The sequence below is a fragment of the Streptomyces lycii genome (assembly GCF_009735685.1).
Taxonomy (GTDB): domain Bacteria; phylum Actinomycetota; class Actinomycetes; order Streptomycetales; family Streptomycetaceae; genus Streptomyces; species Streptomyces lycii.
On record NZ_WHPN01000373.1, the window covers coordinates 1 to 57,671 of the forward strand.

At 74.4% G+C, this 57,671-nt stretch carries 44 protein-coding genes and 1 pseudogene; 15 read left to right on the top strand and 30 right to left on the bottom strand.

What is annotated here, in order from left to right:
* From shc to GCU69_RS25095, 6 genes are all read right to left on the bottom strand, one after another.
* On the bottom strand, positions 1 to 2,405 hold a 2,405-nt coding region (shc, locus tag GCU69_RS25070; protein WP_235978694.1), incomplete at its 3' end, for a squalene--hopene cyclase.
* Positions 2,406 to 2,581: 176 nt separating this feature from the next.
* A complete protein-coding gene (locus GCU69_RS25075; RefSeq protein WP_235978695.1) occupies positions 2,582 to 3,640 on the bottom strand; it encodes a polyprenyl synthetase family protein in 1,059 nt (352 codons plus the stop codon).
* A gap of 128 nt (positions 3,641 to 3,768) precedes the next feature.
* Positions 3,769 to 5,274 carry a hydroxysqualene dehydroxylase HpnE gene (hpnE, locus tag GCU69_RS25080; RefSeq protein ID WP_156207254.1) on the bottom strand — a complete coding sequence of 502 codons (1,506 nt, stop codon included), beginning with the start codon at positions 5,272 to 5,274 and terminating at the stop codon, positions 3,769 to 3,771.
* Complete coding sequence (gene hpnD / locus GCU69_RS25085; RefSeq protein WP_098754545.1) at positions 5,274 to 6,254, bottom strand: presqualene diphosphate synthase HpnD; 981 nt, start codon at positions 6,252 to 6,254, stop codon at positions 5,274 to 5,276. Before hpnD ends, hpnE begins: the two co-directional genes overlap by 1 nt.
* An 8-nt stretch (positions 6,255 to 6,262) precedes the next feature.
* Entirely contained in the window at positions 6,263 to 7,132 is an 870-nt protein-coding gene (gene hpnC / locus GCU69_RS25090; protein WP_156207255.1) for a squalene synthase HpnC, read from the bottom strand.
* A gap of 828 nt (positions 7,133 to 7,960) precedes the next feature.
* Entirely contained in the window at positions 7,961 to 8,623 is a 663-nt protein-coding gene (locus GCU69_RS25095) for a TetR/AcrR family transcriptional regulator (protein ID WP_098754538.1), read from the bottom strand.
* An 82-nt stretch (positions 8,624 to 8,705) separates the two neighbouring features.
* Between GCU69_RS25095 and GCU69_RS25100 the strand changes: the two genes are divergently transcribed.
* Positions 8,706 to 10,922, top strand: coding sequence for an MMPL family transporter (locus tag GCU69_RS25100; protein WP_156207277.1), 2,217 nt, complete (start codon positions 8,706 to 8,708; stop codon positions 10,920 to 10,922).
* Positions 10,923 to 11,006: 84 nt separating this feature from the next.
* On the opposite strand, the gene GCU69_RS25105 is transcribed toward GCU69_RS25100, so the two are convergent.
* The 7 genes from GCU69_RS25105 to GCU69_RS25135 form a co-directional block, all read right to left on the bottom strand.
* Positions 11,007 to 11,828 carry an ABC transporter ATP-binding protein gene (locus tag GCU69_RS25105; protein WP_098754536.1) on the bottom strand — a complete coding sequence of 274 codons (822 nt, stop codon included), beginning with the start codon at positions 11,826 to 11,828 and terminating at the stop codon, positions 11,007 to 11,009.
* Complete coding sequence (locus tag GCU69_RS25110) at positions 11,815 to 12,765, bottom strand: ABC transporter permease (protein ID WP_098754535.1); 951 nt, start codon at positions 12,763 to 12,765, stop codon at positions 11,815 to 11,817. Before GCU69_RS25110 ends, GCU69_RS25105 begins: the two co-directional genes overlap by 14 nt.
* Before the next feature lie 94 nt (positions 12,766 to 12,859).
* Entirely contained in the window at positions 12,860 to 13,771 is a 912-nt protein-coding gene (locus GCU69_RS25115) for a glycosyltransferase family 2 protein (protein WP_098754534.1), read from the bottom strand.
* On the bottom strand, positions 13,768 to 14,547 hold the full coding sequence (locus GCU69_RS25120; protein ID WP_098754543.1) for a CDP-alcohol phosphatidyltransferase family protein: 780 nt from the start codon (positions 14,545 to 14,547) through the stop codon (positions 13,768 to 13,770). Before GCU69_RS25120 ends, GCU69_RS25115 begins: the two co-directional genes overlap by 4 nt.
* The gene (locus GCU69_RS25125; RefSeq protein ID WP_098754533.1) at positions 14,525 to 15,586 is read right to left on the bottom strand and encodes an iron-containing alcohol dehydrogenase family protein; all 1,062 of its coding nucleotides are present in this window, start codon (positions 15,584 to 15,586) and stop codon (positions 14,525 to 14,527) included. Before GCU69_RS25125 ends, GCU69_RS25120 begins: the two co-directional genes overlap by 23 nt.
* A complete protein-coding gene (locus GCU69_RS25130; protein ID WP_098754532.1) occupies positions 15,574 to 16,329 on the bottom strand; it encodes a phosphocholine cytidylyltransferase family protein in 756 nt (251 codons plus the stop codon). Before GCU69_RS25130 ends, GCU69_RS25125 begins: the two co-directional genes overlap by 13 nt.
* A complete protein-coding gene (locus GCU69_RS25135; protein WP_156207256.1) occupies positions 16,326 to 18,155 on the bottom strand; it encodes a DUF5941 domain-containing protein in 1,830 nt (609 codons plus the stop codon). Before GCU69_RS25135 ends, GCU69_RS25130 begins: the two co-directional genes overlap by 4 nt.
* Positions 18,156 to 18,597: 442 nt before the next feature.
* On the opposite strand from GCU69_RS25135, the gene GCU69_RS25140 reads away from it, so the two are divergent.
* Entirely contained in the window at positions 18,598 to 19,539 is a 942-nt protein-coding gene (locus GCU69_RS25140) for a cation diffusion facilitator family transporter (protein ID WP_098754542.1), read from the top strand.
* A 156-nt stretch (positions 19,540 to 19,695) separates the two neighbouring features.
* Positions 19,696 to 20,322, top strand: a complete 627-nt coding sequence (idi, locus tag GCU69_RS25145) for an isopentenyl-diphosphate Delta-isomerase (protein ID WP_098754530.1) — start codon at positions 19,696 to 19,698, stop codon at positions 20,320 to 20,322.
* A gap of 6 nt (positions 20,323 to 20,328) precedes the next feature.
* Here idi and GCU69_RS25150 read toward each other — a convergent pair whose 3' ends face one another.
* On the bottom strand, positions 20,329 to 20,916 hold the full coding sequence (locus tag GCU69_RS25150; protein ID WP_176604648.1) for an ATP-binding protein: 588 nt from the start codon (positions 20,914 to 20,916) through the stop codon (positions 20,329 to 20,331).
* A gap of 252 nt (positions 20,917 to 21,168) precedes the next feature.
* On the opposite strand from GCU69_RS25150, the gene GCU69_RS25155 reads away from it, so the two are divergent.
* Positions 21,169 to 22,056, top strand: a complete 888-nt coding sequence (locus GCU69_RS25155; RefSeq protein WP_156207257.1) for an enoyl-CoA hydratase/isomerase family protein — start codon at positions 21,169 to 21,171, stop codon at positions 22,054 to 22,056.
* A gap of 162 nt (positions 22,057 to 22,218) precedes the next feature.
* Here GCU69_RS25155 and GCU69_RS25160 read toward each other — a convergent pair whose 3' ends face one another.
* The gene (locus GCU69_RS25160; protein ID WP_098755463.1) at positions 22,219 to 22,857 is read right to left on the bottom strand and encodes a DJ-1/PfpI family protein; all 639 of its coding nucleotides are present in this window, start codon (positions 22,855 to 22,857) and stop codon (positions 22,219 to 22,221) included.
* 248 nt (positions 22,858 to 23,105) lie between these two features.
* Positions 23,106 to 24,140, bottom strand: a pseudogene (locus tag GCU69_RS25165) (GlxA family transcriptional regulator); the annotation flags it as partial.
* 218 nt (positions 24,141 to 24,358) lie between these two features.
* Here GCU69_RS25165 and GCU69_RS25170 point away from each other — a divergent pair.
* The 4 genes from GCU69_RS25170 to GCU69_RS25180 all read left to right on the top strand — a co-directional run bounded on the left by GCU69_RS25170 (position 24,359) and on the right by GCU69_RS25180 (position 30,084).
* Positions 24,359 to 25,228: an SCO6745 family protein gene (locus tag GCU69_RS25170; protein ID WP_156207259.1), complete on the top strand. Its 870-nt coding sequence runs from the start codon at positions 24,359 to 24,361 to the stop codon at positions 25,226 to 25,228.
* 330 nt (positions 25,229 to 25,558) lie between these two features.
* Positions 25,559 to 25,684, top strand: a complete 126-nt coding sequence (locus tag GCU69_RS34445; RefSeq protein WP_257155904.1) for an LPFR motif small protein — start codon at positions 25,559 to 25,561, stop codon at positions 25,682 to 25,684.
* Positions 25,685 to 25,866: 182 nt separating this feature from the next.
* A complete protein-coding gene (locus tag GCU69_RS25175; protein ID WP_156207260.1) occupies positions 25,867 to 28,320 on the top strand; it encodes a Tex family protein in 2,454 nt (817 codons plus the stop codon).
* An 846-nt stretch (positions 28,321 to 29,166) separates the two neighbouring features.
* Positions 29,167 to 30,084, top strand: coding sequence for an EamA family transporter (locus tag GCU69_RS25180; RefSeq protein ID WP_098754574.1), 918 nt, complete (start codon positions 29,167 to 29,169; stop codon positions 30,082 to 30,084).
* Between the two features lie 6 nt (positions 30,085 to 30,090).
* On the opposite strand, the gene GCU69_RS25185 is transcribed toward GCU69_RS25180, so the two are convergent.
* The 3 genes from GCU69_RS25185 to GCU69_RS25195 form a co-directional block, all read right to left on the bottom strand.
* Positions 30,091 to 31,737 carry an ABC-F family ATP-binding cassette domain-containing protein gene (locus GCU69_RS25185; protein WP_098754573.1) on the bottom strand — a complete coding sequence of 549 codons (1,647 nt, stop codon included), beginning with the start codon at positions 31,735 to 31,737 and terminating at the stop codon, positions 30,091 to 30,093.
* A 221-nt stretch (positions 31,738 to 31,958) separates the two neighbouring features.
* A complete protein-coding gene (locus GCU69_RS25190) occupies positions 31,959 to 33,683 on the bottom strand; it encodes a BCCT family transporter (RefSeq protein WP_098754572.1) in 1,725 nt (574 codons plus the stop codon).
* 181 nt (positions 33,684 to 33,864) lie between these two features.
* Positions 33,865 to 35,175: a M14 family zinc carboxypeptidase gene (locus GCU69_RS25195; RefSeq protein WP_156207261.1), complete on the bottom strand. Its 1,311-nt coding sequence runs from the start codon at positions 35,173 to 35,175 to the stop codon at positions 33,865 to 33,867.
* Positions 35,176 to 35,505: 330 nt separating this feature from the next.
* Here GCU69_RS25195 and GCU69_RS25200 point away from each other — a divergent pair, with 330 nt between their 5' ends.
* The 3 genes from GCU69_RS25200 (at position 35,506) to GCU69_RS25210 (ending at position 40,091) form a co-directional block, all read left to right on the top strand.
* Positions 35,506 to 36,234 carry a MerR family transcriptional regulator gene (locus GCU69_RS25200; RefSeq protein WP_098754570.1) on the top strand — a complete coding sequence of 243 codons (729 nt, stop codon included), beginning with the start codon at positions 35,506 to 35,508 and terminating at the stop codon, positions 36,232 to 36,234.
* A gap of 313 nt (positions 36,235 to 36,547) precedes the next feature.
* Positions 36,548 to 38,569: a hypothetical protein gene (locus GCU69_RS25205; protein ID WP_156207262.1), complete on the top strand. Its 2,022-nt coding sequence runs from the start codon at positions 36,548 to 36,550 to the stop codon at positions 38,567 to 38,569.
* Between the two features lie 37 nt (positions 38,570 to 38,606).
* Positions 38,607 to 40,091: an ABC transporter substrate-binding protein gene (locus GCU69_RS25210; RefSeq protein ID WP_098754568.1), complete on the top strand. Its 1,485-nt coding sequence runs from the start codon at positions 38,607 to 38,609 to the stop codon at positions 40,089 to 40,091.
* 153 nt (positions 40,092 to 40,244) lie between these two features.
* On the opposite strand, the gene GCU69_RS25215 is transcribed toward GCU69_RS25210, so the two are convergent.
* The 9 genes from GCU69_RS25215 to GCU69_RS25255 form a co-directional block, all read right to left on the bottom strand.
* Complete coding sequence (locus GCU69_RS25215) at positions 40,245 to 42,428, bottom strand: 3-hydroxyacyl-CoA dehydrogenase NAD-binding domain-containing protein (protein ID WP_156207263.1); 2,184 nt, start codon at positions 42,426 to 42,428, stop codon at positions 40,245 to 40,247.
* Between the two features lie 55 nt (positions 42,429 to 42,483).
* Positions 42,484 to 43,698, bottom strand: a complete 1,215-nt coding sequence (locus GCU69_RS25220; protein WP_098754566.1) for an acetyl-CoA C-acetyltransferase — start codon at positions 43,696 to 43,698, stop codon at positions 42,484 to 42,486.
* 146 nt (positions 43,699 to 43,844) lie between these two features.
* Positions 43,845 to 44,987 carry an acyl-CoA dehydrogenase family protein gene (locus GCU69_RS25225; protein ID WP_098754565.1) on the bottom strand — a complete coding sequence of 381 codons (1,143 nt, stop codon included), beginning with the start codon at positions 44,985 to 44,987 and terminating at the stop codon, positions 43,845 to 43,847.
* Between the two features lie 23 nt (positions 44,988 to 45,010).
* Entirely contained in the window at positions 45,011 to 46,036 is a 1,026-nt protein-coding gene (locus GCU69_RS25230; protein ID WP_098754564.1) for an LLM class F420-dependent oxidoreductase, read from the bottom strand.
* A gap of 14 nt (positions 46,037 to 46,050) precedes the next feature.
* Positions 46,051 to 47,199 (bottom strand): CaiB/BaiF CoA transferase family protein, encoded by a 1,149-nt coding sequence (locus tag GCU69_RS25235; protein ID WP_098754563.1) that lies wholly within the window; start codon positions 47,197 to 47,199, stop codon positions 46,051 to 46,053.
* Between the two features lie 387 nt (positions 47,200 to 47,586).
* Entirely contained in the window at positions 47,587 to 48,993 is a 1,407-nt protein-coding gene (locus tag GCU69_RS25240) for a sialate:H+ symport family MFS transporter (protein WP_235978700.1), read from the bottom strand.
* A gap of 65 nt (positions 48,994 to 49,058) precedes the next feature.
* Positions 49,059 to 49,994 carry a dihydrodipicolinate synthase family protein gene (locus GCU69_RS25245; protein WP_098754561.1) on the bottom strand — a complete coding sequence of 312 codons (936 nt, stop codon included), beginning with the start codon at positions 49,992 to 49,994 and terminating at the stop codon, positions 49,059 to 49,061.
* 373 nt (positions 49,995 to 50,367) lie between these two features.
* A complete protein-coding gene (locus tag GCU69_RS25250; protein WP_098754560.1) occupies positions 50,368 to 50,661 on the bottom strand; it encodes a YciI family protein in 294 nt (97 codons plus the stop codon).
* Positions 50,662 to 50,868: 207 nt separating this feature from the next.
* Positions 50,869 to 51,057, bottom strand: coding sequence for a hypothetical protein (locus GCU69_RS25255; protein ID WP_143671231.1), 189 nt, complete (start codon positions 51,055 to 51,057; stop codon positions 50,869 to 50,871).
* Between the two features lie 141 nt (positions 51,058 to 51,198).
* On the opposite strand from GCU69_RS25255, the gene GCU69_RS25260 reads away from it, so the two are divergent.
* The 3 genes from GCU69_RS25260 (at position 51,199) to GCU69_RS34620 (ending at position 54,247) form a co-directional block, all read left to right on the top strand.
* The gene (locus GCU69_RS25260; RefSeq protein WP_098754558.1) at positions 51,199 to 52,722 is read left to right on the top strand and encodes an FAD-dependent oxidoreductase; all 1,524 of its coding nucleotides are present in this window, start codon (positions 51,199 to 51,201) and stop codon (positions 52,720 to 52,722) included.
* A gap of 27 nt (positions 52,723 to 52,749) precedes the next feature.
* A complete protein-coding gene (locus tag GCU69_RS25265; protein ID WP_098754557.1) occupies positions 52,750 to 53,403 on the top strand; it encodes a HemK2/MTQ2 family protein methyltransferase in 654 nt (217 codons plus the stop codon).
* Positions 53,404 to 53,713: 310 nt separating this feature from the next.
* Positions 53,714 to 54,247: a CDGSH iron-sulfur domain-containing protein gene (locus GCU69_RS34620; RefSeq protein WP_328630019.1), complete on the top strand. Its 534-nt coding sequence runs from the start codon at positions 53,714 to 53,716 to the stop codon at positions 54,245 to 54,247.
* Between the two features lie 461 nt (positions 54,248 to 54,708).
* Here the strand turns inward: GCU69_RS34620 and GCU69_RS25275 are convergent, their stop codons facing one another.
* A complete protein-coding gene (locus GCU69_RS25275; protein ID WP_098754556.1) occupies positions 54,709 to 55,821 on the bottom strand; it encodes an iron-containing redox enzyme family protein in 1,113 nt (370 codons plus the stop codon).
* Between the two features lie 214 nt (positions 55,822 to 56,035).
* Between GCU69_RS25275 and ssgD the strand changes: the two genes are divergently transcribed.
* Positions 56,036 to 56,449: a spore wall synthesis regulator SsgD gene (gene ssgD / locus GCU69_RS25280; RefSeq protein WP_098754555.1), complete on the top strand. Its 414-nt coding sequence runs from the start codon at positions 56,036 to 56,038 to the stop codon at positions 56,447 to 56,449.
* 249 nt (positions 56,450 to 56,698) lie between these two features.
* Here the strand turns inward: ssgD and GCU69_RS34450 are convergent, their stop codons facing one another.
* Positions 56,699 to 57,529 carry a GOLPH3/VPS74 family protein gene (locus GCU69_RS34450; protein ID WP_268969338.1) on the bottom strand — a complete coding sequence of 277 codons (831 nt, stop codon included), beginning with the start codon at positions 57,527 to 57,529 and terminating at the stop codon, positions 56,699 to 56,701.
* Positions 57,530 to 57,671: the final 142 nt, after the last annotated feature.

The window sequence follows — 57,671 nt, forward strand, 5'->3', positions numbered from 1 at the left end:
TCGGGGGATGCCGGAGCTGCCCGGTCCGCCGGGGGTGCCGGGGCAGGGGACTGCGGGGGTGCCGCGTCAGGGGACTCCGGGGACGCCGCGCCGGGGGATGCCGCAGCCGGGCCGGTGGCGCCGGACATCGTACGGACGTAGCGGCCGAGCGCGGTCAGCGGGAACACCAGCCGGTAGAGGTGGTAGTTGATCGAGAAGTCCCAGGGGAAGCCCGTGCCCGTGAACTGCGGCTCGTCCCAGCCGCCGTCCGCGGTCTGGGTGGCCGCCAGCCAGCCGACACCGCGCTGCACGGCCTTCCCCTCCTCCTCACCGGCGGCGAGCAGGGCGAGCAGCGCCCAGCCGGTCTGCGAGGCGGTGGAGGCGCCGCGTCCGATCCACTCCGGGTCGGCGTAGGAGCGCAAGTCCTCGCCCCAGCCGCCGTCGTCGTTCTGGACGCTCTCCAGCCAGGCGACGGCCCGGCGGACCGACGGGTGGGACGCCGGCACTCCGGCGGCGACGAGAGCGGGCACCACCGAGCCCGTGCCGTACAGGTGGTTGACGCCCCAGCGGCCGAACCAGGCGCCGTGCGGCTCCTGTTCGGCGAGCAGCCAGTCGACGGCCCGCCGGGTGCGCGGGTCACCGGCCAGCCCCTCGCCGGCGAGCATCTCGACCACGTGCGCGGTGACATCGGCGGACGGCGGGTCGATCACCTCGCCGAAGTCGCAGAACGGCAGCCGGTTGGGGAAGCGGCTGGTGTTGTCGGCGTCGAACGCCGCCCAGGCGCCGTCCGCGCACTGCATCCCGAGGTTCCAGCGCACGGCGCGGCCCACGGCCGACTCCACGCGGGCCGGGTCCGGGTGGCGCACCCGGCGCAGGGCGAGGACGACCTCCGCGGTGTCGTCCAGGTCCGGGTAGTTGTCGTTGTGGAATTCGAACGCCCAGCCGCCGGGCTGGAGTCCTGGGCGGCGCACGGACCAGTCGCCGGGCCGCAGCACCTGCTCGCCCAGCATCCAGTCGGCGGCCTTGACGAGCGCGGGATGGTCCGCCGGTACGCCCGCGTCGGCGAGGGCGACAGCGGCGAGGCAGGTGTCCCAGACCGGGGACTGGCACGCCTCGACCATCCGGCTGGGACCGGTGTCACCGGCGCCCGGTTCCGGGGACTCCCCCGATGCCGGTACCTCCGCAGACGCCGGTGATTCCCGGGACTGCGGGGACGCGGCGGACCCGTCGCCAGCGCGCCACACGGCGAACCGGTCGAGGGAGGCGAGGCCCTCGCGGAGCACCGGGTGGTCCAGGTCGTAGCCGAGCAGGTGCAGCGCGATGACGGAGTAGACGGCGGGCGGCTGGATGCCGCCCCAGCAGCCGTCGTTCTCCTGGCGTTCCACGATCCAGCGGGCGCAGGCGCGCAGCGCGGCGCGGCGCAGCGGGCGCACCGCCACGGCGCGGTAGGCGTGCAGGGCCGCGTCCAGCCGGTGGAAGACCCGGTCCCAGCCGGTCGCGGGAGTCCGCACGCGGCCGTCGAGCGGGCGGGCGGGATCGGTGTGCAGCTCGTCGAGCGGGAAGGGGGCGGGGCGGACCGGCCGCTTCGCGGAGACGACCGTCAGCGGGACGATCGTCTGCCGGGCCCAGCAGCCGAAGTCGTGGATGTTGAGCGGGAACCACTTCGGGAGGTAGATCATCTCCGGTGGCAGTTCGGGCAGTTCCTCCCACGGCCACCAGCCGAAGAGGGCCAGCCAGACGCGGGTGAACACGCGAGAGGCGGCCACCCCGCCGCGCTCGCGGACCCGTGCGGAGGCGGCGGCCATGTGCGGCGCGTCCGGCGCGTCCCCGGCGAGGCGCAGGGCGACGTACGCCTCGATGGTGGTGGAGAGGTCGCCCGGGCCGCCGTGGAAGGTCGCCCAGCTGCCGTCGGCGGACTGCTCGGAGCGGATGAAGCGGGCCGCGGCCCGGGTGGTCGCCCGGTCCCGGATGCCGAGAAACTGCCGGAGCAGCAGGTCCTCGGCGTCCATCGTGACATTGGTCTGCAGGTCGCCCTTCCACCAGCCGTCGGCGTGCTGCCGCGCGAGCAGATTGCGTACGGCGCGGGCGGCGGCGCGCTCCGCGGCGGACAGGGTCCCGCCCGGCCCGCCCGACCCGCCCTCACCGGTCCCGCCCGCGCCGGTCCCGGCGTCAGCACCGGCGGGGTCACCACCGGCGGGGCCGGTACCGGCGCTGTCGCGACCTGCGGGGCCGGTACCGGCGCTGTCGCGACCTGCGGGGCCGGTCCGGCCGGTCGCCGCGGCCGGGCCGGCCGGCGGCGGACCGGTCAGGGGCTCGGCGGTCCCGGGCCGGTCCGTCGGGCCGGTCCCTGGCGGGTCGGTCGGTGCGGAGGCCGAGGATGCCGCGCGCGGTACGGGCCCCGCACCGCCGTCGGTCGCAGCTGTCATGGTTTCCCCTTCGTGCAGTGGACGCTCTGCTGTACCGGGGTTCCGCGGCCGACGCCCGGCGGGTCAGGGACCCGGCGGTGTCTCGCGCCGGCCGGCGACCGCGATCGCTATGCGGCGGCGTTCCGTCCCGGGAGCGGCGGCCGCCGCGGCCGCGCGCCCCTCCGGGCTGCCGCCCGTCACTTCTGCCGTACGACGACGAAGTCGGCGAGCGCGACGAGCTGCGCCCGCACCCGCGGGTCCATGTCCACCCGGTCCAGCGCGCCGACGGCCGTGGCGTGCCTGCGGCGGGCCTCCTCGGCGGTCCAGGCCCGGCCGCCCGCCTCCTCGATGAGCGCGGCCCGGGCGGCGAACTCCGCCTCGTCGAAGTCGTCGGCGCCCGCGCTCCTGGCGTCGGCGGCGAGGATGCCGGCGAGCCGCCGGGACGCGGGGCCGCCGTCGGCGAGGGCGGCGACGACCGGAAGGGACTTCTTCCGCTGCCGCAGGTCGCTCCAGGTCTGCTTGCCGGTGGACTCCGGGTCGCCCCAGATGCCGAGCAGGTCGTCGACGGCCTGGAAGGCGAGGCCGAGGTCGTGCCCGTACTCCTCCAGGGCGTCGGCGGTGCGGTCGTCGGCGCCGCCGAGCACGGCCCCGATGGACACCGCGCAGGCCAGCAGGGCGCCGGTCTTGTTGCCCTCCATCCGCAGGCACTCCTCGACGGTGACCCGCTCGCGGTGCTCGTAGGCGATGTCCTGCGCCTGGCCGTCGATGAGCTTGCGGGTGGCGGTGGTGAGGCGGCGGGTGGCGCGGCCCGCGTCGACCGTGCCCAGCTCCAGCAGGATCTCGTTGGCGAGGGCGAAGAGCGCGTCGCCGACGAGGATGGCCTGGGCCGGGCCGTGCACCTTCCAGACGGTGTCGCGGTGCCGGCGCTGCTCGTCGCCGTCCATCAGGTCGTCGTGCAGCAGCGAGAAGTTGTGCACCAGCTCCACGGCGACGGCACCGGGGATGCCGGTCTCCGGGGGCGCGCCGGCCACCTCGGCGGACAGCAGCGCCAGCGCGGGGCGGACGGCCTTGCCGCCGTCGCCGTCGGAGGGCCGGCCCTGCGCGTCGATCCAGCCGAAGTGGTAGGCGGCGACGGTGTCCATGGGGGGCGCCAGCCGGTTCACCGCGGCCCTCAGCACCGGCGTGGCGAGCGTCCTGCCGCGCGCGAGCAGCGCGGCGACGTCCGCTGTGTCGATGACCGGGTTCGCCGTGTCCACTGTCTCTCCTCGGTTCGGGATACCGCCGGTGCCCGGCGGCCGGGTCCGTGCCTGCGACGTCCCCGCGTCTGTCGATGATGCGGCATACGGCGCCGTGGCCTGCGCCGGGGTCGCCTCCGGAAGGGATGTCATGCCGCCTCCTGCTGCGGTGTCCCCCGAGGAATCGGGGGCGGTGCCGGGTGGGTGGTGCCGAGGCCGAGGTCGTGCAGGGCCGTCTCCGCCGCGGCCGTGCCGCTGCGGACCGCGCCCTCCATCGTCGCGGGCCAGCCGGTGTCGGTCCATGCGCCGGCCAGTTGGAGGCCGGGTGCGCGGGTGCGGGCGGCGGGCCGCAGCCGGCCGGCCCCGGGGACCGGGTCGAAGGTCGCGTTCCGCTCGCGGGTGACGAAGAAGTCGAGCACCCGGGCCTCGCGGGCGGCGGGCAGGAGCCGCTCCAGCTCGGGCAGCATGCGGCGGCGGAGGGCGGCGACCGGCTGGTCGATCCAGTCCTGGGCCGCGGACTGGGACAGCGTCAGGTACTGCGTGCCGCCGGCCGCACCGGAGAACTCCGTACGGTCGAAGACCCACTGGACCGGGGTGCCGAGCGCGGCGAAGAAGGGCCGGCGCAGCACCTTCCGGTCGTAGACGACATGGACGCCCAGGATCGGCGCGGTCCCGATGTCCAGGAGCCGCCCGGGATCGTCCAGCGCGCCCTCCGGGAGCAGCCGGTACGCCTCTGCCTGCGGCACCGCGAGCACGACGGTGTCGGTGTGCAGTTCCTCGGCCGGGCCCCCGGGTCCGCCGCCCAGGGCGACCCGCCAGCCGCCGCCTCCGGCGGCCCGCCGCACGGCGCGGACGCGGGCGCGCAGCACGGTGCGTACACCGGCCCGGTCGAGCGCGGAGCGGGCGAGGGTGTCGTGGAGTTCGCCGAGCGGCACCCGGGGGAGGCCGATGTCGGCGGCGCCGGGCTCGGAGAGCAGCCCGGTCTTGAAGACCATCGCGGCGAGGCCGAGGGAGGCCCGGTCGGCGCGGGCGTTGAGGGTGGCCGTGCCGATGAGGTCCCACAGCGCCTCCACGGCGCGGGGCGACTGGCCCTGCCGGTGCAGCCAGGTCGCGAAGTCCACACCGTCCAGGGCCGGGTCGGCGGGGTCGAGCCGCTTCAGGGCGAGCGCGGCCCGGCCGACGCCCGCGCGTTCGGCGAGCGACAGATGCGGATAGCGGGCCAGGGAGCCGGCGAGGTGCAGCGGCACGGGCAGCGCGCCGCGCCGCAGCCTGCCGAGCCGGCCGCGGGCGGCGTCGAGGACGGGGATGTCGAGCCGGTCCTGGACCGGGGCCAGCCGGGCACCGCCGATGCGTTCCAGGAAGCCGCGGTAGGCGGTGCAGCAGCGGAGGTACACGTGCTGGCCGTTGTCGACCGTCAGCTCACCGGCCGGTGAGGACCGGCGGAAGGAGAACGCCAGTCCGCCCAGGCGCGGCCGGCACTCGGCCAGGGTGACCCGCAGCCCGGCATCGGCGAGGCGCAGGGCGGCGGTGATTCCGGCGATGCCGCCGCCGGCCACGACGGCCGAGCGCTCGCCGGACCGTTCCGCTCCCGGTGGTCCGGTCGCGCCGGCGGCCGCCTCGGGGCCGGGAGCGGCGTCCGCCGCGGTGCCGTACATCAGAGGTTCCTCCTGACCGGGTGGCGGGCCGGATACCGGGCCGGGCGCCGGGTGATGTGCCGGGCGTCGAGGCCGGACAGGCCGCGCACGGCGACGAAGGCCTTCTCCCGGCCGGGCAGCGAGACCCGGCCGCGCAGGACCTGGCCGGGGTCGCGGGCGATGCGGTCCAGCAGCCGCCGGTAGATGCCCGCCATGGCGGCGACGCAGGCACCGCTGCGCCGGTCGAGCAGCGGCAGCAGCCGGAAGCCCTCGCCGAACAGGGCCTGGGCGCGGCGGACCTCGAAGCGTACGAGGCCGGTGAAGTCGGCGTCGGGGGGCGGTTCGGGGGCGGAGAACCCGCCGGCGCAGCCGAACGCGGCGAGGTCGTCGGCGGGCAGGTAGACGCGGCCCTCCTCGGCGTCCTCGCGGAGGTCGCGGAGGATGTTGGTGAGCTGCAGGGCCAGGCCGAGGGTGTCGGCGTAGTCGGCGGCGCGTGCGGCCTCGCGCGCGCTCCGCCCGGGGACGTCGGCCACCCCGAAGATGCCGAGCGACAGCCGGCCGATCGCGCCCGCGACGCAGCGGCAGTAGACCTCGAGGTCGTCCCAGGTGGCGTAGGTCTGGCCGCGGACGTCCATCAGCACCCCGTCGATCACCTCGTCGAGGCCGCCCAGGGGGATCGGGAAGCGCCGTGCCGCGTCGGCGAGCGCGACGGCGACGGGGTCGGTGTCGTCGTCCTCCACCGCGCCGGACCGCACCCGGGCGAGCAGGGCCCGGGCCCCGGCCAGCCGGGCCTCCTTGGCGGCCGGTTCGAGCGGGCCGTCACCGATGTCGTCGATCCGGCGGGAGAACGCGTACAGCGCGGACATGGCCTGGCGCTTCTCGGGGGGCAGCAGCCGGATGCCGTAGGCGAAGTTGCGGGCCTGCTGGCCGGTGACCGTTTCGCAGTAGCCGTAGGCGGCGAGGACCGGCGGGGGCGTGATCGCGGTCGCGGTCGCGTTCATGTGCCGGCTCACCCCTTTCTCCGCAGTGTCGCCACCGTCTCGCGCAGCAGGGCGGCCCCGTTGTGCCGCGGCGGCCCGGGGAGCGGGTCGTGTCCGGCCGCGGCGATCGCTCCGAGCGCGGCGCGCCCCCCGGCCACGAAGCCCGCGAGCAACAGCCTCAGCCTCCCGTGCACGCTACCCACCAGCGGCGCCCCTTGATCGAGGAGCAGACGGGCGCGTCGGGTCTCGAACGCGATCAGCTCGCGCACCGGTGCGCCCCCCACCGGCTGCCGCAGGTCGTCCTCCTCGACGCCGTACCGCCGCATGTCCTCGGCCGGCAGGTAGATCCGGTCGTGGCGCCGCAGGTCCTCGGCCACGTCCTGGAGGTGTTCGGCGATCTGGAGCGCGGTGCACACGGCGTCGGAGCGGCGGATGCGTTCCGGGGTGGTGGTGCCGGTGACGGCGAGCACCAGCCGGCCGACGGGGTTGGCCGACAGCTCGCAGTAGGCGAGCAGGTCATCGTACGTGGCGTAGCGGCGGACGTGCTGGTCCTGGCGGTTGGCCTCGATCAGGGCGAGGAACGGCCCGGGGCCGATGCCGTGGCGCCGGATCGCCGGGCCGAGGGCCGTGACCAGCGGGTGGCGCGGCGGGCGGCCGCCGCCGTCGACGACGCGGCGCAGGTCCTCCTCGGCGGCGTCGAGGAGGGCGAGCCGGTCGCCGGACGAACCGGCCGGGACGCCGAGCGCGGCGGCGTCGGCACCGCCGGGGGCCAGGTCGCCGTCACCGATGTCGTCGACGAGGCGGGCCCAGCCGTAGACGGCCATCAGGTCGTCGCGCCAGGCGCGCGGCAGGAAGAACGGGGCGACGGGGAAGTTCTCGTACGCCGCCTTGCCGAGCACGGCGCGCGTGTGCGGCTCGGCGCCGGGGGCCGGCAGCTCGGTACGGGCCTGCGGGCGCGGCTTGACGCCGGAAGGCTGCGGCTCGGCGCCGGGGGCCGGGACCTCCGCGCCGGAGGACGGCGGCTCCGTACCGGCCCGCGGGTGCGGCTCCGTGCCGGAAGGCTGCGGCTCGGCGCCGGGGGGTGTGCGCGGCTCGGCGCCGGTCGGGAGCGGCTCGGCGCCGGGGGACGGCGGCTCCGTACGGGCCCGCGGGTGGCACGGCTCGGCGCCGGGAGGTGGGTGCGGCTCGGCGCCAGGATGTGGGTGCGGCTCGGCGCCAGGATGTGGGTGTGGCTCGGCGCCGGGAGGCTGCGGCTCGGCGCCGGAGGGCGAGTGCGGCTCCGTGCCGGCGGCCGGTCGGGGCTCCGTGCCGGCCGGCGGGTGCGGCTCCGTACCGGCGGTCACCGGAGCCTGCCCGGTGCCGGGCTTCCCGTGCCGTGGACCGGCCGCGGGGGAGGCGCCGGGACGGCCGCGGTGCCCCGGAGTCGGAGGGTTCCTGTCGCCATAGCCGTCACGCCTCCTGTTCTACACCGCCCATCCATAACATCCCATTTCGGACACGCCGCACCGACTGCGCGCCACCGGGCGCCGACGCGCCGGCGTCCGGGCCGCCCCCTGCCGCCCCGCCTGCCGGGAATCGGACCGCCGCAGCCCGCGCCGCGCGGCCTCCGCGACAGCCCCGGGGACGGGGCACCATGACGCGCCCCCGCACCCACCGGGCCCGCCGCCCGCACACCCCGCCGGCAGCCGCCCTTTGACGAGGCCGCCGGCCACACCCGGCGCGCCGCGCTACCGGGTCAGCCCGGCCACGATGGCTTCCAGCGAGCGGTCGACCACCGCGTCGCGCTGCTCCTCCGGCAGCCGCGCGAGCGGCCCGTCCAGGATCAGCAGCGACAGCCCGTGCACGGTGGACCAGGCCGCGACCTCCGCCCCCGCCCGGTTCCCGGGGCGCATCCGCCCGGACTCCACCAGCGCGTCCAGGGTGTCGCTCAGCGCCCGGAACGCCCGGAACACCGGGTCGTCACCGGGCGGCAGCACACCGGCGAAGACGAGCCCGTGGTCACCGGCCGCCCCGTCGAGGACGACCCGGGAGAAGGCCGAGCGGTAGAGACCGGGGTTCTCGACGGCGAAGCGCACATAGCCGCGGCCGATCGCGACGGTCCGGCGCACCGCCTCCTCCCCCGCGTCCGGCAGCTCCGGCCCTTCCTCGACCGCGCGCGCCATGGAGGCCGCGAGCTGCCGCTGGCAGCGCTCCTTGACCGCGCCGAGCAGGTCGCAGTGGCTGCCGAAGTGGCGGTACGCGGCCGTCGGCGACACGCCGACGCGGCGAGCCGCCTCCCGGAGCACGACACGCTCGGGTCCGCCCTCCGCGGCGAGTTCGACGGCGGCCTCGGTCAGCGCGTTGCGCAGGTCGCCGTGGTGATAGCCCGCCTTGCCGCCCTTCACTGCCATGCCTCCATCCTGCCCGATGTTGACAGCATAAACATCCCCTGCCATCGTGGATGTTCACATCGTAAACATGAGGGGGAAGGGCATGTTCGACCGGATCGCGGAGCTGGCCCTGCGCAGGGCCCGGCTCGTACTGACACTCACCGTCGTCGCCGTCGTCGCCATGGCGGCACTCGGCTTCGGCGCCTTCGGCAAGCTGCTCAGCGGCGGCTTCGACGACCCGGCGTCGCCCTCCAGCCGCGCCCAGGCGCTCATCGAGAAGGAGTTCGGCGGCGAGAGCAACCTGCTGCTGCTCGTCCGCGCCGAGGACGGCGGCCTCGGCTCCCCCGCCGCCGAGCGGGCCGGCCGGCAGCTCACCGGGGAACTGGCCGGCGAGCCCGGCGTCTCCCGGGTCGTGTCGCACTGGGACTCCGGCGGCCCGGCCCTGCTCTCCGAGGACGGCGCGAGCGCCCTCGTCGCGGCCCATGTCGAGGGGGACGACACGGCCGTCGGCGACCGCACCGCCCAGCTCAAGGAGCGCTACACCGGCGACCGGGGCGCGGTCTCGGTGCTGGCCGGCGGCCCGGCCGCGGTCGGCGACGACGTCTCCACCCAGGTCGCCAAGGACCTGGCCGTCGCCGAGGCCATCGCGGTGCCGGTCACGCTGGTGCTGCTGGTGCTCGCCTTCGGCAGCGTGCTCGCGGCCCTGCTGCCGCTGGTCATCGGGGTGATCGCGGTCTTCGGCACCTTCGCCGAGCTGTTCGTGCTCGGCAGCCTCACCGAGGTGTCCGTCTTCGCGATCAACCTGACCACCGCGCTCGGTCTCGGGCTCGGCATCGACTACGCCCTGCTGCTGGTCAGCCGGTTCCGCGAGCAGCTCGCCGCGGGCGCCGAGGTCCCGGACGCCCTGCGGGTCACCGTGCGCACCGCGGGCCGCACCATCGCCTTCTCCGCCGCCACCGTGATCGCCGCCCTCGCCGCGCTGCTGGTCTTCCCGCCGTTCTTCCTGCGCTCCTTCGCGTACGCGGGCATCGGCGTGGTCGCCATCGCGGCGGTGAGCGCCCTGCTCGTCGTCCCCGCGCTGCTCGCCGTGCTCGGCCGCCGGGTCGCCGCCGGCCGGCTGCCGGGCGCGAAGCGCGGCGCGGACTCGCCCTTCTGGGGACGGCTCGCGGCCACCGTGATGCGCCGCCCGGCGCTCACCGCGCTCCCCGTGCTCGCCGTCCTGCTGCTCGCCGCGAGCCCGCTGCTCGGCGTCACCTTCGGCACCCCGGACGAGCGGGTGCTGCCGCCCGACGCGCAGAGCCGCCAGGTGTCGGAAACCCTGGACCGGGAGTTCCCCCAGGGCGACCGGGACGCGATCCGGGTCGTCACCACCGGACCGGTGGAACGGCAGGCCCTCGGCCGTTACGCCCGCGAGCTGGCCGCGCTGCCCGGGGTCGCCCGGGTCTCGGCGAGCAGCGGCACCTACACGGACGGCGCCGCGCGGCCCGCCGGACCCGCGGAAACGGCGCTCGGCCGGCCCGGCGCCCAGCAGCTGGCGGTCGTCCACGAGCTGGAGCCGAAGTCGGACGGCGCGCAGGACCTCGTACGCGCCGTGCGCGCGGTGCGGGCGCCCGCCGGGACCGAGGCCCTGGTCGGCGGCGAGGACGCGCGGCTCGTGGACTCCAAGCGGGCGATCGGCGACCGGCTGCCGCTGGCCGTCGGACTGGTCGCCGTCACCACGTTCGTGCTGCTCTTCCTCTTCACCGGCAGCGTCGTGCAGCCGCTGCGGGCGCTGCTGCTCAACGCCCTCAGCCTGGCCGCGGCCATGGGCGCCATGGTCTGGGTCTTCCAGGACGGCCATCTCTCCTCGGTGCTCGGCTTCACCCCGACGCCGGTGGACACCTCGATGACGGTGCTGCTGTTCTGCATCGCCTTCGGCCTGTCGATGGACTACGAGGTCTTCCTCACCAGCCGGATCAAGGAGCTGCGCGACGCCGACCCGGCCGCGGACCCGGCCGTCTCCGTCACCCTCGGGCTGGCCCGGACCGGCCGGATCGTGTCCATGGCCGCCGGGCTGCTCGCGGTGAGCTTTTTCGCCTTCGGCACCGGTGACGTCAGCTTCATCCAGATGTTCGGACTGGGCAGCGGGCTCGCGATCATCGTCGACGCGGTCGCGGTGCGCGGGGTGCTGGTACCGGCCGCCATGCGCCTGCTGGGCCGGCACGCCTGGTACGCGCCCGCCCCGCTGCGCCGGTTCCACTCCAGGTTCGGCCTGGCCGAGGCCGGGGCCGAGCGGCCCGCCGCCGGGACCCGCCCGCTCACGGGGGTGCGGACGGGCTGAGGCGGCGTGCCCGCACGAGGCGGGGCCCCCGCCGGGTGATCCGGCGGGGGCCCCGCGCGTACGCGCCGCGAGAACGGCGACGGGCTACTTCCCCGCCTCCTTCTCGTACGCCTTGATGACCTCGTCGGTGGGCCCGTCCATGACCAGCTCACCCTTCTCCAGCCACAGCACGCGCTCGCACGTGTCCCGGATGGACTTGTTGTTGTGGCTCACCAGGAAGACCGTGCCGGCCTCCTTGCGCAGCTCGCGGATGCGGGCCTCGGAGCGCTTCTGGAACTTCCGGTCGCCGGTGGCCAGTGCCTCGTCGATCATCAGGACGTCGTGGTCCTTGGCCGCCGCGATCGAGAACCGCAGCCGGGCCGCCATGCCGGAGGAGTACGTCCGCATCGGCAGCGTGATGAAGTCGCCCTTCTCGTTGATGCCGGAGAAGTCGACGATGCTCTGGTAGCGCTCGCGGATCTGCTCGCGCGACATGCCCATGGCCAGCCCGCCGAGGATCACGTTCCGCTCGCCGGTGAGGTCGTTCATCAGAGCCGCGTTGACGCCCAGCAGCGACGGCTGGCCGTTGGTGTAGACGTGCCCGCGCTCCGCCGGGAGCAGCCCGGCGACCGCCTTCAGCAGGGTGGACTTGCCGGAGCCGTTGGACCCGATCAGGCCGATGGCCTCACCCTTGTACGCGGTGAAGCTGACGCCGCGCACGGCGTGCACCTCGCGCATGCCCGCCGGGGCCTTGCGGCGCAGCATCCGGTTCAGGGCGGCGGTGGCGCTGCCCCTGCCGCGCGGGCCGCCGTTGACCTTGTAGACGATGTGCAGGTCGTCGGCGATGACGGTGGGGACGCGCGCCTCGGCGGTGTCCTGGGGCGGGGTCTCACTCCGGGTGGACTCGGTGTGCTCAGCCACGGCCATACCGCTCCTCCGCCTTCCAGAAGTACACGAAACCGCCGATGCCGATCAGCAGCGCCCAGCCGACGCCGAGGGAGACGGCCCAGACGAGGCTCTGGACGGGCAGGTTCTCCACCCCGTAGTTGTCGATCAGGGCGTAGCGCATCAGGTCCATGTAGACCGCGGCGGGATTGGCGAGCATGACGTCGGCCACCCAGCCGGGAATGCTCTCCCGCTTGTCCAGCATGTAGCCCAGCGGGAACATCACGCCCGAGGCGTACATCCAGGTCCGGGTCACGAACGGCATCAGCTGCGCAAGGTCCGGGGTCGCCGACCCCATCCTGGCCATGATCATGGCCAGGCCGGAGTTGAAGACGAACTGCAGCAGCAGGGCCGGGACGACCAGCAGCCACGACCACATCGGGAAGTGGCCGAAGCCGATCAGCACGACCGCCAGGACGATCATGGAGAACAGCAGCTGCTGGAGCTGCTGGAGCGAGAAGGAGATCGGCAGCGAGGCCCGCGGGAAGTGCAGCGCGCGGACCAGCCCCAGATTCCCGGAGATGGAGCGGACGCCGGACATCACGGAGCTCTGCGTGAACGTGAAGACGAAGACCCCGGTCACCAGGAACGGGATGTAGTCCTCCATCTCCATCCCGCCGCGCCCGCCCAGCAGCAGGCCGAAGATGAAGAAGTAGACCGTGGCGTTCAGCAGCGGCGTCGTCACCTGCCACAGCTGGCCGAGCTTCGCCTGGCTGTACTGCGCGGTCAGCTTCGCCCGGGAGAAGGCCAGGATGAAGTGCCGGCGGTCCCACAGCTGCCGTACGTAGGCCGGCAGGCTCGGCCGGGCCCCGCTCACCGAGAGGCCGTACTTGGCGGCCAGGTCGGCCGGGGACAGGCCGTCGTCCGGGGACGGCCGGGGGTTCACTGCGACCGCACCGTCGTGCGATGACTCACTCACAAGTGGAATCTTTCGTCTTCAAAGATGCGCAGCCGGAAGGGACCGGTGGCGGCCGGCCCCCGGGACACGCCCGATGCTCTCAGACACGAGCTTGTCAGATAACGGGAGGTCGGCCCAGCCGGGTCAGGCGCCATACCGTACGCCACTTCATCGGACGGCGGGGGCCGCACGGGGTGCGCCAGCCCTCCCGGAAGCCGCCGAACCAGGCCTTCAGGGCGGGCCGGGACGGCCGGCGGGCCAGCGTGAGCAGCAGCCAGACCCCGAGGTAGACCGGGACCAGCGGGGCCGGGAGATTGCGGCGGGCCAGCCAGACCCGGTTGCGCGCGACCATCCGGTGGTAGACCGCGTGCCGGCTGGGCGCGGTCGTCGGGTGGAACAGCACCATGTCGGCGCGGTAGTCGATCATCCAGCCGGCGTCGAGGGCGCGCCAGGCGAGATCGGTCTCCTCGTGGGCGTAGAAGAAGTCGTCGGGAAGCCCGCCGACCTGCTCCAGCACCCGGGTGCGGACCGCGTTCGCGCCGCCGAGGAAGGTGGTGACCCGGGAGGACCGCAGCGGGTCGGAGGCCCGCAGCCGGGGGACGTGGCGCCGCTGGGTGACCCCGGTGTCGGGGTCGGCGATCCGGAAGCTGATGATGCCGAGCCGCGGATCGGCCGCGAAGGCCTCCCGGCAGAGCCGGGCGGTGTCGGAGTTCGGCAGCAGGCCGTCGTCGTCCAGGAACAGCAGGACGTCGACGTCCCGGCCGCCCGGGCCGAAGGCCTCGATGCCGACGTTCCGCCCGGCCGGGATGCCGACGTTCTCCGGCAGCTCCACGGTCCGTACGGCCAGCCCCGGGATGTCCAGCTCCGGCAGCGGGGAGCCGTTGCCGACGACGACGACCTCGATCGGGTCGCCGTCCTGCTTGGCGACCGAGCCGAGCAGCGCGCGCAGCTCCTCGGGCCGGTTGCCCATGGTGAGGACGACCGCGCCCAGCTTCAGTGCGGACCCCTCCGCCGCCGGGCCGGTCATTTCAGCCTGCTGGAGGCCAGGATGCTGACGAGGTGCAGCACCGTCTGGAGCAGCGCGATCGCCGCGAGGACGGCGACGCCGAGCCGGGAGAGGAACAGGTCGCCCCTGACCGCGTCCGCGACCGCCAGGACCAGGATGAGCAGCGACGCCTCCACTCCGAGGACCAGCCGGTGGAACTTCAGCGCCGCGGCCGCCCTGCGCGCCAGCGCCACACCGGAGGAGCGCGGCTCGGAGGCCGCCTCCTTGACCGGCGGCAGCCCTCCCTGGTGGCGGGCGACGCCGACGAGGTCGGTCTCCGCCTTGATCAGGATCGCGCCGAGGGCGGCGAGGGTGCCGAGGAAGGCCCACAGCCAGTCCGGCCGGCCGTCGCCCCACAGGTCGGCGGCGCGCAGCCCGAAGCCGACCAGCACCGCGGCGTCGCACAGATACGCGCCGACCCGGTCCAGGTAGACACCGCCGAGCGAGAACTGCTTCTTCCAGCGGGCCACCTCGCCGTCCACGCAGTCCAGCAGCAGGTAGAGCTGGACCGCGAGCACGCCGAGCACGGCACCCGGGACACCCGGCACCAGCAGGGCGGGGGCGGCGAGCACACCGAAGACGGTCATCACGTAGGTCAGCTGGTTGGGCGTGACCCTCGTGCCGACCAGGTGCCGGTCCACACGCAGCGACACCTCGCGCATGTAGAGCCGGCCGGCCCAGTGCTCACCGCTGCGCCGGTCCTTCACACCCGGGGGGTGGACGACCGGACGGAGTTCAGCTACTGACGGTTTTGGCATAGTCGGCGAATGCGTCCCTGATCGCGTCGGTGGAGAGGTCCAGGTGCTCCAGGATGGTGTAGCGCCCGGGGCGGGTCTGCGGCGCGTACTCCACCGCCTTGACGAACTCTTCGTCGGTGAAGCCGATCTCGCCGGGCAGCACCGGCAGGCCGTGCCGCCGCAGCACCTCGACGATGTACGCGGCCTGCTCGCGGGCGCCGCGCAGGTACATCGCGAAGGCCGCACCGAGTCCGCACTGCTCGCCGTGCGCGGCCGCGCGCTTGGGGTAGAGCAGGTCGAAGGCGTGGTTGATCTCGTGGCAGGCGCCCGAGGCGGGGCGGCTGTCACCGGCGACCGACATGGAGATGCCGGTCATCACCAGGCCCTCGGCGAGCACGGTGAGGAAGTCGTCGTCCCCGCAGCCGCCCGGGTGCCGCAGCACGGCCTCGCCGGACTGCCGGGCCATGGCGGCGGCCAGGCCGTCGATGTCCTCGCCGGTCTCCCGGTGGGACAGCTCCCAGTCGGCGACGGCGGAGATGTTGGAGATCACGTCCCCGACACCGGACCGTACGAAGCGCATCGGCGCCTCGCGGATCACGTCGAGGTCGATGACGATCGCGATCGGGTTCGGGACGCCGTACGAGCCGCGGCCCGCGTCGTTGTCCAGCGTGGCGACCGGCGAGCAGAGGCCGTCGTGCGAGAGGTTCGTGGCGACGGCGACCAGCGGGAGGCCGATCCGCGCCGCGGCGTACTTCGCACAGTCGATGATCTTGCCGCCGCCCATGCCGACGACCGCGTCGTAGCGCCCGGACTTCATGGCGTCCGCGAGCTTGATCGCCTCGTCGAGGGTGCCGCCGCCGACCTCGTACCAGTCGGCGCCGGGCAGCGCGGGGGCGAACCGGTCGCGGAGCGCCGCGCCTGATCCGCCGCTGATCGCGATGGCCAGCTTCCCGGAGGAGGAGATCCGCTGGTCGGCCAGGAGCCCCGCCAGGTCGTCCAGTGCCCCGGCGCTGATGTCGACGACGACCGGGGACGGAATGAGACGGGTCAGTACCGGCACGCGATCTCCCTGCCCTTGGCGAGGTCGTCGTGGTTGTCGATCTCGACCCACTGCACGTCGCCGATCGGGGCCACGTCGACCTGGAACCCGCGGTTCACCAGCTCCTGGTAGCCGTCCTCGTAGTAGAGCTGCGGGTCGCGCTCGAAGGTGGCCTTGAGCGCGTCGGCCAGCTCCTCGGCGGCCTCCGGCTCGATCAGGGTGACGCCGATGTACTCACCGGTGGCCTCGGCCGGGTCCATCAGCTTGGTGATCCGCTGCACGCCCTTGGCCGGGTCGGTGACGACCTTCATCTCCTCGTCGGCGAGCTGCTTCACCGTGTCGAGGGCGAGGATGATCTTCTGGCCCCTGCCGCGGGCGTCGAGGAGGGTCTTCTCGACGGAGACGGGGTGCACGGTGTCGCCGTTGGCGAGGATCGCGCCCTGCTTGATGACGTCCCGGGCGCACCACAGGGAGTAGGCGTTGTTCCACTCCTCGGCCTTGTCGTTGTCGACCAGGGTGATCTTGACGCCGTACTTCTTCTCCAGCGCCTCGCGGCGCTCGTACACGGCCTCCTTGCGGTAGCCGACGACGACCGCGACCTCGGTCAGTCCGACCTCGGCGAAGTTGCCCAGCGCGATGTCGAGGACCGTGGTGGCCTCCGCGCCGTCCTCTTCGGGGCCGACCGGCACCAGGGCCTTCGGAAGGGTGTCGGTGTAGGGGCGCAGACGCCGTCCGGCGCCGGCGGCCAGCACGAGGCCGATCATGCGGGTTCTCCTGTTTCGTCGTGTACGGCGGGTGCTCCGGAAGAGACCCAGAAACGGATGCTCTCGATGAGCACCGCCAGTGCCAGCACCGCTGCGAGAGCGGTCAGCACCATGGTGAAACCTGTGTCGTGAGTGACGGCTGCGGCGGCCGTGACGACCAGCACCCGTCCCTCGTGCCCGCCGATCGCCCGCACCAGCGCCCTCGGGGGCGCGCCGGTGCCGCCGCGGATGCGGTACACCGTGTCGTAGTGATGGTAGGCGACGGCCGCTACCAGCCCGAAAGCCGCCGGCAGGGCGCCGTTCACCTCCGAGCGGGCCGCCAGCACCAGGACGGTGCCGTACTCGGCGGCGCGGAACAGCGGCGGCACCAGCCAGTCCAGCGGGCCGCCGAGCGGGCGGGCGAGCGCGAGACCGGAGAACAGCGCGTAGCCGAGCGCCGCCAGGACGGGCCAGCCGCTGCCGTACGGGGTGAACGCCGCGACCGGGACCAGGAGCGCCGAGCCGAGCAGCGCTGCGGCGGGGGCACCGAACGACGCCGGGAGCCGCTTCGCGGGTCCGCGCAGGAGCCGGGCGGAGGCCTCGGCGAGCGGGCCCGGGCCGGCCAGCTCGGCGAGCGCCCGCTCGGCGCGCTCGGTGCGGGTCGCCCGCCGGGTGACGGAGCGGAGCAGCCGGCCCGCGGTGGTGTAGCAGGCGGCGAACGCACAGCCGATCAGCAGTGCGAGGAAGACCACGCGCGGAGTGGTGAGCGCGGTGAGCACGGCGATCATCGCCCAGCGCTCGCCGATGGGCAGCACGATCATGCGGCGCGCCCAGACCGTCCAGCCGACGCTGTCGAGCCGGTCGGAGAGGGCGGCGGTGGGGCTGGTGTTGGCGGTGGCGTCGTGGTTCGCCTCGTTGAAGGAGAAGTCCACGACGTGGCGGACGGTCTGCAGGACCATCGCGCCGAGCGCCAGCGCCCATACGTCGTCACCGCCGCCGCTGCCCATGCCGCCGGCGTTGGCCGCGCCGAGCGCGAGGCCCGCGTAGAACGCGTACTCCTTGGCACGGTCGAAGGTGGCGTCCAGCCAGGCGCCCATCGTCGAGTACTGGAGCGAGTAGCGCGCGAGCTGCCCGTCGGTGCAGTCGAGGACGAAGGACGCCAGGAGCAGCACACCGGCGGCGACGAAGCCGGGCCGGGTGCCGGTCGCCGCGCAGGCCGCCGCGATCAGCGCGGTGACCAGGGACGCGGTGGTGACCTGGTTGGGGGTGAGGCCGCGCCGGGCGCACCAGCGGGCGAGGTAGCGGCTGTACGGGCTGACGCAGTAGGTGGTGAAGAAGCCGTCCCGGGCCTTCACGGCGCTCCGCAGCCGGACCTGCTCGTCGTCGACCGCGGCGACGGCCGCGAGGGACGCGTCACGCTCGGCCGGGCCGGCGGCCACGGCGGCGACGAGCACCCCGAGGTCGGGGCGCTGGACCGGTTCACCCGCCGCCGTCATGGCGTCGGCGACGGCGTCCGGCAGGCTCTTCGGCGGGTGCGGCGCCCCGGTCGCGGCCGGGAGCGCGGCGAGCAGGGCCGGCCGGGCCTCCGGCTGGGCGGTGACGGCTCCCGGCACCGCAGCGGCGGGGAAGCGGGGGTCGGTCAGGGCCAGCCGCAGGGCGTGCCGGTGGGCGACGAGCCGCGGATCGACCAGGGCGACCCGTTCCCCCGCGGGGAGGCCGGCGATCCGTGCGGTGAGGTCGTCTTCCGCGGCGGTGTCCGGGGTGTGCACGGTGAAGCCGAGCGACCGCAGGTCGCCTTCGAGCTGCGACCCGGCGACCGGCGGACCGGTGAGGATTGCGGTCGGCAGACGAACTCACTCCTTGGCAGCTGACGTGGCCGCGCCGGGGCGGGGACGCGTCCTGGCAGCGGTCGTGACACGCCCCGGCTCCGGCCGGGCGGCGGCACGTCGGCAGAGGCTATCGGATCCCCGGAAGCGGGCGTTCATCGCCCGTTCACCACCGGATAAGGACGGGTACGGGGAGGGACGGCCGCAGGGGGTCCGTGGTGATCATCATGCGGGATACCCGGCCGTCGGCCCAAACCCCTGCTCCGGAGCCCCGGCGCGGAGGCCCTCGGCTCCGGCTCCGCGACGTCCCCGCGAACGTCCCCGCGGAATGGCGAATGTGCAGGTCAGAGCACATGACAACGGTGTTCAGTGCCGTGTTTGCGGATACCCCGGACCCGTAGTTCACTGTCACCGCGGCCGGGTCCCGCCGGTGCGCGCCGAGGACGAGGTGGAGGCGGCAGCCATGGGGGCAGGGCACGGTCACGGCCATTCGCACGGCTCGCCGCCCGGGGGCGGTACCGCCGCCGCGGCGCACCGCGGGCGGCTGCGGATCGCGCTCGGCCTGACCCTGACGGTGCTGGTCTCCCAGGCGGTCGGCGGCATCCTCACCGGTTCGCTCGCGCTGCTGACCGACGCGGGCCACATGGCCACGGACGCCGTCGGCATCTCGATGGCGCTGCTGGCCATCCACTTCGCCAACCGCCCCTCCGGCGTACAGCGCACCTTCGGCTTCGCCCGGGCCGAGATCCTGGCCGCGCTGGCGAACTGCCTGCTGCTGTTCGGCGTCGGCGGCTTCGTGCTGTACGAGGCCGTGCGGCGGCTGATCTCGCCGCCCGAGGTGGAGGCCGGGGCGGCTGTGGCGTTCGGCGCGCTCGGACTGGTGGCCAACACCGTCTCGCTGCTGCTGCTGATGCGCGGGCAGCGGGAGAGCCTCAACGTCCGGGGCGCGTTCCTGGAGGTGATGGCCGACACGCTCGGCTCGCTGGCGGTGATCGTCTCGGCCGCGGTGATCGTGCTCACGGGCTGGCAGCGCGCCGACCCGGCGGCCTCGCTGCTGATCGGGCTCATGATCGTGCCGCGGGCGTGGAAGCTGCTGCGGGAGGCGCTGGAGGTCCTGCTGGAGGCGGCACCGCGGGACGTCGACATGGAGTCCGTGCGGTCGCACATCCTGGCGCTGAACGGCGTCGAGGGCGTGCACGACCTGCATGTGTGGACCATCACCTCGGGGCTGCCCGTGCTCTCCGCGCACGTGGTGGTCAGCCAGGAGCTCTTCGACACCCTCGGTCACGAGAAGCTGCTGCACGAGCTGCAGGGCTGCCTCGGCCGGCATTTCGACGTCGAGCACTGCACCTTCCAGCTGGAGCCCGGCGGTCACGCGGAGCACGAGCTGGGGCTCTGCCACTGACGGCGCATCCCGCCACCGGCGGACCGACAACCTCCGCATTGCCGGTCCAACAGCCCTATAAGCATTCCATTCGGGTGTACGAGTACAGAGGTGTCCAAGCCGGATGCCCGCTCCGTGCGGCAGACTGGTCGGCCGAAGCCCAACCGAAGGATGGTCATGCCGATCACACCAGCCAGCACGGCGGACACCCCCGACCTCTCCGCCGCGGGGGGCGGCCGGACGGCGCCCGAGGGCGCCGCGGAGCCGGTCATGCTCGAACTGGTCGACGAGAACGGCACCACGATCGGCACCGCGGAGAAGCAGTCCGTGCATCTGCCGCCCGGCCGGCTGCACCGCGCGTTCTCGGTCTTCCTCTTCGACGCCGCCGGCCGGCTGCTGCTCCAGCGGCGGGCACTGGGGAAGTACCACTCCCCCGGTGTCTGGTCGAACACCTGTTGCGGTCATCCGTATCCGGACGAGTCGCCGTTCGCCGCGGCGGCCCGGCGCACCTCCGAGGAGCTGGGCGCCTCCCCGTCGCTGCTGTGCGAGGCGGGCACGGTCCGCTACAACCACCCCGATCCGGCGTCCGGGCTGGTGGAGCAGGAGTACAACCATCTGTTCGTGGGGCTGGTGCAGGCGGAGCTGCGGCCGGATCCGGACGAGGTCGGCGAGACGGCGTTCGTGACGGCCGGGGAGCTGGAGCGACGGCGGGAGGAGGGCCGGTTCTCGGTGTGGTTCACCACCGTTCTGGACGCCGCCCGCCCCGCCGTACGCGAACTGACGGGGCCGGCGGCGGGCTGGTAGCGGGCCTCAGCCGGGAGCCGCGGGGCCGCGCGGTCCGAAGGGCAGCGCGGCCCAGACGACCTTGCCGCCGCTCGCGGTGTGCTGGACGTCGCAGCTGCCGCCGGCCTCCCGCGTGACCGACTTCACCAGCAGGAGGCCCCGGCCGCCGGTGTTCTCCTCGTCGGTCACCAGCGCCTTCGGCCGGTAGGGGTGGCCGTCCTCGACGGCCACCCGCACCCAGCCGGCGCCGACCGAGACCTCCACCCCGATCTCCGGCGAGAGCAGCGCGGCGTGCTTGACCGCGTTGGTGACCAGTTCCGAGACGATCAGCAGCAGCCCGTGGAGGGTGTCCTCGTCGAGCGGCACCCCGCGGCGGGCCAGCAGGTCCCGCACGCCGTGCCGGGCCTGCGGGACGGAGGACTCCAGGGCGGGCGCGGTGAAGCGCCAGACTCCCTCGCAGAGGGGCGGGGCGGGGACCGCGGGCGGGGCGGGCACCCCGGCCGGGCCGCCGTTGCCGGTGTCCGGGTACGGCGGCGGAGCCACCGGCCCGTCCGTGACCGGCCTGCCGCCGGCCGTCGTCACCGGGTCTGGCGGGACACTCCCGCGGATCTCCATGCGCCGGCACCCACTCTCGACATTCGGCGCGACGACCACCGCTCTGTGGTCGCACCGGTGCCCCGGTGCGGCGGTTCGATCCGCGCTTCAGGACGAGTGTCGGGGAATGTACGGGTCCATCCCGACCGACTGGCCACAAGTGACCAGCTATCGACAGTTCTCGACTAATTCCGTCCGGGGACTGTGACGGTGCGATCACACTGAGATACCTGGTTGTACGTTCAAGAAACCTCTCCGGATAGCATCCGCGCCATGGTGCTCCCCTCCGCCGACGGCTCCGCCGAGTCCGCAGCCCCCGCCGGCGTCCCCGTCGGCACGTCCGCCGGAACAGCCGCCTCCGCGCACGGCCCCGCCGGTCCGGACGACGGCTCCCCCGGCAGCGTGCTGTGCCGGGTGGCCGAGGGCGTCGCGACGCTCACCCTGCACCGCCCGGCCAAGCGCAACGCCATGACCGCGGCCATGTGGCGGCGGCTGCCGGAACTGCTGGAGCGGCTGGCGGCCGACCCGGCCGTACGGGTCGTGCTGCTGACCGGTTCCGGCGGCACGTTCTGCGCGGGGGCGGACATCGGCGAGCTGGGAGCCCGGCTGGGCGACGGCGACGGCGGGCCGGGCGGGCCGCAGAGCCTCGCGGTGGCCGCGGAGGAGGCGCTCGCCGCCTTCCCCAAGCCCACGCTGGCCGTGATCCGCGGCTACTGCGTGGGCGGCGGCTGCCAGCTCGCCGCCGCCTGCGACCTGCGGTTCGCCGCCGAGGGCTCCTCCTTCGGGATCACCCCCGCCAGGCTCGGCATCGTCTATCCGCAGGGCTCGACCCGCCGGCTCACCTCGCTCGTCGGCCCGGCCACCGCCAAGTACCTGCTGTTCTCCGCGGAACTGATCGGCGCCGAACGGGCCCTGCGCACCGGTCTGATCGACGAACTGCTGCCCGGCGGGGAACTCGACGGGCGGGTGGCCGAGTTCGCCCGCGTGCTGGCCTCCCGGTCACTGCTCACCCAGAGGGCCGCCAAGGAGTTCGCGGACGGCACCGCGGCCCCGGACCGGGCGGCCCACTGGGCGGAGCAGGCACGCACCGGCGGCGACACCGCCGAGGGTGTCACCGCTTTTCTGGAGCGCCGCGCGCCGCGCTTCACCTGGTCGGGCTGACCGGCGCGGGAAGGGCCCCACCCCGGTCACCGCACCGCTCACGCCGGCCGTCCCCCGGCAGCGTCCGGGGACGGCCGCGGCCGGGAACGCCTCCGCCCGGCGACCGGTCCGCGCCGCCGCCGTACGAGCCGCCCCGCCGGCCGTCCCGCGAACCGCCCCGCGTCACTGCCCGAGGACGGCCTCGCGCCGGTCGCGCAGCGCCGCCAGGACCTCCGGGGGCGCGGTCCGGGGTGAGCCCGCGTCGTAGGGCGGGCGGGGGTCGTATTCGATGCCGAGCTGGATCGACCGGGCCACGGTGTCCCCCGCGATCCGGCCGGCCAGCATCAGCGCCATGTCGATCCCGGCGGACACCCCGGCCGCCGTGACGTACTTCCCGTCGGTGACGTGCCGTTCGCTCACCGGCCGGGCGCCGTGTTCCGCGAGCCGTTCCAAGGCACCCCAGTGCGTGGTGGCGCGGCGGCCCTCGAGCAGCCCGGCCGCGGCGAGCACCAGCGAACCCGTGCAGACGCTGGTCGTCCAGTCGGTGCGGGTGTCCGCCTCGCGGAGCCACTCGTGCACGGGGCCGTCCTCCATCAGGGCGTTCTGCCCGGGACCACCCGGTACGAGCACCAGGTCCGGGTGCGGCACCTCGTGGAGCGCCGCGTCCGCGACCAGGGCGAGACTGCCGCGGTCGCCCCGCACGGGGCCGGGGCGCTCGGCGACGAAGACGACCTCGGCGCCGGGGAGCCGGGACAGCACCTCGTAGGGGCCGACGGCGTCCAGGGTGGTGAGGCGGTCGAAGAGCAGGACGGCTGTCTGCACGGGTGGTTCCTTCCGGTGGATGGAGGGATGGAGGGAGGGAGGGAGGGAGAGGGGAGGGGAGGGAGGTAGGGGAGGAGGTGAAGGGCGCCGGGCGGGAGAGGTCGTCCCGCCGGGCGGGAGGGGGGACTGCGCGTGCGGGCGGGCCGGGAAGGCGCTCAGCCCCCGCTCACGGGAGCCGGAACCGGATCCGGTGCGTGGGCCGGTGCCTGGGCCCGGACCTGTGCCGCAGCCCCGGCCGGAACGGCTGTCGGGGCGGCCGGGCGGAAGCGGCGGCGGTACTCGGCCGGCGAGCAGGCGAGCGCGCGGACGAAGGCGCGGCGCATGGCCTCCGGGGTGCCGTAGCCGCAGGCCCGCGCGACCTCCTCGACGCCCCGCACCGTGTCCTCCAGCATCCGCCGGGCGGCCTCCAGGCGGACCTGGTCCACGTACCGGCCGGGCGGCACCCCGACCTCGTCGCGGAAGGCGCGGGCGAAGTGGCGCGGGGACAGCCCCGCGTGGCGGGCCAGGGTCTCGACGGAGAGATCGGCCCGCGGGTTCTCGGCGATACGGCGCTGCACCTCGCGCAGCGGGTCGCGCTCGGCGGTCTGCGCGGCCAACTGGGCGCTGAACTGCGTCTGGTTGCCCGGCCGGCGCAGAAAGACCACCAGGTGCCGGGCGACGGTCAGCGCGACGTCCCGGCCGCAGTCCTCCTCGACCAGCGCCAGCGCCAGATCGATGCCCGCGGTGACACCGGCCGAGGTGGCGACGTCACCGTCCCGGACGAAGATCGGTGCCGGGTCGACGTCCACCTCCGGGAAGCGCCGGGCGAGCGTGTCGCACATGCTCCAGTGGGTCGTCGCGCGGCGCCCGTCGAGCAGGCCGGCCTCGGCGAGCAGGAACGCCCCGGTGCACACCGACACCACGCGCCGGGCGCGCGGCCCGGTCCGCCGCAGCCGGTCGACCAGGCGCGGGTCGGGCGTGCGGGTACCGGGACCGCCGGGCACGAGCAGGGTGTCCGGTGCCGCCCCGCCGGTGCCCGCCCCGCCCGTGCCCGCCCCGCCGGTAACCGCCCCGTCCGTGACCGTCCCGCCCGTGCCCGCCTCGTCGGCGAACGCCTCGTCCGGCACGATGCGCAGTCCGCTGCTCGTGGTCACGGGGGCTCCGTCGAGCGAGGCCGTGCGGACCCGGTACGCGCCGGGGCCGCCGCACACCCGGGCCGCGCCGGTGAAGACCTCCAGCGGGCCGGTGACATCGAGGCTCTGGACGCCGTCGAAGAGGACGACCAGCACGGTGGGGTGCGTCATGCCCTTCATCGTCGCGCCCCGCCCCGGCGGCAGCAATGACGCGTTCCCCACCTTTCCTGCCGTACGGAGACGGGCTTCACGCGTACGGGCCCGCCGCGGCCGTGCCGCCACCGGTCCGGCGCCGGTCCGGGTCCGGTCCGGGTCCGGGTCCTGGCCGGGTCCGGTCCGGGTCCGGTGCCGTCTTCCCGCGATTCATTACCGGCAGGTAGCGTGCCCGCATGACGACCGATTCCCTCCCCGAGCGGGCCGGCCGGCGCTGCCACAACGCCGTGAACCCGCTGCACTCCGCGCTCTACTTCTCCCCCGAGTTCACCCGGGACTTCGCGGAGGCCGGCCTCGACGGCTTCGCCCCGGCCTACTTCGCCGCCCGGTCCGCGCCCATGGGCGCGGTCGGCCCGGGCACGGTCACGGCCACGTTCTACGTCTTCAAGCACGAACTGATCGCCCGGCACGTGCCCGGGGTGTGGGAGAAGGCCTCGCCGCGGGACGTGCTCGGCATACGGCTGCGGGCCGTGGACCGCATGCTCCGGCGGCTGCTCGGCGACGCGGCCGTCGAGTCACCGGAGATGGCGGAGGCCGCCGCCCTCGCGCAGCGGGCGGCGGAGGCGTGCGGCCGCCACTCCCGCCCGCTCTACGCCTCGCAGGCCGACCTGCCGGTGCCCGGCGAACCGCACCTCGCCTTCTGGCACGCGGCGACCCTGCTCCGCGAACACCGCGGCGACGGCCACGTCTCCGTACTCGCGGACGCCGAACTCGACCCGCTGGAAGCGCTGGTCAGCCACAGTGCCAGCGGTAAGGGCATGACCCCGAAGTGGATGCTGCAGACCCGCGGCTGGACCGAGGACGAGTGGCACGCGGCGCAGGACCGGCTGCGGGCACGCGGGCTGCTGGACGCGGACGGCGAGCTGACCGAGGCCGGCACGGAGCTGCGCAAGCGGCTGGAGACGGAGACGGACCGGCTCGACCGGGCCCCGTACGAGCACCTCGGGGCGGCCGGGGTCCAGCGGCTGACGGAGCTGGCGGGCGGCTGGGCCATGACGGCGTTCGAGGCCGGGGCGTTCCCGTCCGACCTCTTCGGCAAGGGCTGACCGGCCCGGCTCCGCCGGGGTCGCGGCGCCGGATCCCGCCGGACGGCGAGGCCGGGCGCCGAGGGCGGGTGCCGCCGTTGTCACGGGCCGGGCCCCGGTGTGACGGGCCGGGCCCCGCTCCGGACGCAGCGGGCGCCCGGGGCGGTCCGGCGCGGGACGGTGCGGCCCGGGGCGGGACAGTGCGGTCCGGCGCGGGGCAGTGCGGCCCGGGGCGGGACGACCGCGGATGTTTGCGCGGGCGGTGGGCGGCAAACCGATGCGCACGGCCGGTCGGCCGGCGGGCCCACGGCCCGCCCCGCCGCCGGCGACGCAACTGCTCAGGAGGTACTCGTGTTCCGTGCCATCGCAGACGCTCTCCGCGCGGTCGGCGGAGCCCTCGCCACCGTCGTGTCGCTGCCCTTCCGGCTCGTCGCCAAGCTGTTCGGCGGCGCCTCCCGGAGCACCCGCCGGGTCTGACGCGCCCTCCGGCCCGCCGGGCCCGGCCCGGCGGTGGGGCGCGGCCCCGCCGGCCGGTGCCCTGCCCGCCGGTGTCCTGCCCGCCGGTGTCCGCCCGGGGGTGTCCGCCTGTCGGCGGAACGCCTGTCGGTGCGGCCTGCCACAATGCAGGCTCCAGCACGACGACAAGGCGGAACGGAATCGTGACGACGTCGATTGAGGGCAGGATCGCCGAGGAGCTCGGCGTACGGGAGCGGCAGGTGAAGGCGGCCGTCGAGCTGCTCGACGGCGGTTCGACCGTCCCGTTCATCGCGCGCTACCGCAAGGAAGCGACCGAGATGCTCGACGACGCGCAGCTGCGCGCCCTCGAGGAGCGGCTGCGCTATCTGCGGGAGCTGGAGGAGCGGCGGACCTCCGTCCTGGAGTCCGTCCGGGCCCAGGGCAAGCTCGATGCCGAGCTGGAGGCCCGGATCCGGGCGGCCGACTCCAAGGCGCGCCTGGAGGACATCTATCTGCCCTTCAAGCCCAAGCGGCGGACGAAGGCCCAGATCGCCCGGGAGGCCGGACTGGAGCCGCTGGCCGACGGCCTGCTGGCCGACCCCTCGGTCGAGCCGCAGGCCGCGGCGGCGGCCTTCGTCGATCCGGAGAAGGGCGTCGCCGACGCGGCAGCCGCCCTGGAGGGCGCCCGCGCCGTCCTGACCGAGCGCATCGGCGAGGATGCCGACCTCATCGGCGAGCTGCGCGAGCGCATGTGGAGCCGGGGCCGGCTGACCGCGAAGGTCCGCGAGGGCAAGGAGGAGGCGGGCGCCAAGTTCGCCGACTACTTCGACTTCTCCGAGGGCTTCACGGAGCTGCCGTCGCACCGGGTGCTGGCCGCGTTCCGGGGCGAGAAGGAAGAGGTTCTCGACCTGGTCCTGGACCCCGGCGAGCCGGACGCCCCCGGCTCGGGCCCCACCCCGTACGAGAGTTCGATCGCGCACCGCTTCGGCATCGCGGACCGCGGCCGCCCGGGCGACAAGTGGCTCGCGGACACCGTCCGCTGGGCCTGGCGCACCCGGGTGCTGGTCCATCTCGGCATCGATCTGCGGCTGCGGCTGCGGCAGGCCGCCGAGGACGACGCGGTGCGCGTCTTCGCCGCGAATCTGCGCGACCTGCTGCTGGCCGCACCGGCGGGCACCCGCGCGACGATGGGTCTCGACCCCGGCTTCCGCACGGGTGTCAAGGTCGCCGTCGTCGACGCCACGGGCAAGGTCGCCGCGACCGAGACCGTCTACCCGCACGTCCCGCAGCAGAAGTGGGACGCGTCGCTGGCGACGCTCGCCCGGCTGGCCCGGGAGCACGACGTCGAGCTGATCGCCATCGGCAACGGCACCGCCTCGCGCGAGACCGACAAGCTCGCGGCGGACCTCATCGCCCGCGAGCCGGGGCTGAAGCTGACGAAGGTGATGGTCTCCGAGGCCGGCGCCTCGGTGTACTCCGCCTCCGCCTTCGCCTCCCAGGAGCTGCCGGAGCTGGACGTGTCGCTGCGCGGCGCCGTCTCCATCGCCCGCCGCCTCCAGGACCCGCTGGCCGAGCTGGTGAAGATCGACCCCAAGTCCATCGGGGTCGGCCAGTACCAGCACGACCTCTCCGAGGTGAAGCTGTCGCGTTCGCTCGACGCGGTCGTCGAGGACTGCGTGAACGGCGTCGGCGTGGACGTCAACACCGCCTCCGCGCCACTGCTGAGCCGGGTCTCCGGCATCGGCTCCGGGCTCGCGGAGAACATCGTCGCGCACCGCGACGCGAACGGCCCGTTCCGCAGCCGGAAGGCCCTCAAGGAGGTCTCCCGGCTCGGCCCCAAGGCGTACGAGCAGTGCGCGGGCTTCCTGCGCATCCGTGACGGCGAGGACCCGCTGGACGCGTCGAGCGTGCACCCGGAGGCGTATCCGGTGGTGCGGCGGATGACGGCCGCGGCCGGCACCGACACGCTCATCGGCAACACTGCGGTGCTGCGCAAGCTGCGGCCGGAGGAGTTCACGGACGCATCGTTCGGCCTGCCGACCGTCACCGACATCCTCAAGGAGCTGGAGAAGCCGGGCCGCGACCCGCGGCCGGCGTTCCGGACCGCCGCCTTCAAGGAGGGCGTGGAGAAGATCGGCGACCTGACGCCCGGCATGCTGCTGGAGGGCGTCGTCACCAACGTGGCGGCGTTCGGGGCGTTCGTGGACGTCGGGGTGCACCAGGACGGTCTGGTCCATGTCTCCGCGATGTCGAAGAACTTCGTGAAGGACCCGCGGGACGTGGTGAAGCCGGGGGACATCGTCCGGGTGAAGGTGCTGGACGTCGACGTGCCGCGGAAGCGGATCTCCCTGACGCTGCGGCTGGACGACGAGATCACGCCGTCCGGCGAGGACGGGGGCGGCTCCCGGGGAGCGCGGCGCTCGGCGCAGCCGGTCCGGCAGGGCGGCGGCCGCGAGGGCGACCGGGACCGCAGGCAGGGCGACAGGGACGGGAAGCAGGGCGACAGGAACGGCAGGCAGGGCGGCGGCCGGGGCGGATCCTCCGGAGGCGGCCGGGGCGGCCGGGGCGGCGGTCGCGACGCGGCTCCGGCGAACGGCGCCATGGCCGACGCGCTGCGCCGCGCGGGGCTGGCCGGGCCGGAGGGCCGCGGCCGCTGAGGCGTCCCCCCGCTTCAGCGCGGGGGCCGATGTGCTCACGTTCACGGGACCGATGCGGCCGGCATCCGCGTACGCGCGTGTGCCGGCCGCATCCGCATCCGCGTTCGCGCGCGTGTGCCGCCCGCATCCGCGTGCACGCGCGGGTGCCAGCCGTATCCGGAATGCACGCGCCGGTGCCGGCCGCCCGGCATGCACCCCACAGCGCCCGGGCAGGTGTCCCGCGCGTACGGCGCGGACACCGGCCCCTGCCCGGACACCGGACAGGGGCGGGACGGCCGCGTCAGCACACCGCGGCTCCCGCGTCCGACAGCCGCCTCCGCACCCCCCGTCCGTGCACGCGTCGGTGCCTCCCGTCCTCCGGGCCCTCGCCCCGGCGCTGTCGGCCCCGCCCCCGTTGTTTTTTCGCGGTCCTGCAAGAGGACCGCTGGCCTCCGGGCCCGGACCACGACCCCGGCGCTCTCGGCCCCGGCCGCCACGCCAATCCAGCTCGGGCCCGGACCACGCCCCCGGCACACTCGGGCCCCGGCCGCCACCCCGGTGCAACTCGGACCCGGACCGCCACCCCGATGCAAACTCGGGCCCGGACCACGGCCCGAGCCCACTCCCCCCACCCCCGGCCCGGCGCCTCCGCACGCCCCCGGCCCGGTGCCTCCGCACGCCCCCCGGCCCGGTGCCTCCGCGCGCCGCGCCCCGGTCCAAGCTCTCGCCCCGGGCACTCAGGCATTCGGGCATTCGGGCACTCGGACACCCGGGCCCGAGCCGCCGTGTCGGCGCGCTCCCGCCGGGGCCGTCGCCTCCGCGCACCCTGGGTCCGCCCGTCCGCCACCGGGGACTTAGCGTGGAGTCATGCCTGAAACTGTCGACACCACTGTCACCCCGGAGCCCGCCGCGCGGACGGTGGCCAAGGGCAGAGCCGGTGCCGCCGCCCTGGTCGTCGCCAGTGCGCTGTCCCTCCAGTTCGGCGCGGCCGTGGCCGCGCTGCTGTTCCCGCGGGCCGGTGCTCTGGGCGTGGTGACGCTGCGGCTGACGCTGGCCGCGCTGGTGCTGATGGTGGTGTGCCGCCCCCGGCTGCGCGGCCACAGCCGGGCGGACTGGGGCCTGGTGGTGGCGTTCGGGCTGGCGCTCGGCGGCATGAACACCCTCTTCTACCAGGCGATCGAACGGATCCCGCTGGGCGCCGCCGTCACCCTGGAGGTGCTGGGGCCGCTGGTGCTGTCGGTGGTGGCGTCCCGGCGCGCCGCCGCCTGGCTGTGGGCCGCCCTGGCCCTCGGCGGGGTGCTGCTGCTCGGCCGGGGCGGTTTCGACGAGCTGAACGCCGCGGGAGTCGCGTACGCACTCGGGGCGGCGGCGATGTGGGCCGCGTACATCCTGCTGTCCGCGCGCACGGGCCGCCGCTTCCCGAGGACGGACGGCCTCGCCCTGGCCCTGGTTGTCGCGGCGGCCATGACACTGCCGCTGGGTGTGCTGAGCGCCGGTCCGGCCCTGCTGGATCCGGTGACGCTGGGTCTGGGCGCGGTGGTCGCCCTGATGTCGTCCGTGCTGCCGTACAGCCTCGAACTGGCCTCGCTGCGCCGGCTGCCCGCCGCGACGTTCGCGGTGCTGATGAGCCTGGAGCCGGCCGTCGCCGCGCTGGCGGGGCTCCTCGTGCTCGGCCAGCCGCTGTCGCTCGTCGCGGCGGCCGCCATCCTGCTGGTCGTCGCGGCCAGCATCGGTGCCGTGCTGACCCCGCCGGTACGGCGCACCCCGCCGGTCACCGCTCCGTGACCGCGCTCACAGCTCCGCGACGCGCCCGCCGTCGACCGTGAGCCGCCGGTTGACCTGCACCGCGTCGAGCATCCTGCGGTCGTGCGTCACCAGCAGCAGCGTGCCGTTGTAGGAGGCGAGGGCCGCCTCGAGCTGTTCGATGGCGGGCAGGTCGAGATGGTTGGTCGGCTCGTCCAGGACCAGCAGGTTGACGCCCTTGCCCTGGAGCAGCGCGAGGGCCGCCCGGGTCCGCTCCCCCGGCGAGAGGGTGGTCGCGGGACGCAGGACGTGGTCGGCGCCGAGCCCGAACTTCGCGAGCAGCGTCCGGGCCTCCGCGGGGTCCATCTCCGGCGCGGCGGCGCGGAAGGTCTCCAGCAGCGGGTCGGGGCTCTCCCGCGCGAAGAGCCGGCCGCGGGCCTGGTCGACCTCGCCGACGACGACGCCCGGTCCGAGGGCGCTGTGCCCGGCGTCCAGCGGCAGCCGGCCGAGCAGCGCCGCGAGGAGGGTGGTCTTGCCGGAGCCGTTGGCGCCCGTGACGGCCACCCGGTCGGCCCAGTCGATCTGGAGGTCGACGGGGCCGAAGCGGAAGCCGCCGCGCCGGGCCTCGGCCGCGCGCAGGGTCGCCACGACCGCGCCGGAACGGGGCGCGGCGGCGATCTCCATCCGCAGCTCCCACTCCTTGCGGGGCTCCTCCACGACGTCCAGCCGCTCGATGAGCCGTTCCGTCTGACGGGCCTTCGCCGCCTGCTTCTCGGTGGCCTCGACCCGGGCGTTGCGGCCGATCTTGTCGTTGTCGCTCATCTTGCGGCGCGCGTTGCGGACGCCCTTCTCCATCCAGTTGCGCTGGGTTCGGGCGCGCGCCTCCAGCCCGGCGCGCTGGCCGGCGTACTCCTCGTACGCCTCCCGGGCGCGGCGGCGGGCGGTCTCCCGTTCCTCCAGATAGGCGGTGTAACCACCGCCGTAGAGCCGGATCTGCTGCTGGACCAGGTCGAGTTCGAGGACCTTGGTGACGGTGCGGGCCAGGAACTCCCGGTCGTGGCTGACGACGACGGTGCCCGCCCGCAGGCCGGAGACGAAGGTCTCCAGCCGTCCGAGGCCGTCCAGGTCGAGGTCGTTGGTCGGCTCGTCGAGCAGGAAGATGTCGTAGCGGCTGAGCAGCAGTGACGCCAGTCCCGCGCGGGCGGCCTGGCCTCCGGAGAGGGTGGTCATGGGCTGGTCGGGGCCGATGCCGAGGCCGAGGGACGCGGTCACGCTCTCGGCACGCTCGTCGAGGTCGGCGGCGCCGAGGGAGAGCCAGCGTTCCAGGGCGTCGGCGTAGGCGTCGTCGGCGCCGGGAAGGCCGTCGGCGAGGGCCTGGGCGGCGGTGTCCAGCACGGTCTGCGCGTCGGTCACCCCGGTGCGGCGGGCGAGGAAGCCGCGCACCGTCTCGCCGGGGCGGCGCTCCGGTTCCTGCGGGAGATGGCCGACGGTCGCGGTGGGCGGGCTGAGCCGTACCTGCCCCTCCTCGGCGGTGTCGAGACCGGCGAGGAGCCGCAGCAGGGTGGACTTGCCCGCGCCGTTGACGCCGACCAGGCCGATCACGTCTCCCGGGGCGACGACGAGGTCGAGCCCGGAGAAGAGGGCGCGCTCACCGTGGCCGGCGGCGAGGTTCTTGGCGACGAGGGTGGCGTTCATGAGACCGCTGATTCTAGGTGTCCGTACGCCGGGGCCCCAAGGTGTTTCCCACCGGGCGGCGGCGGGCGGGTGTCCGGGCCGCCGGACGGCGGAGCGGCCCTGAACGGGGGCACCGCTCCGCCGCCCGGGCCGCCGGGCGGTGTGCGGGGTCCCGGACATGCCGCGGGGCGCGGTACGACGTTCCGCACCGCGCCCCGACCGGGTGTGTCCGGCCTCTTCGGCTACTTCTTGCCGACCGGCTCGCCGGACGGGCTGCCGGCGGAGCCACCGCTGCCGTTGGACCCGTTCGAGCCGTCCGTCCCGTCCGTGCCGGGACCGATCCGGATCTCGAAGTCGCCGCCGTACTTCTCGTGGCCCGCGATGACGGCCGTCTCGACGGCCTCCTCGCCCTTCTCGCCACGGACGATGAGCGGGTCGCGGCGCAGGTCGCGCATCATCGCCACACACATACCGATCATGACGATCGTGAACGGCGCGGCCACGAGGATGGTCAGATTCTGGAGTCCGTCGAGAGCACTGCTCCCGCCGCCGCCGACCAGCAGCATGATGGCCGCGACGGCTCCGGTGACCACACCCCAGAAGACGACGACCGGGCGCGTCGGCTCGATCGACCCCTTCTGCGACAGGGTGCCCATGACGACGGACGCGGCGTCCGCGCCGGACACGAAGAAGATGCCGACGAGCACCATCACGAGCAGGCTCATCGCGGTCGCGATGGGGAACTCGCGCAGCACCCCGAAGAGCTGCCCCTCGGGGGTCGACTCGTCACCGAGCCGGCCCGCCTCCTGGAGGTGCATACCGGCACCGCCGAAGATCGCGAACCAGATCAGGCTGACGGTGCTGGGCACCAGGATCACGCCGCCGATGAACTGCCGGATGGTGCGTCCGCGGCTGATGCGGGCGATGAACATGCCGACGAACGGCGTCCAGGAGATCCACCAGGCCCAGTAGAAGACCGTCCAGCCGGACAGCCAGTCGGCGACGCCCTCACCACTGCTGGCCTCCGTACGGGCGGCCATCGTCGGCAGGTCGCCGATGAAGGAGCCGATGGACGTCGGCAGCAGGTCGAGGACCAGGATGGTCGGCCCGGCGATGAACACGAACAGCGCCAGGATCAGCGCCAGCACCATGTTGATGTTGGACAGCCACTGGATGCCCTTGGCCACACCGGACACGGCGGAGGCGATGAACGCCACGGTCAGGACGGCGATGATCGTGACGAGCAGACCGGTGCCGACCTTGCCCATCCAGCCCAGCTCGGTGATGCCCGTGCCGATCTGGAGGGCGCCGATGCCGAGCGAGGCGGCGGAGCCGAAGAGGGTGGCGAAGATGGCCAGGATGTCGATGGCCTTGCCGACCCAGCCGTTGGCGTGCTTGCTCCCTATCAGCGGCTTGAAGACCGAGCTGATCAGCTGCTTGCGCCCGCGCCGGAAGGTGCTGTACGCGATGGCCAGACCCACGACGGCGTAGATCGCCCAGGGGTGCAGCGTCCAGTGGAAGAGCGTGGTGGCCATGGCGGTTTCCATGGCCTGCGCGGCGTCGGCGGGGTCGGTGCCGGGCGGCGGGGTGGTGAAGTGCGACAGCGGCTCGCTGACACCGAAGAACATCAGCCCGATGCCCATGCCGGCGCTGAACATCATCGCGACCCAGGACACGGTGCGGAACTCGGGCTGCTCGCCCTCGGTGCCCAGAGTGATCTTTCCGTAGCGGCTGACCGCCAGCCAGAGCGCGAAGACGACGAAGCCCGAGGCGGCCAGGACGAAGAACCAGCCGCCGTTGTGCATCAGCCCGCCGAGCATCGAACCGGACACCCGTTCGAGGGTGTCGGTCGCGAGAGCGCCCCAGACGACGAACGCCAGCGTGAAGCCGGCGGCGACACCGAAGACCACACGGTCGGTCCGCGGGCGGCTGGTGAGATGCGGGCTGCCCGGCAAGTCGGCGACCACGAGGTCGACCGGGTCGCCTCTGCCGCCGGTATTTTCTTGTTTCTCCGACACGCGTAGACCTTTCGTTCCAGGGTAATGCGGTAGACCGCTACCCTTTACCACTGATCTCACGCACACAAATCGCGGCGCGACAGCATTGAGATCACACCTTTGCCTTCCCGGTGCCGCGCGTCACCGCGGGTCAGCAGTGCCGTACGGGCTGTGCCCGGACCAGGTGATGGGCCGCCCGCCCGTCCAGCAGCAGCGGGACCAGCCGGCGCAGTGACTGGCGCAGCGGGACGAAGGCCCCGCCGGCGCCGTCCTCCCGGGCGTGCACGCCGTGCAGTTCCAGCTCGTCGCCCACGTCCGCGTACTGGCCCGGGGTGAGCCGGTAGCCGCACGGCGGGTCGGCCAGGACCTCGTCCGGCTCGGCGGGGTCGTTGTCGGCGCCGCCGAGGCGTACGGGGCCGCGGTCGGCGTATCCGGCGAGGCGGGCCGCCGTCGTGGCGGCCTCCGTCCGGGCGCGCCGCCGGTCCGTGTAGTCGAACATCCCGCCCAGGGCGGCGAGCTGCGCGTCCACCCGGCGCCGGTTGTTGAGGGCGGGGTCGGCCTGCTCCTCCCCGGTGAGCGGATCGGTGCGGGTCTCGGCCAGCAGGCCGACGGAGTGCTTCACACCCGCGGCGTTGCGCAGGATGCGTTCCTGGCCGTCGCCCGCCACCTGCTCGACGGGCTCCCCGGTCTCCGGGTCGGTCCAGATGCCGTAGACGCCGGTGCTGAATCCGGCTTCCTCGGCGTGCGGGCGGACGAAGCGCTCGGACAGGGTGTGTGCCTCGTGGTGCACGGCGTCGCCGGTGTTGAGGTTGCGCGGCCACAGCGACAGCAGGTCCTTCTGGTAGTACGGCGGGGTGGCGCCGTACTCGTGCAGGTCGTGGACGACGTCGGGGCGGTGGTCGCGGAGGACGGCGGCGACGGCACGGGCCTCGGCGGTGGCCAGGGCCATGTGGTCCCGGTTGATGTCCACGCCGTCCGCGTTGCCCCGGGTGTCCGCGGCCCGGCCGTCGGGGTTGGCGGTGGGCACCACCAGGACGCTGGTCCGGCTCAGGAAGCGGCGGGTCTCCGCGTCCCGCGCGTAGGCGAGGTCACGGACCGTGGTCAGGCAGGCCTCGCGGCCGGAGGGCTCGTCGCCGTGCTGCGAGCAGAGCAGCAGCACGGTGTTGCCGCGGGCGGTCCGCCCGGCCGTGGGCGGCGCGTCGGCCCCGATCCGTGCGAGCTGGAGCGGCCTGCCCCGGGCCGTGGTGCCGATGCGGTCGACGGCGGCGCGGTCGCTGTCGCGGTCGATCCGGGCGAGCAGGGCCTGCTCCTCGTCCTGCCCGGTCCACCGGGCGCCGCCGGATTCCTCGAAACCGGTGCGGGGCGGCTGCGGCGCGGCACCTCCCGCGTGCGCGGGGGCGGCGGCGAGCGGGACGACGAGTGCCGCGCCGAGCGCGCCGAGGACGAGTGCGCGGGATGTCACGGGCTGGTACCTCCCAGGGGTAAGGGGTGCGGCGGGGTGCCGGGCACGCCCGGTGCCCCGCCGGCATGGGACCACGGCCGGACGCTACCGCCGGTGACTTTCGCGCAGAAGAGGGCGAGTTGTGGGCTGTTCGGGCAGATGTGCGCAGGGCCTGTGACGGACCCATGCCGCCGCGCGCCGGCCGGGCGGCGGGCGCCGGTCCCGGAGCGGGACGCGGAAGCCGGACGGACCGGTTGATCCGGGAGCTTTCACAACGGTGGTGAGACAGCAATACTGTTGAACGCGGGGCGCGGGGACCGTGCGCGCGCACAGGAGAGCGAGGGGTGGCGGATGAGCCAGGAGCTGACCGAACACGGCCTGACGGTCGACGAGCTGGCCGCTCGCGCGGGGGTGACCGTCCGCACGATCCGCTTCTACAGCACCCGGGGTCTGCTGCCGCCCCCCGAGATCGGGCCGCGCCGGGTCGGGCTCTACGGCCAGGAGCACCTGTCCCGGCTGGCGCTCATCGAGGAGCTCCAGCACCACGGCATGACGCTGGCCGCCATCGAGCGCTATCTCCAGCAGTTGCCCGACGACCTCAGCCCGCAGGACCTGGCGATCCACCGCGGTGTGGTCGCGGCCTGGTCGCCGGACTCCGCCGAGGAGGCCACCCGGCTCCAGCTCGAGCGGCGGGCGGGCCGGCCGCTGGACGAGGAGGACCTCGACCGGCTCGCCGCGATGGACGTGCTGATACGGACCGAGGATCCCGAAGTCTTCCGGGTCGACCCCGGGCTGCTCCACCTCGGGGTGCGGCTGCTGGAGGTGCCCATCGCGCTGGAGACGATCCTCGCGGCCCGCGCGGTCGTCACGGAACACACCCGCGAGGCGGCCCGGGAACTCAGCCGGCTGTTCCGGGACGAGGTGTGGGAGCCGTACCGGGAACAGGAGAAGGACCCGGAGCGGGTCGAGTCGATGCGGTCGCTGTCGGCGCACATGCAGCCGATGGTGGTGCAGGCCCTGGTGACGGCCTTCCAGCGGTCGATGCGGGAGGAGCTGCGGGGGGCGTTCCCGGAGGGCTGAGCCGCGCCCCGCGGCCGGGCGGGCGAGCGCGGCGGGCGAAACCGGCGGCCGGACGGGCGCTGCGGCGGCCTGCGCGCGCGGACGGACGCGGACGGACGCGGGGCGCCGGAACGGCGCCGGGTCCGTGGAGGATTCGGGTCCGCGGAGGATCCCCGTCCGTGGAGGATCCCCGTCCGTGGAGCATCCCCGTCCGTATCCATTCGATCACGGATGGGATGTTCTCCGGTGGCGGGCCGGGGCCGGAGGGCATGCTGCTCGTGGTCGGCGCGAGCGGCAGCGGCGACCGGGGCCGCGGTGACAAAACGGGGGGCATGTGCCGGATCAGCTGGTCGGACTGCGCGGCCGCGAGCCCGTACTGCAACTGGTCCGTGACTGCCTCGCCCTGCCGCCGGACGCCGACCGGCCGGTCACCGTGCTCCTCGGGCCGAGCGGGATCGGCGCCACCGACCTGCACGCCGGGATCAAGGAGCAGCTGGCGCCGGAAGTCCCGTGCGCCTACCTCAACTTCCTCCGCGCCGACGCCGGCGGCGGGCTGCCGCTGCGGACCGTTCTCGCGGGCGTCCTCCGGGAACTCGGCCGGAAGATGCGGGACTTCTCCGAGCCGGCCTTCCCCCGGCTCCTCGTCGGCCTGATCGCCACCGAGGCCCCGCTGGACAGCCACCACCGCCCGCAGGACCGGCGCAGTGTGTCCAAGCTCGTCCGGGACAGGCTCCGGGGACCGCAGGGACAGGGGCGCTACGACAGCCTGCTCGGCCCGGTCACCGAAGTCATGGGGGGCCTGTTCGGCGCCCCGCCCGGCGTGTCCGAGGCCACCCGGGAGGTGCTGTCCGCCGTGGCCCCCCGCCCCGGCCGGATTCCGCGGCGGCTGCTCGCCCGGGGCATCGCCTGGTACGGCGGCGGCCGGGTGCCGCCCAGTGAGGAGCCGGCCGACGCGCTGCTGGACCTCAACTCCTGGCAGCACGGCACGGGCGGGCAGGTCAAGGGCCCGGAGGACGTCGAGCGGGTGCTGCTCCGGGCCTTCCTCGCCGACCTGCGGGACCATGCCAGGGGCCTGCTGCACCACCGCTCCTTCCTGCTCCTGCTGGACAACTGCCACACCGAGGCCGGGCGGAAGTTCCTCCGGATGCTGCTGGAGCTGCGCCACGAGGACCAGGTGAACCGGCAGGGCTGCGACCCGCTCGTCACCGTGGCCAGCGTGCACCGGTGGCTGGACGAGTGGGGCCCGTACACCGGTGCCCAGTGGAATCCGGAGCCGGTGGAGTCGGACCGGGCCTCGCTGGACCACTGGGCCGCGACCCGCTCCGCGTCCGGCACCGAGGACTACTGGTGGTATCCCCTGGAGCTGCGTCCCCTGCGGCTGACGGAGACCCGTGACGTGTGCGCGGCCGTGCCCCGCGGCGAGGAGACCGCCCCGGCCGTCCAGCGGCTCACCGGCGGACTCCCGTGGGCCGTACGGCACACAGCCGCCACCCTCGCGGCCGCGCACCGCGAGCAGCCGCCGCCCGCCGACGACCCGTCGCTGCCGCTGCGCCGGGTGCCCGGCCTCCGCCCGCCGCACCCGGCCACCGGCCCGGAGCAGCCCGCGCCCAGCCTCGCCGACGCGTCACTCGGCTATCTGCTGGAGGAGCTGGCCGAGGACCCCGGCAGCCGCTCGGTGCTGATCCGCTGGTCCGCCGCCCGCGACCTGTCCGTCTGCGCGCGGGTCTTCACCTCCGGCGCGGGCCACCGCGGCAGTTCGCTGCGGGACGGACTCCGGGAGCGCTGGCTGCTCTCCGACTCCGAGGACGGCCGGCTCGTCCTCCATCCCTGGCTCCGCCGGCTTCTGCTGTGGGAGCTGGGCTCCGACGAGGCGCTCTGGCGGGACACCCACGAGCGGCTGGCCGAGCACTACCGGACCGGCCCGCAGGGGCAGCCGGAGCAGGAGCCCGGAGTGGACACGGAGCTGGAGGAGGCGTACCACTCGCTCGCCCTCGGCCGTACGGGGCCGGTCGCCGCCCTGCTCACGCGGCGTTTCACGAGCCGCACGAGCGAGGAGTGGATCCGCGACTTCGACCTGGTGACCTCCGCGCCCAACCGGCTCGACAAGAGCCGGCCGCCGCTGGCCCTGCTCGATTCCCTGACACCGGGCGATCACGGGCCGGCGATGTCCCTGGCGTCCGTCGTCCACCGGATGGTCGTGGCGCGGTGGATCTGGAGCGATCCGCTGAGCGATCCCGGCCGCCGGCTCAACGCCGTACTGGCCTCGGCCTACGACCACGTGGCGGCGCTGCGGAGCGCACGGAGTTCTCCGCTCTACGACGAGGCCGTTCGCTACCGGCAGTGGCGGGACCAGTGAGTGGTGACCGTTTCCGCGACAACGGGGAGTGTTCGAGATGAGTTCTTGGCGGCCGACCCGCCCGATGGTGCGCAGGACCGTCCTGGGGCTGGTGCTGCTGCTCGTCCTGGGCCTCGGCGGCCCGCTGTCCTGGGGCTGGTACCAGGAGCGGCAGGACCGCGAACGGGAACAGCGGGCCCGGTGCGCGGACGGGGTGGTCCGGCGCGGCCCGCTCGCGGAGTGCGTCGGGGTGAGCGCGCAGGACTTCGCCTTCACGCCGGAGCTGGCGGACGTGCAGCGGCTGATCAGCGACGAGAACAAGCGCGTCGTCCGGGAGGAGGACGACTACGTCACGATCGCCTACATGACCTCGCTGACGCTGGAGGAGGACGACAGCAACTCCCACGAGTCCGTACGGCGCCAGTTGCAGGGCGCCTATCTGGCCCAGTACCGCGCCAACCACGGCGACCTGACCGGCCGGCCGGCGATCCGGCTGCTGGTGGCGAACACCGGCAGCAACAGCGGCCAGTGGAAGTTCACCGTGGACCGGCTGGTCGAGCTGAGCAGGTCCGAGGACAGGAAGAAGCGGCTGCTGGCGGTGGCCGGGCTCGGCCCCAGCACCCAGCGGAACAAGCAGGCCCTGGAACGGCTCTCCCGGCACGGCATCGCCATGGTCGGCAGCAACATGACCGACACCGGGTTCGCCGGCATCCCCGGGCTGGTCCGGGTCGCGCCGACGAACGAGCGCGAGGCGGAGGCCGCGGCCGAGTACCTCAAGGACCGCGGCTTCGAGACCTCGGTGATCGTGCGGGACGAAGCGGAGGAGAACCTCTACGCCGCCTCTCTCGCGAAGGAGTTCCGGTCGGCGTTCCCCGACGACGAGCACAGCATCGTGGCCGAGGCCTCGGGTTACGACGCGTCGCGGCCGGACTGGGAGACCGATCTCTACTGGATCAGCCGGACGCTGTGCGACCAGGCTCCCGACGTGGTCTATTTCGCCGGGCGGGGCAAGCATCTGAAGGCGTTCCTCAACTCGCTGGCCAACCGCACCTGCCAGAACCGGGACTTCACGGTGATGGGCGGTGACGACGTCACCAATCTGACCAACGAGGACCTCGTCGAGGCCGCCGAGAAGGGCGTGGAGGTGCTCTACACGGGACTGGCGCACCCCGGCATGTGGGAGAAGGACAAGGCGGCCGTGTCCAAACCGTCCGCCGACTTCTTCCGGGACGGGGGGTGGATGAGCGAGACGTTCCCCAACGACCCGCGGACGGACGGCCAGGCCATCGTGTCGCACGACGCGACGCTCACCGCCGTCCAGGGGGTACGGATGGCCGCGCACGGGGGCAGCGACATGACCGGCGAGTCGGTCGGCCGGATGTTCCAGCTGATGCGCGGTGAGCAGCAGCGGGTGCCCGGGGCCGGCGGCTTCCTGTCGTTCCACCGGAACGGCGACCCGGTGGACAAGGCCGTTCCCGTGCTCAAGCTGCACCCGGACGGGCACTTCCAGCTGGACGACGTCGTACACGCCGACTCCGGGTGACGCCCGCCCCGGCGCGTGCCGCCGGGGCGGATACAGCGGAAGCCGGGCGGGGCACACGGCCGCGGGCNGGGCGGGGGAACGTTCCTCCGCCCGGCCCGGCTCGTCCGTGCTCTTACATGCGCGTACATGCGCGTCCGTGCGCGTCCGCGGTGGTCAGTCCCGCGGGCCGTCGGTGAAGATCTCGCCCTTCCGCGCCTTCTCCAGCAGCAGCGCCGGGGGCTCGAAACGCTCTCCGTACGCCGCCCGTAGCTGCCGGGCGCGGGCCACGAAGCCGGGGAGGCCGCCGTCGTAGCCGTTGATGTACTGGAGCACGCCGCCGGTCCAGCCCGGGAAGCCGATGCCCAGGATGGAGCCGATGTTGGCGTCGGCGACCGAGGTGAGGACGCCCTCCTCCAGACAGCGGACGGTGTCGATGGCCTCGACGAAGAGCATCCGCTCCTTCATGTCCGCCAGCGGGATCTCCGCGTCCGGCTTGGTGAAGTGCTCGCGCAGGCCCGGCCAGAGACCGGCGCGTCGCCCGTCCTCGTAGTCGTAGAAGCCGGCGCCGCCGCTGCGGCCCGGGCGGCCGAACTCGTCCACCATGCGGTCGATGACCTCGTCCGCCGGGTGCGGCTGCCAGGTGCCGCCCGCCTCCTCGACGGCCCGCCGGCTCTCCTCGCGGATCCTGCGGGGCAGTGTCAGGGTCAGCTCGTCCATCAGGGACAGCACCTTCGCCGGGTAGCCGGCCTGGCCCGCCGCCTGCTCGACGGAGGCCGGCTCGACGCCCTCGGCGACCATGGCGACACCCTCGTTGATGAACCGGCCGATCACCCGGGACGTGAAGAAGCCCCGCGAGTCGTTGACCACGATCGGGGTCTTGTTGATCTGCCGCACCAGGTCGAAGGCGCGGGCCAGCGCCTCGTCGCCGCTCTGCCCGCCCTTGATGATCTCGACGAGCGGCATCTTGTCGACGGGCGAGAAGAAGTGCAGCCCGATGAAGTCGCGGCTGCGCTCCACGCCCTCGGCGAGCAGCGTGATGGGCAGTGTCGAGGTGTTGGAGCACAGCAGCGCGTCGGGCTCGACGATGTGCTGGATCTCCTGGAACACCTTGTGCTTGAGCGCCGTGTCCTCGAAGACGGCCTCGATGACGGCGTCACAGCCGGCCACGGCCGCCGGGTCCGCGGCCGGGGTGATCCGTGCCAGCAGCTCGGCGCGCTTCGCCTCGGTGGTGCGCCCCCGGGCGACGGCCTTCTCCAGCAGCTTGGCGGAGTACGCCTTGCCGCGCTCGGCGGCCTCCTGCGAGACGTCCTTGAGGACCACCTCGATCCCGGCGCGGGCACAGGAGTAGGCGATCCCGGCGCCCATCATCCCGGCGCCGAGCACGGCGACCTTCCGCACCCGGCGCGGCTCGACGCCGGCGGGCCGGTTGGCACCGGAGTTGACGGCCTGGAGGTCGAAGAAGAACGCCTGGATCATGTTCTTCGCGGTCTGGCCGGTGACCAGCTCCGTGAAGTAGCGCGCCTCGATGACCTGCGCGGTCTCGAAGTCGACCTGGGCGCCCTCCACGGCGGCGGCCAGGATGTTGCGCGGCGCCGGGTAGGGGGCGCCGCCGGTCTGCTTGCGCAGGTTGGCGGGGAAGGCGGGCAGGTTCGCGGCGAACTTCGGGCTGGCCGGGGTGCCGCCGGGGATCCGGTAGCCCTCGGTGTCCCAGGGCTGCCGGGACTGCGCGGTGGCGTCGATGAAGGCCCGGGCGCGGGCCAGCATCTCCTCCTCGGTGTCCGCCACCTCGTCGACGATCCCGGCTTCCAGCGCCCGCCCCGGGTTGTACTGCTTGCCCTCCAGCAGGACCTTCAGCAGCGCGTCGGTGATGCCGAGGAGGCGTACGGAGCGGACCACTCCGCCGCCGCCGGGCAGCAGGCCGAGGGTGACCTCGGGGAAACCGAAGCGGGCCTTCGGGTTGTCCAGGGCGATCCGGCGGTGGCAGGCGAGGGCGATCTCCAGGCCGCCGCCGAGCGCGGTCCCGCCGAGGGCGGCGACGACGGGCTTGCCGAGCGTCTCGATGCGGCGCAGGTCGCGCTTGACGGCCAGCCCCGACTCGAAGACCTGCCGGGCCTGGTCCGGGCCGACGCTGCTGAGGTCGCGCAGGTCACCGCCGGCGAAGAAGGTCTTCTTCGCGGAGGTGACGATGACGCCGCGCACCGTCTCGCGCTCGGCCTCCAGCCGGTCGGCGACGGCCTTGAGGGAGGCGCCGAAGGCGGCGTTCATGGTGTTGGCGGACTGCCGGGGGTCATCCAGGACGAGGGTGACGACGCCGGTGTCGTCCTGCTCCCAGCGGATGGTGGTGGGCTCGCTGCTCATGTCCGTGTGGTCTCCGTAGAAGTCGCGGGGAAGGGTGGCCGGGGTGCCGGGCCGCTCAGAGGCGTTCGACGACGGTGGCGATGCCCATGCCGCCGCCGACGCAGAGCGTGGCCAGCCCGTACCGCCCGCCGCGCCGCTCGAGTTCGTCGATGAGGGTGCCGAGGATCATGGCGCCGGTGGCGCCCAGCGGGTGCCCCATGGCGATGGCGCCGCCGTTGACGTTGACCTTGTCCAGGTCCAGGCCCATGTCGCGGGCGAAGCGCAGCACGACGGCGGCGAAGGCCTCGTTGATCTCGACGAGGTCCATGTCCTCGATGGTCAGCCCGGCCTTGGCGAGCGCCTTGCGGGAGGCGGGCGCCGGGCCGGTGAGCATGATCGTCGGGTCGGCGCCGGACACCGCGGCGGAGACGATCCGGGCGCGCGGGGTGAGCCCGTAGCGCTCTCCGACCTGCTGGTTCCCGATGGCGACCAGCGCGGAGCCGTCGACCATGCCGGAGGAGTTGCCCGCGTGGTGGACGTGGTCGATCGTCTCGACCCAGTGGTACTTCTGGAGCGCGACGGCGTCGAAGCCGCCGGCCTCGCCGATGGCCGCGAAGGACGGCTTGAGCGCGGCCAGGGACTCGGCGGTGGTGCCGGGGCGGATGTGCTCGTCGTGGTCGAGGACGGTCAGGCCGTTGCGGTCCTTCACGGGTACGACGGAGCGGTCGAAGCGGCCGTCCTTCCAGGCCGCGGCGGCACGCTCCTGGGAGAGGGCGGCGTAGGAGTCCACGTCGTGCCGGCTGAGGCCCTCGACGGTGGCGATCAGGTCGGCGCCGATGCCCTGCGGGGCGAAGCCGGTCTCGAAGTTGGTCATCGGGTCCATCGCCCAGGCGCCGCCGTCGGACCCCATCTTGACCCGGGACATCGACTCGACCCCGCCGGCCAGGATCAGGTCCTCCCAGCCGGAACGGACCTTGGCGGCGGCCAGGTTGACGGCTTCCAGCCCGGAGGCGCAGAAGCGGTTCTCCTGTACTCCGGCGACGGTGTCGGGCAGTCCGGCCGCGATGGCGGCGACCTTCGCGATGTCGGAGCCCTGGTCGCCGACCGGGCTGACGACGCCGAGGACGATGTCGTCGACGGCGGCCGGGTCCAGGCCGGGGAAGCGGCGGCGCAGTTCGTGGATGAGGCCCACGACGAGGTCGACGGGCTTGGTGCCGTGCAGGGCCCCGTTGGCCTTGCCGCGGCCCCGCGGGGTGCGGATCGCGTCGTAGACGTACGCTTCGGTGCTCAACGTCGGCAGCCTTTCGTGCTGTGCCGCGCGGTGGCGGCGGTGAGGGTGGCGGGGTCTGCGGGGTTCCGGGGCTCGGGGAAGCCGGTGGGCCGCCTGCCCGGGGAACCGGTGTGGCGCCGGCCCGGGGAAGCCGGCGGGGCGCCGGGTCAGGACAGCAGGGACCGGCCGATGATCTCCTTCATGATCTCGGTGGTGCCTCCGTAGATCGTCTGGATGCGGCCGTCGGTAAAGGCCTTCGCGATCCGGTACTCGGACATGTACCCGTATCCGCCGTGCAGTTGCAGACAGCGGTCGGTGACGCGCTTCTGCAGTTCGGTGGCCCACCACTTGGCCATCGAGGCGTGTACGGCGTCCAGCCGCCCCGCCGCGTGCTCCTCGACGCAGCGGTCCACGAAGGTCCGGGTGACGGCGCACTCGGTGGCCATCTCCGCGATCTCGAAGCGGATGTGCTGGAGCTTGGCCAGCGGCCGGCCGAAGGCCTCCCGGTCCTTGACGTGGCGCTTGGTGATCTCCAGCAGTTCCTCGGCGCCCGCGGCCGCGGCGACGGCGATGCTCAGCCGTTCCTGGGCGAGGTTCGTCATCAGGTGCAGGAAGCCGCCGTTCTCCCGGCCGAGGAGGTTCTCCTTGGGGACGCGGACGTCGTGGAAGAACAGTTCGGCGGTGTCCTGCGCCTTCTGGCCGATCTTGTCGAGGTTGCGGCCGCGTTCGAAGCCCTCCGTGCCGCGCTCGACCACCAGCAGGCTCAGGCCCTTCGCGCCGCCCTCGGGGGTGGTGCGGGCCACGACGATCACCAGGTCGGCGAGGATGCCGTTGGAGATGAAGGTCTTGGAGCCGTTCAGCAGCCAGTGGTCGCCGCGGTCGGTGGCGGTGGTGCGGATGCCCTGGAGGTCCGATCCGGCGCCGGGCTCGGTCATCGCGATGGCGGTGATGATTTCACCGGTGCAGAAGCCGGGCAGCCAGCGGGCCTTCTGCTCCGCGGTGGCGAGCCCGGTGAGATAGGGGCCGATGATGTCGTTGTGCAGGCCGACCGCCAGGCCGCAGACCCCGGCGCGGGCGAACTCCTCGGTGAGCACCGCGCTGTGCCGGAAGTCGCCGGTCCCGCCGCCGCCGTACTCCTCCGGCACGTCGAGGCCCAGCAGGCCCTGCCGCCCGGCGGCGAGCCAGGCCTCGCGGTCGACGGCGCCCTCCCGCTCCCAGCGTTCGTGGTGCGGTGTGACCTCCTTGGCGATGAACGTCCGGACGGACTCCCGGAAGGCCTCGTGCTCGGCGGTGAAAATGGTGCGCTGCACAGCTCACTCCTTCTGACGGGGCCTCAGAGCCAGCCCTTGACCTGCTCGACGAGGGCGGCCGGGTCGGCGCCGACGGGGGTGACGTTCAGCATGGTCACCCCGGACTCCCGGAACGCCTCGACGCGTTCGCGCACGTACGAGGCCGGGCCGCACAGGCTGACCAGCTCGCAGAACTCGTCGGGGACCGCGGCCTCGGCCTCCTTCTTGCGCCCGGCGAGATACAGCTCCTGGATCTTCGCCGCGGCCTCCTCCCAGCCGTAGGCGCGGGCCAGGTCGTTGTAGAAGTTCTTCCCCGGCGCGCCCATGCCGCCCACGTACAGCGCGATGGTGGGGCGGGCGAGGTCCCGTACGGACGCGGCGTCCTCGCCGATCGCCAGCAGCCCGCCCGCGACGGTGCCCAGCGGCGGCAGCGCCGGATCGCGCTTCGCGGCGCCCTCGGCCAGGGAGGAGCCCCAGACCTGCCGCGCCTTCTCCGGGATGTACAGGGTCGGCAGCCAGCCGTCGGCGATCTCGGCCGTCATCCGGACGTTGGCCGGGCCGAGCGCCGCGACGTACAGCGGGATGGTCTCGCGGACCGGTGTGGTGAGCATCTTCAGCGGCTTGCCGAGCCTGCCGCCCTTCTCGGCGGGCAGTGGCATGTCGGTGATGCCGTGGTGGTCGATGACCTCGCGGCGCCAGATGCGCCGGCACAGCTCGACGGTCTCCCGGGTGCGGCCGAGCGGCTTGTCGTACGGCTTGCCGTGCCAGCCCTCGACCACCTGCGGCCCGGAGGCGCCGAGGCCCAGCAGCGCCCGGCCGCCGGAGACCGCGTCGAGCCCGGCGCCGGTCTGGGCGATCAGGGCCGGGGTGCGGGAGTAGACGTTGAGGATCGCGGCGCCGATCTTCATGCGCTCGGTGCGGGCCGCGAGATAGCCCATGACCGTGGGCGAGTCGAAGCCGTACGCCTCGGCGACCCAGACGGCGTCGAGCCCGGCGGCCTCCAGGGCCGCGACCTCGTCGGCGGCCCGGCGCGGGTCGTCCGCGTAACTCAGGGTGGTGGCCAGCTCCATCGTGTGCGGCTCCATCAGTCGGTGGCGGATGCGGTGTCGGGCGGGGTGCGGGCGCCGAGCGCCGGGACGTCCCAGTCGCGCGCCACGGCGCGGGTGTCGGCGCCGGGCAGCGCGGGCGGGGTGCGGACGGCACCGGGGGTCGCGGAGAACCGGGGCGCCGGGGCGGGCTGTGTGATGCCGCCGTGGGCGGTGAAGGTGCCGCGGGCCGCGAGGTGCGGATGGTCCGGCGCCTCGCGGAGCGACAGCACCGGGGCGACGCAGGCGTCCGAACCCGCGAAGACGCCGGTCCACTCCTCGCGGGTACGGGTGCGGAAGCGGGCGGCGACGGCGGCGCGCAGTTCGTGCCACCGGCCGGGGTCGGAGCGGTCGGGAGCGTCCTCGCCCAGGCCGAGGAGCCGGGCGAACTCGTCGTAGAAGCGCGGTTCGAGGGCGCCGACGGCCATCCAGCCGCCGTCGGCCGTCTCGTACGTGCCGTAGAAGGGCGCGCCGCCGTCGAGCAGGTTCGCCCCCCGGCGGTCCTGCCAGGCGCCCGCTGCCAGCAGGCTGTGGATCATCGCGGTCAGATGCGCGGTGCCGTCGACGATCGCGGCGTCCACGACCTGCCCGGTGCCCGTGGCGCGGGCGTGCTGGAGGGCGGCGAGGACGCCGACGACGAGATAGAGCGAGCCGCCCGCGTAGTCGCCCAGCAGGTTGGCCGGGACGGCGGGCGGTCCGCCTTCGGGTCCGATCATGCCGAGGGCGCCGGTGATCGCGATGTACCCGATGTCGTGTCCGGCGCGGGACGCGAGGGGCCCGTCCTGGCCCCAGCCGGTCATCCGGCCGTACACGAGGCGGGGGTTGCGGGCGAGGCAGTCGTCCGGGCCGACGCCGAGGCGTTCGGTGACGCCGGGGCGGTTCCCCTCGATCAGGATGTCCGCCCGCTCGGCGAGGCCCAGCACGGCGTCCGTGCCCGCGGCGGTCTTGAGGTCGGCCAGCACCGAGCGCTTGTTGCGGTTGGTGAGGTCGTACGCCGGGTCGACGCCGATGCCCGCGCCGCCGGGCCGGTCGACACGGACCACGTCGGCTCCGAGGTCGGCGAGGAGCATCGCGGCGAACGGACCGGGGCCGATGCCCGCGAGTTCCACGACGCGCACCCCGGTGAGCGGACCAGTTGCTGCTGCCATCGAGCCCCCAGACGGACCGGCTGTGCGAGACCCACGGTACGTGACACCATCGCTGTAACATCGTTGATGTTAAGAACGTGTTCCACTTCGCACAAGGTCCGGGCCGAAAACCGAGGACGCGGCGGCCGACGGGGCCGCCGCGTCCGGGGGTGTGTTCTCGGCGGACCGGCCGCGGGCCGGTGGGCCGGTGGGCCGGTGGGCCGGTGAGTACGGCGGCCCGGGTTCCGGGTCCGTCCGCCTGTGGGCCGTGAGCACCGCGGGCCGCGTGGGACGGGTGGGACCCGTGGGCCCCGTAGACCCGGGGCACCCGTGGGACCGTGGACCCGGGGCACCCGTGGGACCGTGGACCCGGGGCACCCGCGGGCCGTGCGTCCGCGGGCCGGTGGGTCAGCCTCTCTCGCGGGCCGGGGCCGGGGCCTCCTTCGCGCCGCCGTGGCCCGCGTGGACCAGATGGTCGTCGTCCGCCCGGTCGTTGATCAGCCGGTGCAGCCGGTGCGGGACATTGCCGCCGATGAGCAGGATCACCACGGTGGTGAGGCCGAAGGCCAGCACCGCGAGGGCCCGGCCGAGCGGCATGCCCTCGGCCAGCCGGGCGCCGAGCACCGGCGCGACCGCGCCGCCCAGCGCCCCGACGTTGTAGACGAAGCCGAGCGAGGCGGCGCGGGTCCGGGTCGGGAAGTGGCCCGCGATGTACTTGGGCAGCAGACCGGAGATGCCCTGGCTCAGCGCGAGCATGAAGAACAGCAGCACACCGAGCCCGACGAGGCTGTTCTGCACGGCGAAGACCGGGAAGATCAGGGCGAGCGAGCCGGCGAGCGTGAGGGCGTACGCCTTGCGGGTACCGAAGCGGTCGCCGGTGAAGCCCGCGAGCCAGCAGCCCAGCATGGTGCCGAAGCCCGCGTAGTACATGACGTCGGTGACCTGGGACGGCGAGTAGCCCAGTTCGGTCTTCAGATACGTCGGCAGCAGGGCCTGGATCGGCCAGCTGTAGAGGAAGGCACAGAAGACGGTCGCCATCAGCGCCACGTACAGCACCCAGCCCCGGCGCCCGCCCAGCTGGGCGGCGAACGCGATCAGGCAGGCCGCGGCGAGCAGTGACAGCTCCGGCACCAGGTCCGCGCCCACCGGGGTGAAGACGCAGAACAGGGCCACCGTGGCGGCCACGGTCAGCACGGTGTTGACGGCCGTCAGGCGCCGGGTCGCGAACAGCGGGCGGAACGGGTTCGGCTTCACCCCCGCCTCCCCCACGTCCTCGGCCCAGTCGTCGGCCTCGGGCAGGGCCCGCCGCACCCAGAGCGCCACCAGCACCGGCAGCACCCCGATCCAGAACATCCAGCGCCAGCCGAGGGACGGCACCACCCACTGGTAGACCTCGGCGGCGATGACCGTGCCGAAGGCGTAGCCGGAGATGAGGAAGCCGGAGGCGCGGTTGCGCAGCCGCACCGGCCAGCTCTCCAGGACGTACGTGGCGCTGGCGCTGTACTCGCCGGCCATGCCCATCCCGATCAGCAGCCGGAACACGAAGAGGCTGGTGTAGCCCCAGGCGAAGCCGCAGCCGAAGGTGCCGAGCGAGTACAGCAGAATGCTGGCGATCATGGCGGCCTTGCGGCCGTAGCGGTCGCCCATCGCGCCGAGCAGGGCGCCGCCGAGCCAGCGGGTGATGAACGCCCCGGAGACCAGGCTCGCGGACTGGACCGTGCCGAGGTCGAACTCGTCGGCTATCTCGGTGAGGACGAGCGTGATGAGGACGAAGTCGAAGCCGTCGAGGACATAGCCCGCCCAGGCCGCGAACATCGACTTCCACTGACGGCGCGAGACCTCCCGGTACCAGCGGAGCTGCCCGGTCCGGCCCGCCGCGCTCACAGCAGGCCCCCGTCCCGCAGGTGCCCGCGCACGGTCTTCACGGCCGCCTCGTCCAGCGGGATCTGCGGCGCCGCGGTGGCCGGGCAGCCGATGACGCCCAGCAGGTGCAGCGCGGCCTTGAAGCCGCCCAGCGCGGAGGAACTGCCGCCCATCAGCGCCGGGTCGCCCGCCTCGGTGAGGGCGAAGAGGGCGGCGAGCCGGTCCTGCTCGGCCGCGGCCTCCCGCCACCGGCCGGCCCGGGCGTGCTCGTAGAGCCGCACATAACCGTCCGGGTCGACGTTGCCGAGTCCGGGAACGACGCCGTGCGCACCGGCCAGCAGGGCGCCGTCGACGGCCAGCTCGGAGCCGGTGAGCACCGAGAAGGTGTCCGCGAGCCCGCGCTCCCGCAGCCCGGTCAGCAGCCGCCGGAGGGCACCGTCGTCGCCGCTGCTGTCCTTCAGGCCGGCCAGCGTGCCGTCCGCGGCGAGTTCCAGGACGGTGGCGGCCGCGAGCTTGGTGTGCACGGCGGACGGGATGTCGTAGGCGTACAGCGGCAGGTCCACGGCCGCCCGGATCGCCCGGAAGTGCGCGGCGGTCTCGGCCGGGTGGGTGCGGGTGTAGAAGGGCGCGGTCGCGACCAGGGCGTCCGCGCCGAGTTCGGCGGCGGCGCGGGCGTGGTCGAGGACACGCGCGGTCGTCATGTCGATGACGCCGGCGAGCACGGGCACCCGGCCCGCGGCCGTCTCGACGACGGTGCGCAGCGCGGTGCGGCGCCGGGCATCACTCAGATAGGCGGCCTCCCCGCTGGAACCGAGGGCGAAGAGGCCGCCGACTCCGGCGGTGACGAGCCGCTCGACGAGCGCGCCCAGCGAGCCGGGGTCGACCTCCCCGTCCGGGGTGAGCGGGGTGCAGAGCGGCGGGACGACGCCCGTGAGGGGGGCGGGGTGGTGCATGGGGACTCCCGTGGCGAGCCGGCGGTGGCTTGAGGACGGCGATGGGATGTCAGGACATTGGACGTCCTACCTCCCTGCTGAGGACAGTGCACCACAGGAGAATGCCCGGTCAAGCCCCCGGGAAGCCGCAATGACGAAGCCGGGGCGCGTGGCCCCGGCTTCTCTTGCTCCGGCTTCCGTGTCACGCCGGCTGTCGCTTCGGCTTCCCGTTCCCGGCTGTCGTGTCACACCGGCTTCCCGCTCCGGCCTTCATGCCACACCGGTTGTCGCTTTCGGCTTCCGCGTCATGCCGGCTCGGGGGTCACACCGGCTTCCGTCCCGCCGGTTTCCGGCCGGGGTCCGCCGCACGGTGGGACGGGGACGCCCCCGGCGCTCAGCCCTGCTGGCGGTACTCCTTCAGGGCGGGCACCGTACGGGTGGCGACGAATTCCGTGATCCGGTATTCGCAGACGCCCTCCTGGGCGAAGGGGTCGCTGGCCGCGACCGCCTCGATCCGGTCCCGGTCGGTTCCCACCGCCAGGATGATCCCGCCGTCCCGCGGGTTCTTCCGCCCGGACGCGACGAACTCCCCCGCCTCGAACTGCTCGTCGACCCAGGCCATATGGGCTTCGCGGAGGGCGTCGACCTCGTCGACGGGAGCGCAGTAGGTCAACTCGAGTACGAACATGCGCTCACCCTACGGCGCTCCGCCGCGCCCCCCGGCCCTGCCCCGGCCAGGACCGTCCGCGACCGTCCGCCGCCGCTTCCGTTCCCGCTCCGCGCGTCCGGCGCGCCCCGCAGCCGTACGTCCCCTGCCCCGGGCCCGTACGCCCGCTCGCCCGGCCCGTACGTCCCCGCCCCGGCCCGTACGTCCCCGCCCCCGGTGCCCCGGGTGTCAGCCGGACAGCGCCCAGACCGTCAGCGTGTAGACCATGGAGACCACCCAGAGCACGCCCGCGGCCGCGGAGAGGGCGAGGACGGCCTTGGTCACGCCCTCGACGGCGGACCGGTCGTAGGGCCGCTCGTCCGGGGAGACGTACTGCTCGTGCTGCGGCTGAATCCGGGTGCATGCGCTGTTCTCCATGGTGATCATCCTGTCCTCCGGGTCTGACAACCCGCATGAGTGCGCGTACTCAGCCGTGCTACTCAGACCGCCCGCCCGCCGGGGTCCGGCCTCGCTGCTCCGGCCAGGTGCAGGACGCGCGCGAAGGGGCACCCGCCCCGCATGACGCATCTTCCGGACAGCCACGAGTCGTACTGGATGGACACCACGCCGGGCACCTCCCACCCGGCGCTCGCCACCGATCTGGAGACCGATGTCGCCGTCATCGGGGCCGGCGTCGCCGGGCTCAGCACGGCCTGGGAGCTGGCACGGGCCGGGCTCGGCGTGGTCGTGCTGGAGGCGGACCGGGTGGCCGCGGGCATCACCGGTTACACCACCGCGAAGGTGTCCGCCCTGCACACCCTGGTCTACGACCGGCTGCGCCGGACCCGGGGCGCGGACGGCGCCGGGCTGTACGCGCGCTCCCAGCAGGACGCCGTGGAGCACGTCGCCGCGACGGCGGCCCGGCTCGGCATCGACTGCGACCTGGAGCGCGGACCCGCCTACACCTACGTGCGCGACCCGGCCGGCACCGACGCCGTGCGGGCCGAGGCGCGGGCCGCCGCGGAGGCCGGGCTCGCGGCCTCGTACGTCGAGGAGACCGGGCTGCCCTTCCCGGTGGCCGGTGCCGTCCGGGTCGAGGACCAGGCCCAGTTCCACCCGCGCAAATACCTCCTGGGTCTGGCGGCCGACCTGCTCGCCCAGGGCGGGCAGGTCTACGAACGGACCCGCGTGACCGGGCTGCGCGAGGGCATGCCCTGCCGGGTGACCACGGAGAACGGGGCCACGGTGACCGCGCGCGACGTCGTGGTCGCCACGCACTACCCCGTCTTCGACCGCTCCCTGCTCTTCGCGAAGCTGTCACCGCACCGCGAACTCGTCGTGGCCGGACTCGTCCCGGCGGACCGCGATCCCGGCGGCATGTACATCACCCAGGAGGAGAACAAGCGGTCGGTCCGGACCGCGCCGGGGCCGGACGGGCAGCGGCTGCTCATCGTCACCGGCGAGACGTTCCTGCCCGGCACCGCCGACGCCGACGAGCACTTCGGGAAACTGGCGGACTGGACCGTGCGTCACTTCCCCGGCATCGAACTGTCGTACCGCTGGGCGGCCCAGGACAACGACCCGACGGACACGGTCGCCTGCGTCGGCCCGCTGCACCCCGCCGCCCGGCACGCCTACGTCGCCACCGGCTTCGGCGGCTGGGGCATGAGCGGCGGCGTCATGGCGGGCCGCCTGCTGTCCGCGCTGATCCGGGGCGAGAAGCCCGAGTGGGCCGGGCTGTACGACCCCGGGCGGCTGCGCAGCACCGTCAGGGAGGGCACGGACTTCCTGAAGCACCAGGCGACGGTGGGCCGCCACTTCGTCGGCGACCGGCTCCGCACGGCGCACACCGACGCGGTGGACGACATCCCGCCGGGCGGGGGCGCGGTCGTACGCGTGGGCGGGCGGCGCTGCGCGGTCTACCGGGACGAGGACGGCACGCCGCACGCGGTGTCCGCCCGCTGCACCCACATGGGCTGTCTGGTGTCCTTCAACGCCGGCGAGCGGGCCTGGGAGTGCCCCTGTCACGGCTCCCGGTTCGGCGTGGACGGAGCGGTCCTCCAGGGCCCGGCGAACCGGCCGCTGGAGCGGCGCGACGTTTGATCGACTCTCTCGGGGTACGCGGCTCACGTGCTCTTTCTCAGACCACCCGGGGTCTACGCGCCCCAGGACGACACCTCGCTGCTGGCCGCCGCGCTCCGCGCCGAGCCGATGGCCCCGGGCGCCCGCGTGCTGGACATCGGCACCGGAACCGGGGCACTGGCGGTAGCCGCGGCGCGGCGCGGCGCGCGGGTCACCGCTGTCGACGCCTCACTCCGCGCGGTGATCACCTGCCGGATCAACGCCCGGTTGTCCGCCGTCACCGTCCGGACCCGGCGCGGGGACCTGCTGCGGCCCGTACCGGACGGCCGGTACGACCTGATCCTCAGCAATCCGCCCTACGTGCCGTCGCCGCTCGCCGGACCGCCCCGGCGCGGCCGGGCCCGGGCCTGGGAGGGCGGCCACGACGGGCGGTACGTGCTCGACCGGATCTGCGCCGACGCCCCGGCCCGGCTCCGGCCCGGCGGGGTGCTGCTGCTGGTGCAGTCGGCGCTGAGCGGGATCTCGCCGACCCTGGACGCCCTGGTGCGGGCCGGGCTCGACGCGGAGGTGACGGAACGCCGGTTCGTCCCCTTCGGCCCGCGGCTGCGCGAACGCGTGGCCTGGCTGCGCGAACGGGGGCTGCTGCTGCCCGGCGAGGACAAGGAGGAGCTGGTGGTGATCCGTGCCGAACGAGCCCTCTGACCCCACGGACACGCCCTCCCGCCCGGACGTACGGGACCCGGCGTACCCGGGCGCGGGCCCGCCGGGTCCGGAGACGCCGGGTCCGGGTACACCGGGTCCGGGTACACCGGGTCCGGGTACACCGGGTCCGGATACGCCGGCTCCGGGTGCGCCGGCTCCGGGTGCGCCTGCTTCGGAGCGGCCGGGCTCGGGGGTGCGCGGCGTGGAGGTGACGCCCTCCCCGGGTCCGCGGGCTCCGGCCGCCGGGGCCCGGGCGCTTCCGGACCCGCGGCGCGAGGCGCGCCGGGTGACTCCGGTGCCGGGCGGCCCGATGCTGGTGGAGGGGCCCGTGGAGGTGGTGCTGGAGGACGGCAGCACCGTGCGCTCCGACCGGTTCACGGTGGCCCTGTGCGCCTGCCGGCGCAGCCGCCGCTTCCCCTGGTGCGACACCAGTCACCGCCGCCGCGGCCGGCCCGGCCACCGGGACCCCGCGAGCGCGGACGGCGGCACCCCGGTCCGCGCGGCCCCCGGCCCCGCGGACCGCGACGCGGACCGTACGTCCCGTGCCCGCTCCGGCGACACGGGGGACACGGGCTCCGGCGGTACGGGAGGTGCTGGTTCCGGCGGTACGGGCGGTACGCGCGGTGCGGGCTCCGGCGGTACGGGGAGTGCCGGTTCCGGCGGTACGCGCTCCGGCGGGGCGGGTTCCGACGGTACGGGCGGTGCCGGTTCCGGCGGTACGGGTTCCGACGGTGCGGGGAGTGCCGGTTCCGGACGTCCGTACCGAGACGCGGAGGGCACGGGTTCCGGCGGTACGCGCTCCGGCGGTGCTGGGAGTGCGTGTTCCGGCGGCGGGAACCGCTGAACCGCCGCGGTCCGGCGTCCGGCACACCGGGGCCCGCGGCCCCGGTGTGCCGTCCCCTCCTGCCCCGCTGCCGGCTCACCCGCCCCCACCGCTCGCGCTCTCCTTCGGGCGCGCGCCCTCTCCTGCGGACGTATCCCTCACCGTGGCCGCACCCGGCGCCGTTCCCGTGGGCCATCCCCGGCGACCGCTCCACTCCACCGGTGGCCTCACCCCTGGCGGCCCTCACCGCGTGTGCCGCCTTCCGGTCGCCGCCGGTAGCCGCGTGTGCCGCCTTCCGGTCGCCGCCGGTAGCCGCGTGTGCCGCCTTCCGGTCGCCGCCGCGCCACGGACGGCGGCCGCGGACGGCTGCCGCCACCGGTGGCCAGCACCGGTGGCAGGTGGCAGTCACCGGTGGCCGTCTCCGATCGCCACCGCCGGTTGCCGCCGGGCGGTGACCGCTTCCGCCGTCACCGCCCGGCCCTTCATGCCCGGCCGCGCGCCTCCGACCGCGCACCGCCGCTCCTGGCGGCCTGGCGGCCGCCGACCGCCCCCGTCCCGTCCAGTGGTTCGCGCAGCGAGCTGCGGCCGGCCTCCCACGCCGTCAGCAGGTGCGCGCCCAGCCGCTCCTCCAGGTGTCCGGTGACCGCCACGCCGAACGCCACGTCGCCGTCGAGCCACGGCTCACGGTCCAGCAGATCCCCCACCACGTCCCGGCGCACGACCTGCTCGTGCACGGCGTCCGCCTCGACGTGCTCGGCGTAGAAGTGCACGGCGGCCGGTCCCGCGCCCACGCGTTCGAGGGCCCGCGCGAGCCTCCGCGAGCCCGGGGAGGAGGTGATCTCCACCGCCGCGAAGTGGCCGACCAGCGCCCCGCGCAGCGCCCGGTGCAGGCCCAGCAGCGACATCACGTTGACGTTCGCGAGCATGGGCGCCGGTGCGGCGTCCAGATAGCGGCCGTAGGACGGGTCCAGGCCGAGGTCGGCCATCAGGTCGGCGAAGAGCCGGGCGTGCACCCGTTCGGCGCGTCCGCCGCCGAACTCGTCGTACTCCACCGCGACCATCGCCGCCTTCGCCCGGCCCTCCAGACGCGGAATCACCCATGCGTGCGGGTCGGCCTCCTTCAGGTGGTAGAGCGAACGCTGGGCCGCGTACTCGCGCAGCTGCCACAACTCCCCCGACTCCGCGAGCCGGTGGCTGACGCCGTCCGCGTCGACCGGTTCCACCAGCAGCTCGTCCAGGGCGGTGGCGGCGTCGGCGGGCCGGGGCGCGCCGGCCCGCAGTGCGGCCAGGAAACGCCGCTCCAGCAGCTGCCGGAAGGCGAGCAGGTCCGGGTCCCACTCCCAGTTCTCGTCGACGCCGGCGAAGCCGCGGTAGTGCAGCTCGTAGCAGACGTAAAGGGCCAGTTGGAGGTCGTCGCCGCAGGGGTCGGCCGATCGCACCGCGCGCTCGTCCGGGAGGGACCTCGCCGTGCCCGGCGCCCCGGCCAGTGCCGCCGTCACGGCCGCGGACAGTTCGCCGCGCCCGGCGGGCAGCCGCGGGCCTCCGGCGGGGCCCCCGGCCGCGGCCGGGGGCCGGGTGCGGGTGGTCGCGGTCATCGTTGTGGCACCTCCTCGCAGCGCACGGGATCTCCGAGTGCCCCGGCACCCCGGAAGCATGCGTTCCGCCCGCCGGCGGGGCAGCGTGACCGATGTCACGTCTGAAATCGGCACACTCAGGGGGGTCCGGGATCGTCATTACGGGTGTAGCCCTGACGAAGTAACCCAGCAGTCCACGCAGCAGCCCACTGACGAACCCGCGAGGAGGCAGGCGTTGTCCCCTGTCATCGACCGAGCAGTCCATGCCGGCCTCATCACGACCGAGGGTCAGGTGCAGGACGTACCCGCGACGCTGCGCTACCGGCGCGACGACCCGCTGGCCGTCCAGGCCTGCTTCCCGCCCCACGCCTCGCTCGCGGGCGCCGATGTGACCTGGGTGTTCGCCCGGGACCTGCTGTCCGCCGGGCTGCTGGAGCCGGTGGGTGAGGGGGACGTGCACGTGCGGCCCTTCGGCCCGCTGGTGACGGTGCTGGAGTTCCACGCCGTGGCCGGGACCGCCATGGTCCGGGTGGACACCGCCGAGTTGCGCCGCTTCATCGAGGACACGTACGCCCTGGTGCCGCCCGGGCACGAGCACCTGTATCTCGACGTCGACCAGGATCTGGCGCACCTGCTGCGGGAGGCCTGAGCGCGCACCGCCCGCACCGCCCCGGACACCTCCGCCGGACCCGGCCCGGACACCGCGGCCGGCCCCGCCCCGGACGCTGCCGCCGCTCCCGCCCGGGTACGGAACCCGGGGAGACGCTGATGACGCCGCCGTGCGCGGGGCCCCGCGAGACCGGCCCGTGAGGCCCCGGGGCCCGCGAAACCCCCGAGACCCGGGAGGCCGGGGCAGGCCGGGTCCCGGAGCCGTGAGCACCCCGGCCCGCGCGGCCGGTCAGCCGCCGGTGAGGGCTTCCCGGCGGGCCGCGGCCACCGCGTCGGCGAGCCCGGCCCGGACCTCGGCCACCGCCCGCTCCTCCGCCGTCCCCGGGATCCCGGCCGGCACCCGCTCCTCGGCCGCCCCCGAAGCCCCGGCCGCCTCCTGAGCCCCGGTCACCGCGCTTCCCCCTGCCGTCCCCGGAGCCCCGGCCCCGCCCACAGCCCCGCTGCCGCCGTGCTCCCGCTCCGGTGCCGCGCCCCGGGCCGCCCGTTCGCTGCGCGCCGCCAGCCCCGCGATCCGCTGCCGGTACCGGACCGCGTCGTCCCCGGAGACCACGGTCCGCAGCTCTCCGGCGTCCGCCAGCGCGATCAGCGCCGCGTCCCGTCCCGGCACCGCCGCCGTGCCGCCCGGGCCGCGCAGCAGGCGCAGCGCGTCCGCCCGCAGCGCCGTCACCGCCGCCTCCCGCTCCAGCGTGTAGTCCTTCGCCGGCAGCAGCCCCAGCATCCGCTTGTGCTCGGGCCGCAGCGCGCCGTCGCGCTCCAGCAGACCCCGTGCGGCGTCGAGGGTGAGCTTCGCGTGCCGGGTGACCCAGTCGCGCCAGCTGTGCGGCCGTGACTCACCGATCAGTTCGAGCAGGTCGTCCAGCGCGAAGTCGCCCGTGCGGGCGTCGTCGTCGGGCCGCGCCGCCCCGTCGGCGTCGGTCAGCAGCCCGCGCTGGAGCAGCTCGGTCAGCGCCCCGGCCCGCACCAGTCCGGGCAGCTCGGGGACACCGGCGAGCTGACCGGTGGCCGGGTCCCAGGCGAGCAGGCAGAGTTCGGCGGGGAGCGAGTAGCGGCCGTGCGTCACAAGATCCTCCAGGCGGTGCGGCCGTCCCGGCGGCACGGTGCGCGCGGCGGGGAATCCGGCGGAAAAACAATTTGCCGCCGCCCGCGCACGTCCGTATCGTCGTCACTGGCCCTGTTGTCGTCGATCGGAGCTGCGTTGCTCA

What these genes read in the sequence shown, in the direction of transcription:
- hpnE (WP_156207254.1), bottom strand. Translation starts at nt 5,274, where the DNA reads ATGTACGGCACCGCGGCGGACGCCGCTCCCGGCCCCGAGGCGGCCGCC.
- hpnD (WP_098754545.1), bottom strand. Translation starts at nt 6,254, where the DNA reads ATGAACGCGACCGCGACCGCGATCACGCCCCCGCCGGTCCTCGCCGCC.
- GCU69_RS25095 (WP_098754538.1), bottom strand. Translation starts at nt 8,623, where the DNA reads ATGGCAGTGAAGGGCGGCAAGGCGGGCTATCACCACGGCGACCTGCGC.
- GCU69_RS25100 (WP_156207277.1), top strand. Translation starts at nt 8,706, where the DNA reads ATGTTCGACCGGATCGCGGAGCTGGCCCTGCGCAGGGCCCGGCTCGTA.
- GCU69_RS25105 (WP_098754536.1), bottom strand. Translation starts at nt 11,828, where the DNA reads ATGGCCGTGGCTGAGCACACCGAGTCCACCCGGAGTGAGACCCCGCCC.
- GCU69_RS25115 (WP_098754534.1), bottom strand. Translation starts at nt 13,771, where the DNA reads ATGACCGGCCCGGCGGCGGAGGGGTCCGCACTGAAGCTGGGCGCGGTC.
- GCU69_RS25120 (WP_098754543.1), bottom strand. Translation starts at nt 14,547, where the DNA reads ATGCCAAAACCGTCAGTAGCTGAACTCCGTCCGGTCGTCCACCCCCCG.
- GCU69_RS25130 (WP_098754532.1), bottom strand. Translation starts at nt 16,329, where the DNA reads ATGATCGGCCTCGTGCTGGCCGCCGGCGCCGGACGGCGTCTGCGCCCC.
- GCU69_RS25140 (WP_098754542.1), top strand. Translation starts at nt 18,598, where the DNA reads ATGGGGGCAGGGCACGGTCACGGCCATTCGCACGGCTCGCCGCCCGGG.
- idi (WP_098754530.1), top strand. Translation starts at nt 19,696, where the DNA reads ATGCCGATCACACCAGCCAGCACGGCGGACACCCCCGACCTCTCCGCC.
- GCU69_RS25150 (WP_176604648.1), bottom strand. Translation starts at nt 20,916, where the DNA reads ATGGAGATCCGCGGGAGTGTCCCGCCAGACCCGGTGACGACGGCCGGC.
- GCU69_RS25155 (WP_156207257.1), top strand. Translation starts at nt 21,169, where the DNA reads ATGGTGCTCCCCTCCGCCGACGGCTCCGCCGAGTCCGCAGCCCCCGCC.
- GCU69_RS25170 (WP_156207259.1), top strand. Translation starts at nt 24,359, where the DNA reads ATGACGACCGATTCCCTCCCCGAGCGGGCCGGCCGGCGCTGCCACAAC.
- GCU69_RS25180 (WP_098754574.1), top strand. Translation starts at nt 29,167, where the DNA reads ATGCCTGAAACTGTCGACACCACTGTCACCCCGGAGCCCGCCGCGCGG.
- GCU69_RS25185 (WP_098754573.1), bottom strand. Translation starts at nt 31,737, where the DNA reads ATGAACGCCACCCTCGTCGCCAAGAACCTCGCCGCCGGCCACGGTGAG.
- GCU69_RS25200 (WP_098754570.1), top strand. Translation starts at nt 35,506, where the DNA reads ATGAGCCAGGAGCTGACCGAACACGGCCTGACGGTCGACGAGCTGGCC.
- GCU69_RS25210 (WP_098754568.1), top strand. Translation starts at nt 38,607, where the DNA reads ATGAGTTCTTGGCGGCCGACCCGCCCGATGGTGCGCAGGACCGTCCTG.
- GCU69_RS25215 (WP_156207263.1), bottom strand. Translation starts at nt 42,428, where the DNA reads ATGAGCAGCGAGCCCACCACCATCCGCTGGGAGCAGGACGACACCGGC.
- GCU69_RS25230 (WP_098754564.1), bottom strand. Translation starts at nt 46,036, where the DNA reads ATGGAGCTGGCCACCACCCTGAGTTACGCGGACGACCCGCGCCGGGCC.
- GCU69_RS25235 (WP_098754563.1), bottom strand. Translation starts at nt 47,199, where the DNA reads ATGGCAGCAGCAACTGGTCCGCTCACCGGGGTGCGCGTCGTGGAACTC.
- GCU69_RS25240 (WP_235978700.1), bottom strand. Translation starts at nt 48,993, where the DNA reads ATGTTCGCGGCCTGGGCGGGCTATGTCCTCGACGGCTTCGACTTCGTC.
- GCU69_RS25245 (WP_098754561.1), bottom strand. Translation starts at nt 49,994, where the DNA reads ATGCACCACCCCGCCCCCCTCACGGGCGTCGTCCCGCCGCTCTGCACC.
- GCU69_RS25250 (WP_098754560.1), bottom strand. Translation starts at nt 50,661, where the DNA reads ATGTTCGTACTCGAGTTGACCTACTGCGCTCCCGTCGACGAGGTCGAC.
- GCU69_RS25255 (WP_143671231.1), bottom strand. Translation starts at nt 51,057, where the DNA reads ATGGAGAACAGCGCATGCACCCGGATTCAGCCGCAGCACGAGCAGTAC.
- GCU69_RS25260 (WP_098754558.1), top strand. Translation starts at nt 51,199, where the DNA reads ATGACGCATCTTCCGGACAGCCACGAGTCGTACTGGATGGACACCACG.
- GCU69_RS34620 (WP_328630019.1), top strand. Translation starts at nt 53,714, where the DNA reads ATGCTGGTGGAGGGGCCCGTGGAGGTGGTGCTGGAGGACGGCAGCACC.
- GCU69_RS25275 (WP_098754556.1), bottom strand. Translation starts at nt 55,821, where the DNA reads ATGACCGCGACCACCCGCACCCGGCCCCCGGCCGCGGCCGGGGGCCCC.